Raw genomic sequence first — 57,671 nt, forward strand, 5'->3', positions numbered from 1 at the left:
TAGGAGCGGCTCCGCTTCAAGACCTTCCCTCGATGATCAGTCGAGAACTTTCGCCTCTTGGGAGGCGAAAGTCGAGATACAAGGAGCGGCTTTAGCCGCGATGCGCCGCGCGGGCGGCGCTCGATCTAATAGACCCTGAGGACCTTGCGGCAGGCCTACACCCAATAACCCATCAGCAACAGCGCAGCAACACCCAACCCAACCGCAATCGAGCACCCACCCAGCGAAAGCGCCGCGCGCCCTTGGCGGTACCAGCCATCCTGGCCCAGCTCGCGTGCCGGTGCCAGCAGGCTGCGCCAGCGCAGCTCGGTGTCATGGAAGGCCTGCAGGTGGGTCGGGTCGGCATCGAGCCAGCGGCGGAAATCGATGCGCTCACAGGCGGTTGCGTCGGGGCTTTGCAGCCGTACATACCACTGGCCGGCAACACTGGCCAAGGCATCGCCAGCGGGGCGTGCCGTTTGCAGGGCCTGGTTCATGTTGCGCTCGATGCTCAATAAAGGCAGGCCGAGGCGGCTGGCAATAGTGGCGAAGTCCAGTTGGTCAAGGCGGTTGAGCAGGAATACTTGCTGAACACGGCGAGGCAGGCGTTTGAGCCCATGCAGCAAGGCATCCTCGGCTGCATTGCCGGTTGAAGGCTTAGGGTGCTCAAGGGGCAGCAGCAGGCGGCTCATGGTCAGCTCCTTGCTCGAGAGGGGAGGAAATGGGGGCATCGTCCGTGATGCGAAACCAGAGTAGGCGAAACGAGATTGATTCTCAAGTGCTGATTCCGCAAAGTTTTGTAATGAGCATTCACGCCCTGACACACTTTTGCTATCATCGCCGCCATCAACGATCTTCATTAGCCTGAAGAGCCAAAAAAAAGACCCGGCAAAAAGCCGGGTCAAAAACCGTGATTAGCCTGATGAGGAGATAATCTGAGAGCGACCTAAGCTCCAGGTTATCCAGCAGATCTCGCGATCAGCTGAGTGCAATAATAATCGTTATCATTTGCCAGTCAAATGATTTTTCTCTCGTTCGGTAAAAAACTTTTACCGGTGCGCTTCCTTGTCCCGGCATTCGGGGCCTCGGCCGTTCCAGGCCATCACGTCTCTCCCTAACGTTTTGTGCTTACAGCCCGGCCTGTGCGGCGCCCTTGTGCTCCAGCAGAGCCCTGGCCATGTCCATCATGTGCATCAACGCAAAGGTCAGTTCGCGTTGGCTGCCTTCCTGATGGCTGGCCGTTTCGTGGGCGGTGGCGGCGGCGCAGCGGAGCAGGGCGATGGCGTGCTCCTGGGCCTGTTCGCAGGTGACACCTTCGTGCAGGGTCCATATCCGGTTGTGCCCGCTGGGGCGGTTGGGGTTGGGGTTGAGGTAATAGTCGAGGGCGCGGCGGGCCGCTTCGCTGTCGAGTTCTGTTTCGTCGTTTTTCGGTGGTTTCATCCTGATACCTGCGCATGCCAATAGGGAAAAGGTCCTGGTTGATATTAATACCTGATGTATTTATGTGCTTGGAAAGAAATAATACTGAATGTTTATTGAGCGCAAGAAGGCAGTCCGTATCGTGCCAGCGATGAATATGGATAAATGGATTGCCCTCGTCCGTGACCGGATGGAGGAGCTCGATATCTCCCAGGAGCAGCTCGCCGAACGCGTTGGGGTTTCCCAGGGCAGCGTGGGCCATTGGGTGAACAAGCGGCGTCAGCCCAAGGTCGATTCGATGAACCGGGTGTTCGTCGAGCTGGGCATGCCGCACTATCATGTCAGCCTTCAATTGCGCGTGCTCGGCCAGCTGGGTGAGGACAGCGCCCGCTACGAGGTGGACGGCGCAGACGATGCGGTTGACCTGATGCAATACATCGTGTGTTTTCGTTACCCGGTGCTCGGCTGGGACCAGTTGGGTGCCAGCGAAGCAACGGAGCCGGCCGTTTACGAGCAGACCGAATACCTGGCGCAAGGCAAGGCGTTCTGGCTGACCGTGGAAAACGATGCCATGAGCACGGCCAGCGGCCGTAGCGTGCCACAGGGGATGCGCATTCTGGTTGACCCAGGGCTGGACGCAGAGCCTGGGCGGCTGGTGATTGCGCGCCAGCCTGGCAAGTCGGCGATTCTGCGTGAGCTGGCCGAGGAGGGCGGGGAGCGCTACCTGAAGGCGCTCAATAGCAGCTACCCGGCGTTGGTGTGTGAAGACGGGTGTGAGTTTCTGGGGGTGGTCGTGCGGGTGCACGGCACCTTCTAGATTGCCGGGGGCTGCTGTGCAGCCCATTCGCCGGCAAGCCGGCTCCCACAGGGATTGTGAGCGCCTCAAGCTTTTGTTCCAGGCCGTTGCCGCCAAATTCAAGGGCGGCGATCTACCTGTGGGAGCCGGCTTGCCGGCGAAAGGGCCGCAAAGCGGCCCCGGTTCACGTCATTCGGCCAATTCGACCAGTACCGTCCCTTCGCTGACCATGTCCCCTTCCTGGCAGAACAACGCCTTCACCGTCCCGCCATGGGGCGCGCGTATGCTGTGTTCCATCTTCATGGCTTCGAGCACCACCAGCGCGGCACCGGCTTCCACCACCTGGCCCGGCTCGACCAGCACGCGCACGATGCTGCCGTTCATCGGGGCACCCAGGCCGCCCTGGTGGCTGTGGCCGGCCTCGGCTTCGGCGATCGGGTCGAACGCCTCGATGGCGTGCATTTCGCCGTCCCAGCGCAGAAACAGCGTGCCACCCCGGCGCACCGCCAGGTAACGCCGGCGCACGCCACCATCGTCATGGCCCAGGCGGTCGCCGTCCAGCTGCCAGTTCGAGGCGGCGTAGTGCTCCAGGGCAACCGGCTGGCTTTCACCACCACTGCGCAAGTGCAGGCTGCTGCGCGCCGGCAGGCCCAAGCGCAAGCCAGAGCGCTGGGCCCATGGCGAGCGGCTGTCGTCGTCACGCTGCTGCGCGGCCTGGCCCTGTAACCAGGCCTCACCTGCGGCTTGCCAGAAGCCTGCGGGCAACGGTTGCGGCGCCGGCAGCAGTACCTCCTGGTGACGCGGGATAAAGCCTGTGTCCAGCTCGGCTGCTGCGAAGGCCGGGTGGGCGAGAATGCGCCGCAGGAAGGCGATATTGGTCTTCAGGCCGCCGATGGCGAATTCGTCGAGCATCGCCAGCAAGCGCAGGCGCGCCTGTTCGCGGTTTTCGCCCCAGGCGATCAGCTTGCCGAGCATCGGGTCGTAGAACGGCGACACCTCGTCACCTTCGCTGACCCCGCTGTCCACTCGGCGGCCGTCGCCGGGCGCCGACTCGCGGTACAGCGCCAGGGTGCCCGTGGCCGGCAGAAATTCGTTGGCCGGGTCTTCGGCATACAGGCGCACCTCGATGGCATGGCCGATCAGCGGCACCTGCGCCTGGCTGATCGGCAGTGGCTCGCCGCAGGCCACCCGAATCTGCCAGGCCACGAGGTCCAGGCCGGTAATGGCTTCGGTGACCGGGTGCTCCACCTGCAGGCGGGTGTTCATCTCCATGAAGAAGAACTCGCCGCGGGCGTCGAGTAAAAATTCCACGGTGCCGGCGCCGACATAGCCGATGGCCTGGGCGGCGCGCACTGCCGCCTGGCCCATGGCCTGGCGTTGTTCGGCTGAAAGCCCGGGCGCAGGTGCTTCCTCCACCACCTTTTGATGCCGACGCTGGATCGAGCAGTCACGTTCGTTGAGGTACAGGCAGTTGCCGTGCTGGTCGGCGAACACCTGGATTTCCACGTGACGTGGCTTGAGCACGTATTTTTCCACCAGCATGCGCGCATCGCCGAACGACGACTGCGCCTCGCGCTGGGCCGAGGCGAGGGCGTCGGCCAGCTGGCTTTCGTCCTCGACCACTTTCATGCCCTTGCCACCGCCACCGGCGCTGGCCTTGAGCAGCACCGGGTAGCCAATGCGCTCGGCGGCGCCGCGGAAGGTTTCCAGGTCCTGGGCGTCGCCGTGGTAACCCGGCACCAGCGGTACGCCGGCGGCTTCCATCAGCGCCTTGGCTGCCGATTTGCTACCCATGGCGTCGATGGCGCTGGCCGGTGGCCCGAGGAAGATCAGGCCGGCGTCCTCGATGGCGCGGGCAAAGCCTGCGTTTTCGGAAAGAAAGCCATAACCCGGGTGGATGGCCTGGGCGCCGCTGGCCTTGGCGGCGGCGAGCAGTTTGTCGACCACCAGGTAACTGTCGGCGGCCTTGCTGCCGCCCAGGTCGACACGAATGTCCGCTTCACGGCTGTGGCGCGCATCACGGTCGGTGGCGCTGTGCACGGCTACGGTGGTCAGGCCCATGGCTTTGGCTGTACGCATCACCCGGCAGGCGATTTCACCGCGGTTGGCGACCAGCAGGGTGGTCAGTGTGGGGCGGCTCATGGGCGCGGCTCCTTCTTGTGTACGGTTTGCCAGGCGGGTTGGCGCTTTTCAAGGAAGGCGCGCAGGCCCTCCTGGCCTTCGGCGCTGACGCGAATGCGGGCGATGGTGTTTTCGCAGTAGCGGCGCAATGCCGGGCTGAGCTCACCGTCGTCGACTTCGCGCAGCAGGTCTTTGGTGGCGCGCAGCGCTTGCGGGCTGTTCTGCAGCAGGTTGTCGACCCAGGCCTGAACCTGCGCCTCCAGTTCGGCGGCCGGGTACACCTCGGCCAGCAACCCCAGTTCACGGGCACGTACGCCGCTGAAGCGCTCTGCTGTGAGGGCGTAGCGGCGCGCGGCCCGCTCACCTATGGCCTTGACCACGAACGGGCTGATCACCGCCGGGGCCAGGCCAATGCGAACCTCCGACAGGCACAGCTGTGCGTCCTCGGCGCCGATGGCCATGTCGCAGCAGCTGATCAGCCCCAGCGCGCCGCCAAAGGCCGCACCTTGCACCACGGCCAGGGTCGGCGCCTTGAGCCGGTGCAGGGCGTACATCAGCTCGCCCAGCTCTCGGGCGTCGTCCAGGTTGGTGTTGAAGTCCAGCTGCGCCGATTGCTGCATCCAGGCCAGGTCGGCGCCGGCACTGAAATGCCGGCCACGGCCGCGCAGCAGCAGAAACCGCAGGCTCGCGTCGTCGGCCAGTTGATCGAGGGCGACGATCAGCTCGCGGATCATCAGGGCGTTAAAGGCGTTGTTCTTGTCCTCGCGGCTCAGCCACAGGGTGGCGAAGCCGCGCGGGTCGCGGGTCACTTCTAGGGTGCTGAAATCGCTCATGGTCACATCCGGAAAATGCCGAAGCGGCTCTGTTCGATCGGCGCGTTCAACGCGGCGGACAACGCCAGGCCCAGCACGTCACGGGTTTGCGCCGGGTCGATGACACCGTCGTCCCACAGCCGGGCGCTGGAGTAATAAGGGTGGCCCTGGCGCTCGTACTGGTCGAGGATCGGCTGCTTGAGCCGCGCTTCATCCTCGGCGCTGAAGGCCTGGCCGCTGCGTTCGCTCTGCTCGCGCTTGACCTGCGCCAGCACCCCGGCCGCCTGTTCGGCACCCATCACGCCAATCCGCGCGTTGGGCCACATCCACAAGAAGCGCGGGTCGTAGGCACGGCCGCACATGCCATAGTTGCCGGCACCAAAGCTGCCGCCGATGATCACCGTGAATTTCGGCACCTGGGCGCACGCCACGGCGGTGACCAGCTTGGCGCCGTGCTTGGCGATGCCGCCTTCTTCGTACTTTTTGCCGACCATGAAGCCGGTGATGTTCTGCAGGAACAGCAGCGGGATGCCACGCTGGCAGGCCAGTTCGATGAAGTGCGCGCCTTTTTGCGCGGCTTCGGCGAAGAGGATGCCGTTGTTGGCCAGGATCGCCACCGGGTAGCCGTGCAGGTGGGCGAAGCCGCACACCAGCGTGATACCGAACAGCGCCTTGAACTCATCGAACACCGAGCCGTCGACCAGCCGCGCGATCACCTCGCGTACATCGAAGGGTTGCTTGGCGTCGGCCGGCACCACGCCGTACAGCTCCTCGGCGCCATACAGCGGCGCCACCGGGGCCTGGCACTGCAGCTTGCCCAGCTTGTGCCAGTTGAGGTTGGCCACACTGCGCCGGGCCAGGGCCAGGGCATGCTCGTCGTTGTCGGCATAATGGTCGGCCACGCCGCTGGTGCGGCAGTGCACATCGGCGCCGCCGAGGTCTTCGGCGCTCACCACCTCACCGGTGGCGGCTTTCACCAGCGGTGGGCCGGCCAGGAAGATGGTCGCCTGCTGGCGCACCATGATCGCTTCGTCGGCCATGGCTGGCACATAGGCGCCGCCTGCGGTGCACGAACCCATGACCACGGCGATCTGCGGGATGCCCAGCGCGCTCATGTTGGCCTGGTTGAAGAAGATCCGCCCGAAGTGCTCGCGGTCGGGGAACACTTCGTCCTGGCGTGGCAGGTTGGCGCCGCCGGAGTCCACCAGGTAAATGCACGGCAGGCGGTTCTGCAGGGCGATGGTCTGCGCGCGCAGGTGTTTCTTCACCGTCAGCGGGTAGTACGAGCCGCCTTTGACCGTGGCGTCGTTGGCCACGATCATGCATTCCACGCCTTCGACGCGGCCGATGCCAGCAATCACCCCAGCAGCAGGCACGTCTTCGCCGTACACCTCATGGGCGGCCAGCTGGCCGATTTCGAGGAAGGGTGAGCCAGGGTCGAGCAGGCGGTCGATGCGTTCACGCGGCAGCAGTTTGCCGCGCGAGGTGTGCCGCTCCTGGGCCTTCGGCCCGCCGCCCTGCGCAATGTGGCCGAGCAGGCCGCGCAGGGCCTGGACCTGTTCGAGCATGGCCGCGCTGTTGCCGGCGAACTCTGCCGAACGCGGGTTGATCTGGGTGTGCAAGGTAGCCATGTGCGCCCGTCCCTTGTGCTCAGCGGGTTTCGTTGAACAGTTCGCGGCCAATCAGCATCCGGCGGATTTCGCTGGTGCCGGCGCCGATTTCGTACAGCTTGGCGTCGCGCAGCAGGCGGCCAGCCGGGAACTCGTTGATGTAGCCGTTGCCGCCAAGAATCTGGATCGCTTCCAGGGCCATTTGCGTGGCGCGTTCGGCGGTGTACAGGATCACCCCGGCGGCGTCCTTGCGGGTGGTCTCGCCACGGTCGCAGGCCTGTGCCACGGCGTACAGGTAGGCACGGCTGGCGTTGAGCTGGGTGTACATGTCGGCGATCTTGCCCTGGATCAGCTGGAACTCGCCGATGCTCTGGCCGAACTGCTTGCGGTCGTGAATGTAGGGCACCACCAGGTCCATGCAGCTTTGCATGATGCCGGTGGGGCCGCCGGAGAGCACCACGCGCTCGTAGTCCAGGCCGCTCATCAGCACGCGCACGCCACCGTTGAGTTGGCCGAGGATGTTTTCTTCCGGCACTTCGACGTCATCGAAGAACAGCTCGCAGGTGTTGGAGCCACGCATGCCCAGCTTGTCGAACTTGTTGCTGCGGCTGAAGCCTTTCCAGTCGCGCTCGACGATGAATGCGCTAATGCCGTGCGCGGCCTTTTCCAGGTCGGTCTTGGCGTAGATCACGTAGGTGTTGGCGTCGGGGCCGTTGGTGATCCAGGTCTTGCTGCCGTTGAGCACGTAGCGGTCGCCGCGCTTTTCGGCGCGCAGCTTCATCGACACCACGTCGGAGCCGGCATTGGGCTCGCTCATGGCCAGGGCGCCGATGTGCTCGCCGCTGATCAGCTTGGGCAGGTATTTGAGCTTCTGCGCGTGGCTACCGTTGCGGTTGATCTGGTTGACGCACAGGTTGGAATGCGCGCCGTAGGAGAGGGCTACCGACGCCGAAGCGCGGCTGATCTCTTCCATCGACACCACGTGGGCCAGGTAGCCCAGGCCCGCACCGCCGTATTCTTCCGGCACGGTGATACCCAGCAGGCCCATGTCGCCAAACTTGCGCCACATGTCGGCGGGGAACAGGTTGTCATGGTCGATCTGCGCGGCGCGCGGCGCCAGTTCGGCGGCGACGAAGGTGCGCACCTGGTCACGGAGCATGTCGATGGTTTCGCCCAGGGCGAAGTTCAGGGAGGGGTAATGCATGTGGGCACCTTCTTGTTCTTGAAATTGGCTAACACCGTAGCTCAAAGGCTCACCACCCACCCCTGTGGGAGCGGGGTCGAGCGCCAAGAGCGGTATCGTTTTCACCTTTACGTTAACGTAAGCCTGTCCTGAATCGCTGTCAATCACCTCATCACCTTTACGTAAACGTAAATCTGCGCCAGAGTATTCCCGCTTGCTTCAGTCGTGCCCAGAACAACCACAAGAAGGGACACCCATGAGTCAACCTAGCTATACCCGCGGTCGCCAGGACCAAGCCTTGCTGACCCAGACCATCGGCCAGGCCTTCGATGCCACGGTGGCCCGCTGTGCCAATGGCGAGGCGCTGGTGTCGCGCCACCAGGGCCTGCGCTACAGCTGGCGGCAGTTGGCCGAACAGGTTGAAGTGCATGCCCGCGCGCTTATGGCCCTGGGCGTGAACACCGGCGACCGTGTCGGCATCTGGTCGCCCAACTGCGCCCAGTGGTGCATTTTGCAGCTGGCCAGTGCCAAGGTCGGCGCCATCCTGGTCAACATCAACCCGGCCTATCGCGTGGGTGAGCTGGAATACGTGTTGCGTCAGTCAGGGTGCCGCTGGCTGGTGTGCGCCGATGCCTTCAAGACATCTGACTACCACGCCATGATCCAGGAACTGGTGCCAGAATTGGCCTGCGCTACGCCAGGTGAACTGGTTAGTGAGCGCCTGCCGGACTTGCGCGGCGTGATCAGCCTGGCCGTCAACCCGCCTGCCGGCTTCCTGCCCTGGCACGCATTGGCCGAGCGGGCAGGGCAGACCTCGACCGATGCCTGCACTGCCCGCCAGCAAAGCCTGCAATTCGACCAGCCGGTGAACATCCAGTACACCTCCGGCACCACCGGGGCGCCCAAGGGGGCCACGCTCAGCCACTACAACATTCTCAATAATGGCTTCATGGTCGGCGAAAGCCTGGGCCTGACCGCACATGACCGCATGGTGATCCCGGTGCCGCTGTACCACTACTTCGGCATGGTCATGGCCAACCTCGGCTGCATCACCCACGCCAGCACCATGATTTACCCCAACGACGCCTTCGACGCCGAGCTCACCCTGCGCGCCGTGGCCGAGGAGCGTGCCAGCATCCTGTACGGCGTGCCGACCATGTTCATTGCAATGCTCGACCACCCGGCCCGCCAAGGCATGGACCTGTCGACCCTGCGCAGCGGCATCATGGCCGGTGCCACCTGCCCGATCGAGGTGATGCGCCGGGTCATCGACCAGATGCACATGGCTGAAGTACAGATCGCCTATGGCATGACCGAAACCAGCCCGGTGTCGCTGCAGACCGGCCCGGACGACGACCTGGAGCTGCGCGTGACCACCGTTGGCCGCACCCAGCCGCAGCTGGAAAACAAACTGGTGGACGCGGACGGCTGCATCGTCGCGCGCGGTGAGATTGGCGAGCTTTGCACCCGCGGCTACAGCGTTATGCTCGGTTATTGGAACAACCCGCAGGCCACGGCGGATGCCATCGACCCGGCTGGCTGGATGCACTCGGGCGACCTGGCGGTGATGGACGAGCACGGCCATGTGCGCATCGTCGGGCGCAACAAGGACATGATCATTCGCGGTGGGGAGAACATCTACCCGCGTGAACTGGAGGAATTCTTCTACACGCATCCGGCTGTGGCCGATGCGCAGGTGATCGGGGTGCCGTGCAGCAAATATGGTGAGGAGGTGGTGGCCTGGATCAAGCTGCACCCGGGGCACAGCGCCACGGCCGATGAGCTGCACGGCTGGTGCAAGGCGCGCATCGCGCATTACAAAGTGCCGCGGCATTTTCGCTTCGTCGAGGAGTTCCCGATGACGGTGACCGGGAAGGTGCAGAAGTTCAGGATGAGGGAGATCAGTGTGGCGGAGCTGGCCATTGAAACGGTCGGTTGATGCATTGAACCTGCCGGCCCTTCGCGGGCAAGCCCGCTCCTACACGTACACCGTAGGCCTGTAGGAGCGGGCTTGCCCGCGAAGGGCCGTCAGCCTGACCAACTGATTCTGGTACTGGCAGAACTACCAGTTGCCTCGTCTATCCTTACACCTTCACCGGTGGCTCATCACTCGGCGGGTCACCCACCGTCGGCGGCACCGTCGGCTTGATCGGCAGCTCGTCCGGGTCTTCTTCCGGCACGGGCGGCGGCAGGCTGGGGTCGTCGATGTTGGGATCGGGGGTCTCCGGTGGAATGGGAATGTTCATGGCCTCACCTCGCGGGTTGGTAAATGAGAGAGTGGTGCAGGCTTTGATACGTGGCTGCGCCGTTCGCTCAATTTTTTTGAACCCCCCGTGCAGACGATGGCTCTGAACCCTTACCGCCAATGCCACCAGGGAGCCAGGACCGATGTCGCGTAACGAGCCCTTCGAAAGCGTACCGATGGCGAACGATCACCCCGACCAGGCCATCAGCCTGGCCCAGGCGCTGCTGGCGCCGCGCATCGTGATCGAAGACTGCAGCCCCGTGCTCGACGGCGGCACCTTCGCCGCCAAGGCCATCAGCGGCCAGCCGGTCGCGGTCAGCTGCAAGGTCTACAGCGACGGCCATGACCGCCTCGCCGTGATGCTCAATTGGCGCCAGGCCAACAGCCGGCGCTGGCATTGCGTGCCGATGCAGTCGCCCGGCAATGACCTGTGGCTGGCCGAATTCACCCCGACCGAGCTGGGCCCGCACCTGTTCAGCATCGAGGCCTGGATCGACCCGTTCGCCACCTATTGCCATGACCTGGAGCGCAAGTACCACGCGGGCGTGGAGGTGAAGCTGGAGCTGGAAGAAGGCCGCTTGCTCCTGGGCAAGGGCGCAGAACGTAGCGAAGGTGCCTTGCGCGAACAGATCGTGGGGTTGCAGGCGCAGCTGCCCGAGCTTTCCCAGGATGACCAGGTGGCATTGCTGCTGGGCCCTGAAGCAAGCCGGCTGATGAGCGAAGCCGAGCACCGCAGTTACCTTACGCGCAGCATCGAATTCCCCCTCGACGTCGACCGCCCGGCCGCGCAGTTTGCCAGTTGGTACGAGCTGTTCCCGCGCTCGATCACTGACAGTGCCGAGCGCCATGGCACCTTCAATGATGTGCACGCGCGCCTGCCGATGATCCGCGACATGGGCTTTGACGTGCTGTACTTCCCGCCCATTCACCCGATCGGTAAAAAGCACCGCAAGGGCCGTAACAATGCCTTGCAGGCCGAGCCCAACGACCCGGGCAGCCCCTATGCCATTGGCAGCCCCGAAGGCGGCCACGATGCCATTCACCCGGAACTGGGCACCCGTGAAGACTTCCGTCGCCTGGTGGCAGCCGCCGCTGAACACGGCCTGGAGATCGCCTTGGATTTCGCCATCCAATGCTCTCAGGACCACCCTTGGCTGCAAGAGCACCCCGGCTGGTTCAGCTGGCGCCCCGACGGCACCATCCGCTATGCCGAGAACCCACCGAAAAAATACCAGGACATCGTCAACGTCGATTTCTACGCCGCCGAGGCCGTGCCTTCGTTGTGGCTGGCCCTGCGCGATGTGGTGGTGGGCTGGGTCGAGGAGGGCGTGAAGACCTTCCGCGTCGACAACCCGCACACCAAGCCGCTGCCGTTCTGGCAATGGCTGATCGCCAATGTGCGCAGCCAGTACCCCGATGTGCTGTTTCTCGCCGAGGCGTTCACCAAGCCTGCGATGATGGCGCGCCTGGGCAAGGTCGGCTATGCGCAGAGCTACACCTACTTCACCTGGCGCAACACCAAAAAGGAGCTGCGCGAGTATTTTGAAGAACTCAACCAGCCGCCGTGGAGCCAGTGCTACCGCCCCAATTTTTTCGTCAATACGCCAGACATCAACCCGTTCTTCCTGCACACCTCGGGGCGCGCGGGCTTTCTGATCCGCGCCGCGTTGGCGACCATGGGTTCGGGGCTGTGGGGCATGTATTCGGGCTTTGAGCTTTGCGAGAGCGCGCCGTTGCCGGGCAAAGAGGAATACCTGGATTCGGAGAAATACCAAATCCGCCCGCGCGACTTCACCCAACCCGGCAATATCATCGCCGAGATCGCCCAGCTCAACCGTATTCGCCGGCAGAACCGCGCCCTGCAAACGCACCTTGGCGTGGCGTTTTTCAACTGCTGGAACGACAACATCCTGTACTTCGCCAAGCGCACCCCCGAGCGCGACAATTACATCCTGGTGGCGATCAGCCTCGACCCGCACAACGCCCAGGAGGCCAATTTCGAGCTGCCGCTGTGGGAGCTGGGCCTGGATGACGATGCCGATACCCTGGGCGAAGACTTGATGAACGGCCACCGCTGGACCTGGCACGGCAAGACCCAATGGATGCGCATCGAGCCCTGGCATCAGCCGTTTGGCATCTGGCGCATCGAGAAGGCCAGATAGCGGGCCGCTGCGGGCCCATTCGCGGGGCAAGCCCGCTCCCACAAGGCCAGCGCTGATCCTGTGGGAGCGGGCTTGCCCCGCGAATGGGGCGCACAGCGCCCCCAGCTAATCACACGGTGTTGCAGAATTGAAAGGAGTCACCCATGGCCAAGCGTTCACGCCCGGCAGCCTTCATCGACGACCCGCTGTGGTACAAGGACGCGGTGATCTACCAGCTGCACATCAAGTCGTTTTTCGATGCCAACAACGACGGCATCGGTGATTTCGCAGGCCTGATCAGCAAGCTCGACTACATCGCCGAACTGGGCGTCAACACCCTCTGGCTGCTGCCGTTCTACCCTTCGCCACGGCGCGACGACGGTTATGACATCGCCGAGTACAAAGCCGTGCACCCCGACTACGGCAGCATGGCCGACGCCCGGCGCTTCATCGCCGAAGCCCACAAGCGCGGCCTGCGGGTGATCACCGAACTGGTCATCAACCACACCTCCGACCAGCACCCGTGGTTCCAGCGTGCGCGCCTGGCCAAGCGCGGCAGCAAGGCCCGCGACTTCTACGTGTGGTCGGATGACGATCAGAAATACGACGGCACGCGGATCATCTTCCTCGACACCGAGAAGTCCAACTGGACCTGGGACCCGGTCGCCGGCCAGTACTTCTGGCACCGCTTCTACTCGCACCAGCCCGACCTCAATTTCGACAACCCTCAGGTACTCAAGGCCGTCATCGGGGTGATGCGCTTCTGGCTCGACCTGGGCGTCGACGGCTTGCGCCTGGATGCCATCCCCTACCTGATCGAGCGCGACGGCACCAACAACGAGAACCTCCCGGAAACCCACCGCGTGCTCAAGGCGATCCGCGCCGAGATCGACGCCAACTACCCCGACCGCATGTTGCTGGCCGAGGCCAATCAGTGGCCCGAGGACACCCGCCCGTACTTCGGCGAAGGCGATGGCGACGAGTGCCACATGGCCTTCCACTTCCCACTGATGCCGCGCATGTACATGGCCCTGGCCATGGAAGACCGCTTCCCGATCACCGACATCCTGCGCCAGACCCCGGAAATCCCTGCCAATTGCCAGTGGGCGATCTTCCTGCGCAACCACGATGAGTTGACCCTGGAAATGGTCACAGACCGCGAGCGCGACTACCTGTGGAACTACTACGCCGAGGACCGCCGTGCGCGTATCAACCTCGGCATCCGCCGCCGCCTGGCACCGCTGCTGCAGCGTGACCGGCGGCGTATCGAGCTGCTCACCAGCCTGCTGTTGTCGATGCCAGGCACGCCCACCCTGTACTACGGCGACGAACTGGGCATGGGCGACAATATTTACCTGGGTGACCGCGACGGTGTGCGCACCCCCATGCAGTGGTCGCCCGACCGCAACGGCGGCTTCTCCAAGGCCGACCCGCAGCGCCTGGTGCTGCCACCGATCATGGACCCGCTGTACGGCTACCAGACGGTCAACGTCGAGGCGCAGTCCCACGACCCGCATTCGCTGCTCAACTGGAACCGCCGCCTGCTGGCGGTGCGCAACCAGCAGAAGGCGTTTGGCCGCGGCACCCTGCGCACGCTCACGCCGAGCAACCGGCGCATCCTGGCGTACATCCGCGAATACACCGATGACGCTGGCAACAATGAAGTCATCCTGTGTGTTGCCAACGTCTCCCGCGCCGCCCAGGCGGCGGAACTGGAACTGTCGCAGTATGCCGACAAGGTGCCGGTCGAGATGCTCGGCGGCAGCGCCTTCCCACCCATCGGGCAGTTGCCGTTCCTGCTGACCTTGCCGCCCTATGCCTTCTACTGGTTCCTGCTGGCAGCGCACGACCGCATGCCCAGCTGGCACGTTCAACCTACCGAGGGGTTGCCGGAATTGACCACTTTAGTGCTGCGCAAACGCATGGAAGAGCTGCTTGAAGCGCCTTCCAGCGACATTCTGCAAGACGCGATCCTGCCGCAATACCTGCCCAAGCGCCGCTGGTTCGCCGGCAAGGAAGGGCCCATCGACCAGGTACGCCTGCGCTACGGCGTGCGCTTTGGCACGGCCACTACGCCCGTGCTGCTCAGCGAAATCGAGGTGCTTGGGGATGGCGTGGCCAACCAGTACCAGCTGCCGTTCGGGTTCCTCCCCGAAGAGCAGATCAACACCGCCTTGCCGCAGCAGCTGGCGCTGTCGCGGGTTCGCCGCGGCCGCCAGGTTGGCCTGATCACCGATGCCTTCGTGCTTGAGCCGTTCATTCGCGCCGTGTTGCGGGCCTGTCAGGAGGGCGTGCGATTGCCGTGCGGCAACGGCCAGGGCGAGTTGCGCTTCCAGTGCACCGATCAGCTCGCCGGCCTTGGGCTCGATGAGGACAGCGCAGTGCGCTACTTGAGCGCCGAGCAGTCCAACAGCTCAGTGGTGGTGGCTGATCGCGTGGTGCTCAAATTGATCCGCCGGGTCAACCCGGGTATTCACCCGGAACTGGAAATGAGCGCCTACCTGACCGCTGGCGGCTTTACCAACATATCGCCGTTGCTGGCCTGGGTCAGCCGTGTGGATGAAGCGGATGCCCCGCACCTGCTGATGATCGCCCAGGGCTACCTGAGCAACCAGGGCGATGCCTGGGCCTGGACCCAGAACACCCTGGAGCGGGCCATCCGCGACGAGATGGAGCCGGCCAGCAACGACCCTGAAGCGCACACCGACGCCCTGGCCGAGCTCAACGGTTTTGCCGCCTTGCTCGGGCAGCGCCTGGGCGAGATGCACCTGCTGCTGGCCGCGCCGAGCAAAGACCCTGCGTTCCAGCCACGGGCCAGCGATGGCGAAGACACCGAGCGCTGGGCGCGCCAGATCAGTGCCGAGCTCAACCATGCCCTCGACTTGCTGGCCCAGCATCGCGACAGCCTGGACAGCGACAGCCAGGCCTTGGTCGACGACCTGCAGCAGCAACGCGACGGCCTGACCCAGCACATCGCCAACCTCGCCAGCCAGGCCCAGGGCGGCCTGCTGATGCGCGTGCACGGCGACCTGCACCTGGGCCAGGTGCTGGTGGTGCAGGGCGATGCCTACCTTATCGATTTCGAGGGCGAACCCTCACGGCCGCTGGACGAGCGACGCGCAAAACACAGCCCATACAAGGATGTCAGCGGCGTGTTGCGTTCCTTCGACTATGCTGCTGCGATGATCCTGCGCAGCGCCTCGGCGGTAGACCTTTCCGAGGCAGCACGGCAGGCTCGTCAGCGGGTCGCCCGGCAGTACCTGCACCAGTCGCGTCATGCCTTCGTCGAAGCCTACGGCCTGGCCACCGCCGCCATGCCCCACGCCTGGCAACAGGCCGAGGGCGAGCGCGCCGCACTGGAACTGTTCTGCCTGGAGAAGGCCGCCTACGAAATCACGTATGAAGCCGAAAACCGGCCGAGTTGGCTGGCCGTGCCTTTGCATGGCCTGCATGGATTGATCAGTACCTGGGGAGAGTCATAGATGAATGCAACTACGCGTGACAACGGTGGCCTTCGGCAGCGGGAGCTCGATGCCCTTGCCCGCGCCGAGCACGCCGATCCTTTTGCAGTACTTGGCCCCCACGGCGATGGTGCGGGTGGCTTCTGGGTTCGCGCCTTCTTGCCGGCTGCCCTGAATGCGCGTGTGCTCGCCCGGCAAGACGGGCGTGTGCTGGCCGAAATGGAACAGGGCAGCCTGCCGGGCCTGTTTACCGCGCACCTGGATGATGCACAGCCGTACCTGCTGCAGATCGGCTGGGCCGGTGGCGAGCAGGTCACCGAAGACCCTTACAGCTTCGGCCCGCAACTGGGCGACATGGACTTGCACCTGTTTGCCGAAGGCAACCATCGCGACCTGTCTGGGCTTTTTGGCGCGCAGCCAACTCAGGTCGACGGGGTCGATGGCGTGTGCTTCTCGGTGTGGGCGCCGAATGCGCGGCGGGTGTCGGTGGTGGGCGACTTCAACAACTGGGACGGCCGCCGCCACCCGATGCGCCTGCGCCACGGCGCCGGGGTGTGGGAGCTGTTCATCCCCCGCCTGGCTGTGGGGGAAACCTACAAGTACGAGGTGCTGGGCAAGGACGGCATCCTGCCACTGAAGGCCGACCCGCTGGCCCGCGCCACCGAGTTGCCGCCCAGCACGGCGTCGAAGGTAGCGGGCGCATTGGGCCATCAATGGCAAGACCATGACTGGATGGAGCACCGCGCACAGCGTCACGCCTACAGCGCACCCTTGTCGATCTACGAGCTGCACCCGGGCTCATGGCAGTGCGAGCTGGACGACCTGGGCGAAGTGTCGCGTTTCTACAACTGGCGTGAGCTGGCCGAGCGCGTTGTGCCTTACGTGCAGCAGCTCAACTTCACCCACATCGAGCTGCTGCCGATCATGGAGCACCCCTTCGGCGGCTCCTGGGGTTACCAGCCGTTGTCGATGTTCGCGCCGACTTCACGCTATGGCACGCCGGAAGATTTCGCCGCGTTCATCGACGCCTGCCACCAGGGCGGCATCGGTGTGATCCTCGACTGGGTGCCAGCGCATTTCCCTACCGACGAACATGGCCTGGCACGCTTTGACGGCACGGCCCTGTACGAATACGACAACCCCCTGGAAGGCTTCCACCAGGACTGGAACACGCTGATCTACAACCTGGGCCGCAACGAGGTGCGCGGCTTCATGCTGGCCTCGGCGCTGCACTGGCTCAAGCACTTCCACATCGACGGCCTGCGCGTCGATGCCGTGGCTTCGATGCTGTACCGCGACTACTCGCGCAAGGCCGGCGAATGGGTGCCAAACCGCCACGGCGGGCGCGAGAACCTCGAGGCCATCGACTTCATCCGCCACCTCAACGGCGTGGCCGCGCACGAAGCACCGGGCGCGCTGATCATCGCCGAGGAATCCACGGCCTGGCCGGGCGTCAGCCAGCCGACCCAGCAGGGCGGCCTGGGCTTTGCCTACAAGTGGAACATGGGCTGGATGCACGACACCCTGCACTACATCCAGAACGACCCGGTGCACCGTGCCCACCACCACAACGAAATGAGCTTCGGCCTGATCTATGCGTATTCCGAGCATTTCATCCTGCCGATTTCCCACGACGAAGTGGTGCACGGCAAGCATTCGTTGATCGACAAGATGCCGGGTGACCGCTGGCAGAAGTTTGCCAACCTGCGCGCCTACCTGACGTTCATGTGGACGCACCCGGGCAAGAAATTGCTGTTCATGGGCTGCGAGTTCGGCCAGTGGCGTGAGTGGAACCATGATCACCAACTGGACTGGTACCTGCTGCAGTACCCCGAGCACCAAGGCGTGCAACGCCTGGTGGGCGACCTCAACCGCTTGTACCGCGACCTGCCGGCCTTGCACGAGCAGGACTGCCAGCCGCAGGGCTTCCAGTGGCTAATTGGCGATGATGCGCACAACAGCGTGTTTGCCTGGCTGCGCTGGAGCAGCAATGGCGAGCCGCTGCTGGTGGTGGCCAACTTCACGCCGGTGCCGCGTGAGGGGTATCGCATTGGTGTGCCGTTCGGTGAGCGTTGGCAGGAGTTGCTCAACAGTGATGCCGAGCTGTATGCCGGGTCGAACGTGGGCAACCTGGGTGCGGTGGAGAGTCATGACATTGCCAGCCATGGGCAACCGCTGTCGCTGGCTCTGAACCTGCCGCCGCTGGGGGTATTGGTGATGAAGCCGGCCTGATAAGTTGCCTGTACCGGCCCTATCGCGGGCAAGCCCGCTCCTACAGATACCCAGCTGCCCTCAGGCCCAATGGTTTACCTGTAGGAGCGGGCTTGCCCGCGATAGGGCCGTGCCTGTCTACCACCGCATCCGCACACCCAGGCTACCAATCAACCCATTCAAATCATTGTCATCCACATCACTGCTGTAATCGGCACTCACAAACAGCGCCACCGACGGCGTCACCCGCGCCACCAGGCCCAAGCCCAATTCCACCGTGGTTGAATACCGCGAGCCGGAAATCTTGTCGACCTGGTCCAGCTTCACCTCGTCAGCGTTGCTGAAGTCATACCAGACGTTGGTCCGCACATAGGGCTCGATCGGCATCCCTCGCACTTCGTAGCGTCCGGACAACTTGGCACCGACCCGGCCGCTCCAGGTCGGCTGGCTGTCGAACGCCTGCAGCGTCTCTTCCTGCACCTGATTGCCGGGGAAGAACTGTTGGTTGATCAACTGGGCCTGCGGCTCGATCACCCAGCTGCCACCCAGGCGGATCGGGTAACCACCCTCCACCGAGAAGGTCATCGCGTGGCCGCTGTTGTCCAGCCGTTGGCCGCTCTCGCCACGGCCCAGCACATCGATGCGCGAACCCATGGCCACGGCATCCAGGTGCCAACCCTGCTCATGGGTCATGCTCCAGTACACCCCCAGGCTCTCGCCGCTGAGGTTGACGGCATTGCGCTGCTTGTCGCCGAGCAACGGGCGGCTGCCATTCAAGCTGCTTTGCAGGTTGTTATGGCCGACGAAGATGCCTGCGCGGTGCACATTGCCGCCGCCGGTTTCGCGCACGAACAGGTCAGGGCCGATCATCAGTTGCTGACTGGGCGCTTCGAGCTGGTCGGGTGCTTGTGCCCCAGGCCGGGCGGTACCTGGGAAAAATTGCATCCATTGGCTGGCCATCAAGTCGGGTGCGGTCTGGCCATGGCGATCGCCCATCTTGTCGCTGAACGCGGCCAGCGTGCCCAGGCTCACGCCGCTCGCGCTGACCGGGTCGAGCGAAAGCTGCGGCATCGCCGGTTGCTGCAAGAACAGGGGCGAGCTGGGGTCATCCTGCAGTTCGAAGGCGAAGGTTTCCACCGGGGTTGCCAGAAGCATCGACGTGGAAACCGCGTAGAAAATACGGTCGAAGCGCAACGGATTCGAGGCTCTTTTCATGGCGGATCTCCTGTGTTTTTTTGTTGTACAGCCCAAGTAACTGGCCTGTCGTCACGAGCTGTACGGCAAAAACAGTGGGCGACCAGAACCGGCACGCCAGCTTTCGCAAGCGCGCACGAAGGCGCGGGCTAGAGGCCCGGCGCTACGTTTTACTGCTAGTGATAATGTTCAGCTAAGAGGAGGGAGGGGCTTGCGTCAAGAAAGCGTGAACGGACCGTTCATGGCGTGTCCCGTGAGCTATCTTGTTGATTACCTGTGCAATTGACTCAGGTATAGCGAGCTTCGCTATTTCCCCCGCGGTGGCTATGCCGAATCATTGCAAAGACGGGCCCCATCAGGCAGTGGCGAATGGTCGCAAAGGTGCGTCCAAGGTTGCATCAAAGGTGCGGCGCGAGCAGGCCGTAGTGGCGCACGAACGCTTCGTGCGGGTCGCGCGGCAAACCCAACGTGCGTTTGCCGCGCCGCTTCCAGTCTGTGAATTTACCGGCAAGGGTTACCGGTGAATTCCCGGATCACTCTTCCTCGCGCTGCAGCACCATCAACAGGAACGAACGCCCCTTGACCTCGAAGGTGGTATCGAACTGCAGATGCTGCCCTTTGCGCAGTTCAGGCCGGTCGGTATCCACCAGGCAGCTCCAGTAATCCCCCTCCGGCACCGCCGGCAACAGGAACGGCACCACATCGTGGTGGGCGTTGACGATCAGCAGCACCGTGGCCTCCGACCCCGGCCGTGCAATCCCGCTCACCTGCGCTCGCCCATCGATCAGCATGCCCAGGCAGCGCCCGTGCGGATCCTCCCACTGCTCCACGCTCATCTCGTTGCCATCCGGCGCCAGCCAGGTGACATCCTTGACCCCGATCGCTTCGTTGTAGTCGCCGACCAGGAAGCGTGATCGACGCAGCACCGGGTAGGCCAGGCGCAACCGGGTCAGGCGTTTGACGAAGGCCAGCAGGTCCTTGCCGTCCTCGTCCAGGTCCCAGTTGACCCAACCGATTTCACTGTCCTGGCAATAGGCATTGTTGTTGCCATGCTGGGTACGGCTGAACTCGTCGCCGGCGACAATCATCGGCGTGCCTTGGGCCAGCAGCAGGGTTGCGAAGTAGTTGCGCATCTGGCGCATGCGCAGGGCGTTGATTTCGGGGTCGTCGGTGGGGCCTTCGGCGCCGCAGTTCCACGACAGGTTATTGTCGGTGCCGTCCTGGTTGTTCTCGTCGTTGTCTTCGTTGTGCTTGTTGTTGTAGGACACCAGGTCGCGCAGGGTGAACCCATCGTGGGCGGTGATGAAGTTGACGGAAGAGTAGGGCCGCCGGCCGCGGTTGTTGAACATGTCGCCCGAGGCGGTCAGGCGTGCGGCGAAGTCGGCCAGCTGGCCTTCGTCGCCTTTCCAGAACGCGCGCGCGGTGTCGCGGAAGCGGTCGTTCCACTCCGCCCAGCCGGGGGCGAAATTGCCTACCTGGTAGCCGCCGGGGCCGCAATCCCAGGGTTCTGCGATCAGCTTGACCTGGCTGAGCATCGGGTCCTGGCGGCAGGCGACGAGGAAGCCGTGGCGCTCGCTGTAACCGTCGTGGTAACGGCCGAGGATGGTCGCCAGGTCAAAGCGGAAGCCGTCCACGTGCATCTCGCCGGCCCAGTAGCGCAGCGAGTCGGTGACCAGCTGCAGCACGCACGGGTGGCTGAGGTCGAGGGTGTTGCCGGTGCCGGAATCGTTGATGTAGTAGCGCTTGTCGTCGGGCATCAGCCGGTAGTATGAGGCGTTGTCGATGCCGCGCATGGACAGCGTCGGGCCGCGCTCGTTGCCTTCGGCGGTGTGGTTGTAGACCACATCGAGAATCACCTCCAGGCCCGCGTCATGCAGGTGCGCGACCATCTCCTTGAACTCGGCGATCTTGCCGCTGGCGAGGTAACGCGGGTGCGGCGCGAAGAAGGCGATGCTGTTGTAGCCCCAGTAGTTGTTCAGGCCTTTATCGAGCAGGTGCTGGTCATTGACGAAGGCATGGATCGGCAGCAGTTCGATGCTCGATACGCCCAGGTCCTTGATGTGCTTGAGCAGCTCGTCGTTGGCAAGGCCGGCGAAGGTGCCGCGCAGCTCTTCCGGTACTGCCGGGTGGCGCATGCTGATGCCGCGGGCGTGCGCTTCGTAGATGATGGTGCGCTCCCATGGGATCTGCACGCGCTGGTCGCGGCCCCAGGTGAACGCCGGGTCGATGACTTTGCACTTGGGCACGAAGGGCGCGCTGTCGCGCTCGTCGAACGACAGGTCGCCGTCGGGGTGGCCGATGGTGTAGCCGAACAGCGCCTCCGACCATTTCAGGTTGCCGACCAGTTGTTTGGCGTAGGGGTCGATGAGCAATTTGTTGGGGTTGAAGCGGTGGCCGTTCTCTGGCTCGTAGGGGCCGTAGACGCGGTAGCCATACACCAGACCCGGATGAGCGTCGGGCAGGTAACCGTGGTAGATCTCGTCGGTGTATTCGGGCAGCTCGATGCGCTCTAGTTCCTGCTCGCCCGTGGAGTCGAACAAGCACAGCTCGACCTTGGTGGCGTTGGCCGAGAACAAGGCGAAGTTGACCCCCAGGCCGTCCCAGGTGGCGCCGAGCGGAAACGGCATGCCCTCGCGCAGGCGGGATGGGGCGATGGAGCGGGTTTTCTTAGGGGTGCGGGGGCTCATGGCAGTCCTCGGATAGCCGTAGGGAAGAGGTTAGCGGTGGGTCAGGGGTGGCCTCATCGCGGGCAAGCCCGCTCCCTGTAGGAGCGGGCTTGCCCGCGAAGAGGCCGGAACAGGCTCAGCCCGCAGTCGGCTTTTTCACCGCCCGGGGCTTCTTGGCTACAGCCGGCTTGACCCCCGGCAACGCTGCCGCCTTGGGCTCTGCAGGCGCCTTGGGCTTGGCCGCTGCCTTTTTGCGTGGCGCTGCCTTGGGCGCAAGCGCTTCGGCCTCGGCCAGCTTGCGGGCCATGTCCCAGTGGCGCTCCTCCTCACCCTCTGGTTTGCCTTCAGATTCCCAGATCTGGTAGGCAAATTCGCGGATACGTTTTTCATCGACACTCATCATGACGCTCCTGATGCTCAAGATTGTTGTATCAACACATTGACCGGAAATTCCGACAGCACGGCGCTTAACATCAGCTCCTTTGAAGGGCTGACCACCGCGCTTGGGAAAAGTCCCATCGAGTTGGCGGGCGACAAGGCAAACGGCAGAATTACCCGGGTGTCGTCCCAGTTCTGTGCCGGGATCAACGGTATTGCAGCGCCGCCCAGCAGGCCGCTGGCCAGGCGTGGGGCGACGACGATGGCGCGGTGTTCTTCACCCAGCCGGGCAAACGCCAGCACCTTGTCGGCATGCCGGCCCTGCACGGTCAGTGGCAGGTAGGTGCCGCGCCGGAACAACTCGGCGTGGGCCTGGCGGCAGTCCAGCACCCGGGCCAGCAACGCTTGCTTGATGCGGCCGTCACGCCAGTGCGCGAGCAGCTCTGCGGCGGGCGTTGCGTCGTCCAGGGTGCGACGCCTGCAAGCGTAGTCCACCGGGCGGCGGTTGTCCGGGTCGACCAGGCTGAAATCCCAGTATTCGGCCCCTTGATAGAGGTCGGGCACGCCGGGCACGGTGGTGCGCAGCAGCGTTTGCACCAGGCCATTGAGGGCGCCGGGGCAGGCGATCAGTTGCGCAGCGTCAGCCAGCGACTGGCGCAGTTGGTGATTCTCACGGTCGAGCAACAGGCCATCCACATACGCGGCGCAGACGGCCTCGTAGGCCTCGTTCGGCGCGCTCCAGCTGCTGCGCAGTTTGGCCTCGCGCAGGGCCTTCTGCTGCCATTGGCGGATGCGTTCGGCGTACTGCTGCAGGGCGCTGTCGTCGTGCAGGTCAAGGTTCAGCGGCCAACTGCCCAGCAGCGTCTGCAACAGCAGCAACTCGTCGCCTGGGCTCGGTGCCAGGCCGTCGTCCAGTTGCTCGCGCAAGGGCGCTGCCAGCTCGCGCCAGTGTTCCACCCGGCTGGCGAACCAGGGCCCACGTTCACTCAGTACAGCCAGCCGTGCGCGGGTGTCTTCGCCGCGCTTGTGGTCATGGGTGGCGGTGGCCAGCAGGTTGTCGGGGAAGTCGCGCAGGCGGCGCTGGGCCTCGTTGTGGAAGTGCTCGGCGCTGGCACTGAAGCGTTCGGCTTCAAAGCCCACGTCATTGCGTGACAGCAGCCGCGCCGAGCGGTAGAAGGCGGTGTCTTCGACGGCCTTGGCGGCGCTGGGTGCGGTGAGTTGCTGGAAGCGTACGCAGGCATGGCGCAAGTGCTTGCGCGGGCGGCCGGGCGGCAGCTTGCGCCAAGGTTCGCCACCGAGCCATCGTTCGAGCTGGTCGAGCAGCGGCCAATCGGCTTCGGCGAGGTCCTGGCGGGCATTGGTCAGGGCCTGCTGGAAGAACGTTTCATCTTCAGCCGGCCGCCCGCAGGCGTTGAAGTAAGTACGGTACACCGGGTAATGGCTGACCAGCGCCTGCAACGCTCGGCGGATCGCCCCGAGGGTCAGGTCGCGGGTCATCAGGTCGTCGCGGGCAACCTGCAGCAGCGCCTGGGCCACCGACTCGCAGTCGCCGGCGAGGCTGGCGTTGAGCACCAGGTGCCGGGCCTGGCGCACCTCTTCGGCAAAGTCTGGGCGCTCGCTGACGTTGGCCCATAGTTCGGTCAGCGGTGCTTCGCCGGCCGGGTCATGCTGCAACAAGGACACCTGGTTCATGAACTCGTAGCCGGTGGTGCCATCGGTGAGCCAGTCGCGGTGCAGGTGTTCGTCGACGCCAAGGATCTTCTCGACATAGATCGGGAAATGTTCCAGCGCTGCATTCAGCGGGCGCCTGGCAAGCAGCCCCTCGACCCTGCGGCGCAGTTTGCGGCAGTAACCACGCGGGTCGGCCAGGCCGTCGATATGGTCGATGCGCAGGCCATCCACCAGCCCGCGCTCGATCAGCTCGAACAGCTTGGCGTGGGTCGCCTCGAACACCACCGAGCGCTCTACGCGCAGGCCACCCAACTCGTTGATGTCGAAGAAGCGCCGCCAGTTGATGTCGTCGGCGGCGGTGCGCCAGCTGGCCAGGCGGTAGGTTTGGCGTTCGAGCAGCAGGTGCAGGCGCTGCAGGCCGCTTTCGCTGCGGCTGTCGAAGGCCACCAGCGCGGATTCGAGGTCCGCGCCGTCGCGCACCAGGCGCGCCAGTTCACGCTGCAGATCAACGGCGGCGGCCAGTGGCTCGGCCGCATCGGCCAGCGCCGTGAAATGCTCGGCCAGGTATTTGAGGGCCGGCTCTGGGCTCAGGGACAAAATCCAGCCGTAATCGATCGGGCAGATCGGGAAGCGGTGCTCGTGATGAGCGACCTGCAACACACCGTGCTGCTTGTCGAACTGCAGCGGAATGTCGCCGTTTTTCAAGGCCGCGCCATAGTCGCTGCCGAGGAAGGGCAGCAACAGTTGGCCGGCCAGCAGCGGGTCGCTGGAGTGCCACTGGATGTCGAAGAATTCGGCGTACGGGCTACGCCGTCCCCACGCCAGCAGGCTTTGCCACCACGGGTTGTCGGCGCCGCCGACGGCCATGTGGTTGGACACGGTGTCGAGGATCAGCCCCATGCCATGCTGGCGCAGCGCGGCCACCAGCCGCTCCAGGGCTGCTTCACCGCCAAGTTCCGGGTTGACCTGGGTCGGGTCGACCACGTCGTAACCGTGGCGCGAACCTGCCCGGGCCTTGAGGATCGGCGAGGCGTACAGGTGGCTGATGCCAAGCTGGGCGAAGTAGGGCACCAGTGGCAGGGCATGGTCGAGGGTGAAATCGCTGTGAAATTGCAGGCGCTGGGTAGCGGTCAACGGCTTCATCGGTCACGCTCCCAGGCTTGTTCACGGGCCTGGGCCAGCAGCTCCAGGCGGCGCGCGGCGGCTTCATCGTCGAGCAGGTCGCGCACCGGGGCGGCGAAGCGCCGGCGCCAGTTGGGGTGGCCTTCGGTGGTGCCAGGCAGGTTGGGTTGCTCGTCGCTGCCGAGCAGGTCTTCCAACGGGATCAGCACCAGCGGTGCGCGGGTGTGGCCGATGTAGCGGATAGCGGCGTCGATCACGTGCTCGTCGTCCTTTTGTGGGCCGTAACTGGCTTGCAGGGTGCGGCGCAGGCCGTCACTTTCTTTTTGCCGTGCTTGGCGCCAATGCTGTTCGGTGTCGGCATCGATCAGTTGCAGGCGGTGGCTCCAGTCGATGTCGCGGCTTTGCAGCCAACCGGCCAGCGGCGCCAGGTCGTGGGTGCCGGTGGTGGCCAGGGCATTGTCCGGCCAGTCGAGGATCGGCGTGAAACGGCCAGGCTGGGTTTGCTCGAAGGGCAGCACGCGCATGCCCAGCACGGCCTTGTCGGCCAGTTGTTCGCGCAGCCCTTCGGGCACCGTGCCAAGGTCTTCGCCGAGGATGATCGCCTGGTGCCGCACCGACTCCAGGGCCAGCAGGCGCAACAGGTCTTCCAGCGGGTAGTGCAGGTAGGCGCCTTCGCTGGGTTTGCAGCCGCGAGGGATCAGCCACAGCCTGCGCAGGCCCATGGCATGGTCGATACGCAGGCCGCCGGCATGTGCAAGGTTGGCCCGCAGCATCTCGATGAAGGCGCGGTAGCCGTTGCGCTTGAGGCCCTCGGGGGAGAAGGCGCAGATACCCCAGTCCTGCCCGGAACGGTTGAGGATGTCGGGCGGGGCACCGACCTTGAGGTTGGCCAGCAGCTCATCCTGGCGGCTCCAGGCCTGGCTGCCGGCACCGTCGGCGCCCACTGCCAGGTCGGCGATCAGGCCGACCGCCATGCCATTGCTGCGTGCAGCTTCTTGCGCACGCTGCAGGCTACGGTCAGTAAGCCACTGGCAAAAGGCGTGGAACTCGACCTTGGCCGGGTACGCGCTGGCGAAGGCTTCGACTTCGGGGTGGTAAGGGTCGTGCCAGGCGCTGGGCCAGTTGCGCCAGTCGGCGCCCAGGCCATGGTCCACGGCTTGGGCCTGCAGCACTTCGAAGCGGCAGTGGTGCTCCAGGGCCTGGCCACCGGCTTCGCGAAAGCTGTCGAAGTCGGTACGTAGCGGGTGATCACCCTGGCTGAAGTCCTGGTACAGGGCTTCGAGCAGGCGCAGGCGGGCGTCGGCGGCCCGGGGCCAATCGACCAGGGGCTGCTGCTCAAGGTCTTCCAGCGTCTGCTCAAGCCCCGCGGCCTCAATGGCCATGCGCACGGCACGCTCACCGAGCAGGGCGGCGGGGCTGGCGTAGAGGGTGTTGAGCAGCAGGCGGCTGGACGGGGAGTAGGGGCTGTAGTGCTGCTGGTCGATGGCCGACAGGGCATGAATGGGGCTGATCGCCAGGGCATCGGCACCGCGTTCGGCGGCGGTGCGTGCCAGTTGCTCCAGGGCCAGGCAGTCGCCATAGCCGCCATCACCGGGGCGGCGCAGGCTGTAGAGTTGCACCGCAAGGCCCCAGCAGCGGGGTGGTGGTTGCTCGACGGCATCGTCCAGGCTGTAGCAGCGCGGCGGGGCCACGGCCAGGGTGAAGGCACGGCCGTCGACGTCTACCTGGTGGTAGCCGATGGGCAGCTCGCCGGGCAGGCGTGCCTGGGCGTCGAGGGTCAGGGCTAGCCTGGTGTCATCTTCAAGGGTGCAGTGCGCGGTGCTCCCTGCGCTGAAGTAGCGGCCCAGCGCCAGCGGCTGGCCAAGGTCGGCAGTCAGCAGCGGTGGCAGATGCTCGCTGTCGTCAGCGGTTTCCACCGCCCGCAAGCTGTTGTCGATGGCGTTATCGTCACTGGCTGGGTGGCCGAGGCCTTCGAGCACTTTGCGCAGTACTTCATCAGCCACCTGTTGTGGCCGGTTGTTGGCGTCGACCCAGTCGCGGGCAAGCCCGACGTGGGCGGCCAGACGGTGCAGTGCGGTTTCGCTCATGGGCTCTCCTGGCCAGGTGCAAGCAGGCTGACCACGCAGCTGTATGCGGATAGCGCGGTGTCGGGGTGCGTGGTGTCGCTGCTGTCGAACAGGCGGTTTTCGGCGGCGGGCAGTTCGACCGGCTGTGGCGTGGCGGCCAGGTTCAGGTCGATGCGCAGGGTATTGCCGTTGCCCAGGCGCCAGCGTGCGGTCAGCGCTTTGTCGCCCAGCACCTCGGCGCCCAGCGCACGGCTGCCGGGCAGGTGCGGGATGACGTGGCGCTGGCGCAGGTGGAGCAGTTGCTGATAGAGGCCGTGCCAGCCGGCGATGACTTCCTGGCGCTGCGGCCGTGAAGCCTCGAAGGTTTGCTCGGCGTTGGGGTCGGGGATGCGCTCGCGCTGCTCGGGGTCGGCAAATGCCGTGAAGTGGGCAAACTCGCCGCGTCGGCCCTCGCGCACAGCGTCGGCCAGTTCATCGTGGAAATCGGTAAAGAACAGGAACGGCCGGCAACTGCCATCGTCGTCACCCATGAACAGCAGCGGGATCATCGGCGACAACAGCAGCAGGCCGGTGGCCGCACGCAGGGCTGCGGGCGGGCACAGGCGGGTCAGGCGTTCGCCCAGGGCACGGTTGCCGATCTGGTCATGGTTTTGCAGGAACAACACGAATGAACTGGGCTCCAGGTGCCCGCTGGGTTCGCCGCGTGGCGTGCCGTGGCGGTTGGGCTCGCCCTGGAAGACGAAGCCTTCGGACAAGCACCGGGCCAGCTGGGTGATCGGCTGTTCTTTGTAATCGGCGTAATACCCTTCTGTTTCGCCGGTAAGCAGTACGTGCAGGGCGTTGTGGCCGTCGTCGTTCCACTGGGCATCGAAACCCTTGCCCAGCAACGAGGCCTGGTTGTGCTCGTTTTCCAGTACCAGCCATATCTGCCGGCCCGGCGCCACTGCGGCGCGCACCCGCTGCGCCAGCTCGACCAGAAAGTCGGGCTGGTCGATGGCGTGCACGGCGTCCAGGCGCAGGCCGTCGCAGCGGTAGTCGCACAGCCACATCAGGGCGTTCTGGATGAAGAACTCGCGCACCTCGGGGCGGCGAAAATCGATGGCAGCGCCCCAGGGCGTCTGCCGGTCCTCGCGAAAGAACGGGCTGGCGTACTGGTGCAGGTAATTGCCGTCTGGGCCGAAGTGGTTGTAGACCACATCCACCAGCACCATCAGGCCCTCACCGTGGGCACTGTCGACCAGCGCGCACAGCTGCTCCGGGCTGCCGTAGGTATGTTGCGGTGCATAGGGCAGCACACCGTCGTAGCCCCAGTTGCGCTCGCCGGGGAACTGCCCCAGGGGCATCAGCTCGATGGCACTGATGCCCAGCTCGGCCAGGCGTGGCAGGTGCCGGGCAACGCCGGGGTAGCCTTCGAGTACACCGACGTGCAGCTCCTGAATCACCGCTTCGTGCCAGGGGCGGCCTTGCCAGGGGTGTTGCCAGGCATAGGCCTGGGTGTCCACCACCTGGCTCGGGCCCTGTACGCCCTCGGGTTGGAAGCGCGAGGCCGGGTCGGCCACCTGCAGCTCACCGTCGATGCGATAGTGATAACGGGCGCCGGCCTGGCACGCGGCAACCGCCGTGTACCAGCCATCGCCTTCGGGCAGCAGCTCGACAGGCGGCTGCCCCTCCAATTCCAAGCTCACGTTGCGCGCATCCGGCGCCCACAGGGCGAAGCGCGCCGACGTGGCGTCCATTAAGTGTGCGCCATGCCTGTGCATCTTCCACCCCCTGCTCAGTAGTGGCTGAGTTGTGTCTGCTTGACCAGGTCCTCGTAGAGGCGGGCGTAGGGTTCTACTGCCTGGCACCAGTTGAACGGCTGGGTCATCGACAGGCAGCGCATGGCATTGAGCAGGTTCTTCTTGCCGTAGACGTAGAAGGCACGGCCCAGCGCTTCGCGGTAACTTTCCACCGTGGACTCATCGAACAGGAAGCCGGTTACACCGTTCTCGATGGTGTCGGCCAGCCCGCCGGTGTTGCGTGCCACGGGCAGCGAACCGAAACGCTGCGCGTACATCTGGCTCAGGCCGCAGGGCTCGTAGCGCGACGGCATCAGCAGGAAGTCGCTGCCGGCGAACATGCGCCGGGCGTCGGTCTCGTTGAAGCCGATCCGCACACCGATGCGGCCCGGGTGGCGCACGGCCAGTTCACTCATGGCCTGCTCTTCTTCAGGCTCGCCACGGCCGATGATCGCGATCTGCCCCCCCTGTTCGACGATGTAGTCGGCCACACCCAGGGTCAGGTCCAGGCCCTTCTGGAACACAAGGCGAGAAACTACGGCGAACAGTGGCCCTTCGGAGGGTTCCAGCTCGAACAGGCGGCGCACTGCTTCGGCGTTGCGTGCCTTGCCGTCCCAGTCGTTGATGCTGAAATTGTGCTGCAGGTGCTGGTCGGTGGCCGAATCCCAGCTCTCGTCGATGCCGTTGGGGATGCCACCAAGCAGGCCTTGCTGGGCCTTGCTGGCGAGGAAGCCATCCAGGCCACAGCCGAATTCCGGCGTGGTGATTTCGCGGGCGTAGGTGGCGCTGACGGTAGTGATGTGGCTGGAGTACGCCAGGCCGGCCTTGAGGAACGACAGCTTGCCGTAGAACTCCATGCCTTCCTGCTGCATGGCGTGGTCGGGGATCGCCAGTTCCGGGCTGCAGGCACGGCTGTACACACCCTGGTAAGCCAGGTTGTGAATGGTGAACAGGGTCGGCGTGTTCAGCCCGCGCCAGTGCATGTAGGCCGGGGCCAAGCCGGCAGGCCAGTCATGAGCGTGCACCACTTCAGGCTTCCAGTGGATCTTGCCTTCGCCCGCGGCGATCTCGGCAGCAGCCAGGCCCAGGCGGGCGAAGCGGATGTGGTTGTCGGGCCAGTCGCGACCGTTGTTGGCGCCATAGGGAGAGCCGTCGCGCTGGTACAGTTCGGGGCAGATCAGTACATAAATGACCAGGCCATCAGCCATGTCCATGCGGCCGATCTTGCACGGCGGCAGGGCGGCGTGGCCACCGAGTTCGCCAACAATGTGAATGGGGTTGTCGCTTTCCATCACTTGGCGGTAGCCCGGTATCAGCACACGCACATCGTGCAGGTGCGCCAGCGCCCTTGGCAGCGCCGCGGATACATCGCCCAGGCCGCCGGTCTTGACCAGGTCGGCGATCTCCGAGGTAACGAAGAGGATCTTGCGTTTGTTCGGGTTGTGCTGGCGCTGGGCGCCGGGTGCCTTGCCTGTCGTGGCGAACTCCGGGGTGAGCGGTTCGCGGTTTTCCGGTTTGAATGAATCTACGTGAGGTTCGACAGCGGCACTGATCATACTTCTCTCCGTCCCTATCCTATGCCGGGTGCTGGCACCCGTTGTTCTATATCGTTCTGGTTATCTCTATTGCTTGTCGTCTTGTTGCGGTCCTTGCCCCAAGGTCGTGCGCACATGCACGGCGCGATCGGCATTCCGGCCGAAAGCGATTGGACTGGTTGGGGTGGCAGGCCGTGGCGTGGGATGCCCCGATGCGATTGGCCTACTTAGTTGCTGACCCGCCCCCATTTGCAAAAGTTCGACTTTTTTACGTCGCTCTTGCTATGAGCAAATGCCGGGCCGAAAGCTGAGTGTAGGAGAGAGGGAGATAAAAAGGTGACCCATTGGTCACTTTCGTTATGACGCGAGATAGACGCAAACGTTGGCGTGTGTGACGGGATGTGAATGGGGTGTTCGAAGGTGGGGCGCGGGGTGTTTTGAGGTGTGCAGTATTGTGGCGTAGGCGGGGAGGATGCCCTAACGTGGTGCGTGGCTGATCAGCCTGGATGAGCGTGGTGGGAGCGTTCGGCTCCCACCGTATGAGCAATACCTTTAAAGGCTGACGGTTTTGTCGCCGGAGCGCGCTTGCTCCAGCAGCATGTGCAACTGAGCGACCTGTTGGCGCAGCAGTTCACGTTCGTCTTTCAGTTTGCGCAGTTCATCACGGCGTACGGAGACATAGAGGGTCTGGGTGGGGGTGGCAGGCATCAAGGTACCCATGTATACACCTCGCAGTTTTGGCTGGTGACAGTTAAAGCGTAGACGCTTCACGCGGCGCGCATTCTGAATTCTTTCTGCGACCATGGGAACTTTTTTGTTTAACGTTGTCTTGCCGTTCGTCGCTGAACCCTCGGGCGCTGCGCTGGACTAATCTGAATCGCTGGACTGAGTTGTCATTCATTTATCAAGGGGAGCATCGGCTCATGCAACTGGGAATCGTCGGGCTGGGCCGCATGGGCGGCAATATTGCAAGGCGCCTGATGCGCGCCGGTCACCGCACGGTGGTCAACGACCGCAACCGTGAAGCCATCACCGCGCTGGAAGGCGAGGGCGCCCAAGGTGCCCACGACCTGGGCGCGCTGGTGCAAAAACTGAAAGCGCCGCGCGCGGTGTGGGTGATGCTGCCGGCGGGCGAGCCGACCGAGCAGACCATTGCGCAGCTGGCCGAGCTGCTGGAGCCGGGCGATGCGATCATCGACGGCGGCAATACCTTCTACAAGGACGACATGCGCCGCGCCGCCGAACTGGCCAAGCGCGGGCTGCATTACCTGGACGTTGGCACCTCCGGCGGTGTGTGGGGCCTGGACCGTGGCTACTGCATGATGATCGGCGGCGAGAAAGACGTGTTCGAGCGCCTGGAGCCACTGTTCAAGGCCTTGGCGCCGGGCGTGGGCGACATCCCGCGGACCCAGGGCCGCGAGGGTGAGCACGACCGTGCCGAGCACGGCTACATCCACGCAGGCCCGCCCGGTGCCGGGCACTACGTGAAGATGGTGCACAACGGCATCGAATACGGCCTGATGCAGGCCTATGCCGAGGGCTTCGACCTGCTGCGCAGCAAGGGGGGCAACGAGCTGCCCGAAGAACAGCGCTTCGACCTGAATGTTGCCGAGATCGCCGAAGTGTGGCGCCGGGGCAGCGTGGTGACGTCCTGGTTGCTCGACCTTACCGCCGATGCCCTGGTGGCCGACCCGCAACTGGCGCAGTTCAGCGGCTCGGTGTCCGACAGTGGCGAGGGCCGCTGGACCATCGACGCGGCCGTCGAACAGGCGGTGCCGGTGCCGGTGCTGTCCAGTGCGCTGTTCGCGCGTTTCCGCTCGCGTCAGCAGCAGGGCACCTACGGCGACAAAGTGCTCTCGGCCATGCGCCTGGGCTTCGGTGGCCACGTCGAGAAAAAAGGCCAATGACCCAAAAGACCATACCTGCTGCTCCGCCTTGCACATTGTTCCTGTTCGGCGCCAACGGTGACCTGGTCAAGCGCCTGCTGATGCCGGCGCTGTACAACCTCAGCCGCGATGGCCTGCTTGACCGCAACCTGCGCATCGTCGGCGTCGACCATAACGCCGCCACCGCCGAGGCGTTCGCCCAGCGCCTGCACGACTTCATGCGTGAGCGTGACAAGGGCGGCGAGGGCGCGGCCAAGGGCGTGGACGAAAAACTCTGGGCACGCCTGGCCAAGCGCCTGGACTACCAGACGGGCGATTTTCTCGACCCGGCCACCTACGCGGCGCTGGCCAAGCGCATCGACAAGACCAGCCACGGCAACGCCATCTTCTACCTGGCCACCTCGCCGCGCTTCTTCCCTGAAGTGGCGCAGCGCCTGGGCGAGGCAGGCTTGCTGGATGAGTCTGGCGGGGGCTTTCGCCGGGTCGTGGTGGAGAAGCCATTCGGCACCGACCTGGCGAGCGCCGAGGCACTCAACGCCTGTTTGCTGAAGGTGATGAGCGAGCGGCAGATCTACCGCATCGACCACTACCTGGGCAAGGAAACCGTGCAGAACATCCTGGTCAGCCGGTTCTCCAACGGCCTGTTCGAGTCGTTCTGGAACAACCACTACATCGACCATGTGCAGATCACCGCCGCCGAGACGGTCGGTGTCGAGAGCCGTGGTGGTTTCTACGACACCACTGGCGCCCTGCGCGACATGGTGCCCAACCACCTGTTCCAGCTGCTGGCGATGGTCGCCATGGAGCCGCCTGCAGCCTTCGGCGCCGACGCCGTACGGGGCGAGAAGGCCAAGGTCATCGGCGCCATTCGCCCCTGGTCGGCGAAGATGGCCCTGAAAAACTCCGTGCGTGGCCAGTACACCGCCGGCAAGCAGGGCCGCAAGCACCTGGCCGGGTATCGCCAGGAGGAACGGGTGGCGGCCGACAGCCAGACCGAAACCTACGTGGCCCTCAAGGTGATGATCGACAACTGGCGCTGGGCCGGCGTGCCGTTCTACCTGCGCACCGGCAAGCGCATGAGCGTGCGCGACACCGAAATCGCCATCTGCTTCAAGCCCGCACCGTATGCGCAGTTTCGCGAGTCCGAGCTGGAGCGGCCCAAGCCCAACTACCTGAAGATCCAGATCCAGCCCAATGAAGGCATGTGGTTCGACCTGCAGGCCAAGCGCCCGGGGCCGGAGCTTGTGATGGAAAACGTCGAGCTGGGTTTTGCCTACAGGGACTTCTTCAAGATGACCCCGGCGACCGGTTACGAGACGTTGATCTATGACTGCCTGACCGGCGACCAGACCTTGTTCCAGCGGGCCGACAACATCGAGAACGGCTGGCGTGCAGTGCAGCCGTTTCTCGATGCGTGGGCCCAGGACAGCGAGGTGCATGAGTACCCGGCCGGTGAGGATGGGCCTGAGGCTGGCAATGAATTGCTGGCCCGCGACAAGCGTGAGTGGCACAGGTTGGGGTGACTGAGCTGGCCTGATCGCCGGCATGCCCGCGATCAGGCCGACGCTGTCCCCTTCAAGTTCAGAAACCACAGGAGACCGCATGCCCGCCCACATCGAAGACTACGCCCTGCTCGGCAACTGCCGCAGCGCCGCCCTGGTCAGCCGTGACGGCTCCATCGACTGGCTGTGCCTGCCCCGCTTCGACGCCCCCGCTGTTTTCGCCGCCCTGTTGGGCAACGAAGAAAACGGGCGCTGGCGCCTGGCCCCCTGCGACCCCATCGAACACACCAGCCGCACCTACCTTGAAGACACCCTGGTCATGGAAACCACCTGGGTGACCGCCAGCGGCCGCGCCCGCGTACTCGACTTCATGCCCTTGAACGATGTCAACTCGGTGGTGCGCATCGTCGAGGGTGTTTCCGGCGAAACCAATTTTGAAATGGACCTGGTGATGCGCTTCGATTACGGCCGCAGCGTGCCGTGGGTGGAAAAGCTCGACCCGCTGACCCTGAGCGCGGTCGCCGGCCCTGACCGGCTGATCCTGTGCAGCACCGTACCCTCGCATGCCCGCGACCACCACACCGTCGCGCGGTTTCGGGTTTGCGCCGGTGAACGCCAGGTGTTCAGCCTGCGCCACCAGCCTTCGCACCTGCCGGTGCAGCCCGACTGTGACATCGAACAGGCCCTCGAACACACCATTGATCACTGGCAGGCCTTTGCCGCTCGTTGCCCTGAGGTCGGCCCGTACAGCGCCAAGGTGCGCCGCTCGTTGCTGACCCTCAAGGCCATGACCTACGCACCCACTGGCGGCATCGTCGCCGCCGTCACCACCTCGCTGCCCGAAAGCATCGGCCATGAGCGCAACTGGGATTACCGCTTCTGCTGGTTGCGTGATGCGACCATGACCTTGCTGGCGTTCATGAACCTTGGCTATTTCGACGAAGCCCAGGCCTGGCGCGAATGGCTGCTGCGCTCGGTGGCCGGCAACCCCGAGCAGATGCAGATCATGTATGGCCTGGCCGGCGAGCGCGACCTGCAGGAGTACACCTTGCCCTGGCTGGCCGGGTACGAGCACTCCCAGCCTGTGCGCGTGGGCAATGCCGCTGCGCAGCAGATGCAGCTGGATATCTACGGCGAGCTGGCCGACGCCATGGCCCAGGCGATCAAGGGCGGGCTGCCCCGGCACCCGCGCAGCGCGGCGATCTCCCGTTTGATCTTGCCGTATGTCGAGCGCATCTGGCGCGAGCCGGACGAAGGCATCTGGGAAGTGCGCGGCGGCAGGCAGCATTTCGTGCATTCCAAGGTGATGGCCTGGGTCGCCTTCGACCGTGCGGCGGGCCTTGCCGACACCCCCGAAGAGGGCCGTGAGCGTAGTCGGCATTACCGGCAGGTGGCAGACGAGATCCGCCGTGAAGTGTGCGAGCGCGGGCTGGATGCCCACGGCCAGCACTTCGTCCAGGCCTACGGCTCGACCGAAATTGACGCCAGCCTGCTGCAGATTGCCCTGACCGGTTTTCTGCCAGTGGAGGATGAGCGGTTTCTGCGCACCTTGGAGCAGATAGAGCAGCGCCTGCTGAAGAACGGTTTGCTGATGCGCTATGACAGCGACCGCTGCAGCGACGGCCTGACGCCAGGTGAGGGGACGTTCCTGGTCTGTTCATTCTGGCTGGCCGACGTGTATGTGCTGTTGGGGCGCCAGGATGAAGCGCACGCGCTGTACGAGCACCTGACCGGGCTGTGCAATGACGTGGGCCTGCTGGCCGAACAGTACGACCCGACCGGCAAGCGCATGCTCGGCAATTTCCCCCAGGCCTTCAGCCATATCGGCATCATCAATACGGCGTTGAACCTGCACCGGGCGCAGTGCCCCGTACGCGATCGGGCGAGGTGTGGGTAGTGCCGGGGCGCCTGATACCAAAGGGCGAGCAGAATGAGGGCCGTTGCGGCGGCCCATCGCAGGCAAACCAGCGCCAACAAAGGGTGCATGGGTACTAGGAACGGCATGGCCAACCACAAGATCGAAATTCGCCGACGCAACATCGAAAAAATCCTCATGGCCGCTGAAAAGGTGTTCGCCGAGAAGGGCTACGGCGCCACCTCCATGGGCGATATCGCCGAACAGGCCGAGCTGCCGCGCTCCAACCTGCATTACTATTTCAGCACCAAGGACGATCTGTTTCGCGCGGTGCTGCAAGACCTGCTGGATGTGTGGAAGCAGGACGCGCTGTGCTTCGAGAACTTCGACGACCCACGGGTGGTGCTGACCAGCTACATCCGGGCAAAGATGGGCCATTCGCGCTCGCGGCCGCTGGGCTCGAAGATCTGGGCCGAAGAGATGCTGCATGGCGCGCCGCTGCTCGGGGTGAGCCTGGAAGACAGCCTGGTGCCTTGGGCGAAGCTCAAGGAAGACAAGATCCGCCGTTGGGTGGAAGAAGGGCGCATTCTGCCGGTGGAGCCTTCGGCGTTGCTGTACATGATCTGGGCATCGACCCAGCACTATGCCGACTTTGGTTACCAGGTTGCCGTGCTCAATGGGGGTGAACCGCTGTCGGACCTGGCGTTCGAGAGCGCGGTGCAGACGGTGACGTGTGTAATCTTGCGTGGCATTGGCTTGGAGCCTTGAACTGTCGGGGCCGCTGCGCGGCCCATTCGCCGGCAAGCCGGCTCCCACAGGTATGGCCTGTTCCCAAGAAGCTGGACACCAATCCAACCCTTGGGGCAGTCCAGGAACTGCATAGCGATCGAGAGCGGCGCCGTACCTGTGGGAGCTGGCTTGCCAGCGAATGGGTCGCGCAGCGGCCCCAATGGGCTCAGCTCGCTTCGCGGTAGGGGTTGCGCGGGTCCTGGGTCCAGTTCAGGTACGGCTTGCCGGTGTCCTGCGCGACCATGTCGATGCAGCTTTCCACCGGGCAGGTGATCTGGCACAGGTTGCAGCCCACGCACTCGTCCTCGATCACGCTATAGACATGCGTCCCGTCAGCCTTCAACGTGCTGGCAATGGCCTGGTGTGAAGTGTCTTCGCACGCGATATGGCAGCGCCCACAACCGATGCAGGCAGCCTGGTCGATGTGCGCCACCGACTTGTAGTTGATGTCCAGGTACTTCCAGTCGGTGGTATGCCCTACGGCCTGGCCGCGGAATGCCTCCAGGTTGGCGTGCCCGTGCTGGTCCATCCAGCGCGCCAATCCGTCCTTCATGTCCTCGACAATGCGAAAGCCATGCAGCATTGCTGCGGTGCACACCTGCACCGCACCACTGCCCAGGGCAATGAACTCGGCAGCATCGCGCCAGTTGCCGATGCCCCCGATACCGCAGATCGGCAAGCCGCGGGTTTCCGGGTCTCGGGCGATTTCAGCCACCATGTTCAGCGCAATGGGTTTAACGGCCGAGCCGCAGTAGCCACCGTGGGTGCTCTGGTCACCGACGATCGGGTGGGCGACCATGCGGTCCAGGTCGACGCTGGTGATCGAGTTGATGGTGTTGATCAGCGACACGGCATCGGCGCCGCCGCGATGGGCCGCCCGGGCCGACTGACGGATGTCGGTGATGTTGGGCGTGAGCTTGACGATCACCGGCAACGAGCAGTACGTCTTGCACCAGCGGGTCACCATCTCCACGTACTCTGGCACCTGGCCGACTGCCGCGCCCATGCCGCGCTCGGGCATGCCGTGCGGGCAGCCGAAGTTGAGTTCGATGCCGTCGGCGCCGGTAGCTTCCACCAGCGGCAGGATGAACTTCCACGACTCTTCGACGCACGGCACCATCAGCGACACGATCAACGCCCGGTCGGGCCAGTCCTTCTTCACCTGGGTGATTTCACGCAGGTTGATCTCCAGCGAACGGTCGGTGATCAGCTCGATGTTGTTGATGCCCTGCACCTGGCGGTTGGCGCCAAAATGCGCCGAATAGCGCGATGACACGTTGACCGCTGCCGGGTCCTCGCCCAGGGTTTTCCAGACCACGCCGCCCCAGCCGGCCTCGAAGGCGCGGACCACGTTGTAGGCTTTGTCGGTCGGCGGCGCGGAGGCCAGCCAGAACGGGTTGGGGGCCTTGATGCCGGCGAACACGATAGACAGATCGGCCATTTATGCAGCCTCCACATTGAGCATGAGTTGGGCATGGATGGCTTCAGCCGCCAGCTTGCCGTGTTGCACGGCCTGGACGGTGAGGTCCTGGCCCAGGGCAGTACAGTCGCCGCCGGCATAAACCCCCGGGAGGCTGGTGCGCATGCCCTCGTCGACGCGGATGCGTTCGCCGTCGCGGGCCAGTTGGGCGGCCAGTGGGTCGCTCAGGCTTTGTTCGTCGAAGCGTTGGCCGATGGCCTTGAAGATGGCGTCGGCTGGCAACTCGAAGGTTTCACCGGTATCGCGCAGGCGGCCTTCCGCCAATTCGGTACGGGCGAAGCGCATGCCGCGTACGCGGCCGTCATCGTCCAGCAGCACGGCGTCGGGGCGCGACCAGGTGTGCAGGCGCACCTGGTTGGCCTTGGCAATGTCCTGTTCATGACCGGTGGCGCCCATGTCGGCGTGGCCGCGGCGGTACACCAGGTTGACGTCGCGGGCGCCGAGGCGGCTCATCTGCACGGCCATGTCGATGGCGGTGTTGCCCGCGCCGATGACCAGGCAACGCTGCGCCAGTGGCAGTAGCGACAGGTCGTCAGCCTGGCGCAGTTCACGGATATACGCGGTAGCGGCCAGCAAGCCGGGCGCCTCTTCGTCGGCCAGGCCGAGCTGGCGCACCGCGTTCAGGCCAAGGCCGAGAAACACGGCGTCGTACTGATCGCGCAGTTCGGTCAGGCTCAGGTTGGCACCCAGGCGTTGGCCGTGACGGATTTCGATGCCACCGATGCCAAGCAGGAACTCCACTTCGCGCTGGGCGTAGTCGTCCACCAGCTTGTAGCGGGCGATGCCGTACTCGTTCAGGCCGCCAGCTTTTTCACAGGCTTCGAACACCACCACATCATGGCCGTGCAGGGCCAGGCGATGGGCGCAGGACAACCCGGCCGGCCCGGCACCCACCACGGCGATGCGTTTGCCCGTGGAGGGTGAGCGCTTGAACGGGTGTTCGCTGAAGCCGGCATTGTCCAGGGCATAGCGTTGCAGCTGGCCAATCAGCACCGGCGCGCATTCCTGGGCGTTGTTGCGCACGCAGGCCTGCTGGCAGAGGATTTCGGTGGGGCACACACGGGCACAGCTGCCACCCAGGATGTTGGCCGAGAGAATGCGCTCGGCGGCCCCTTGCAGGTTGTCGTCGCTGATACGGTGGATGAACGAGGGGATGTCGATTTCGCTCGGGCAGGCGTTCACGCACGGGGCATCGTAGCAGTAGAGGCAACGTGCGCTCTCTACGGCGGCCTGGCGGGCGGTGAGCGGCGGCGCGAGGTCGGTGAATTGCTCGGCCAGCTGGTCGGCGCCGGCCCGGGGGCGCGGCAAGTGGTTCAGGGCATCGATCACGGTTGTAGCCTCTCTTTTCTTTTTTGGTTTTGGCAGTCAACGGCAATACGGCGCCGCCCGGCCTCTGGGGGCCGGTACGGCATTGCGGGGTGGCTCAGCGCTGAACGGGCGTCGGGCGCTGCTGCTCGGCGCGGCGGCCCAGTACCTCGTACACCGAGGGGTAGGCCGGGCGCTCCACGTAACGACCGGCGCCAGCTTCTGCGCGCAGGTCGCCATCGGCCCAGACCAGGCGGCCCTGGCTGATGGTGTGGCTGGGGATGCCGCGCACGGTGCGGCCCTCGAAGATGTTGAAATCGACGCGCTGGTGGTGCGTCTGTGCCGAGATGGTGCGCGTGCCCTGTGGGTCCCACAGCACCAGGTCGGCATCGGCGCCGACGCGGATGGCGCCCTTGCGCGGGAACAGATTGAAGATTTTCGCGGTGTTGGTGGAGGTCAGCGCGACGAATTCATGCATCGACAAGCGCCCACTGTTGACCCCAGCGTCCCACAACACCGCCATGCGGTCTTCGATGCCGGCAGTGCCGTTGGGGATGCGGCTGAAATCGTTGCGGCCCATGGCTTTCTGTTCGGCGCAGAAGCAGCAGTGGTCGGTGGCGGTGGTGTGCAGGTTGCCCGACTGCAGCCCGCGCCACAGCGCCTCCTGATGCTCGCGCGGGCGGAACGGGGGGCTCATCACGTAGCCGGCGGCAGTGGCCCAGTCCGGGTTGCGGTAGACGCTGTCATCGATCAGCAGGTGGCCGGGCAGCACTTCACCGTACACCGGCTGGCCTTTGGCCCGGGCGTAGGTGATTTCGTCCAGCGCTTCGCGGCTGGAAATGTGTACCACGTACAACGGTGTACCAATGGTTTCAGCGATGCGGATAGCGCGGCTGGCGGCTTCACCTTCAACTTGCGAGGGGCGCGACAGCGGGTGTGCTTCCGGGCCGGTCAGCCCCTGGGCGAGCAGTTTTTTCTGCAGGTGGTAAACCAGCTCGCCGTTTTCGGCGTGCACCGTAGGTACTGCGCCCAGCTGCAGGCAGCGTTCGAAGCTGGCCACCAGCGTGTCGTCGGCGGCCATGATGGCGTTCTTGTAGGCCATGAAGTGCTTGAAGCTGTTTACCCCATGGTGGTTGACCAGCTCGCCCATTTCTTCGGCAACCTGCTCGCTCCACCAGGTGATGGCGACATGGAAGCCATAGTCGCAGGCGCTTTTCTGCGCCCAGCCACGCCAGGTGTGGAAGGCCTCCAGCAGCGACTGCTGGGGGTTGGGGATGACGAAATCGATGATCGACGTGGTACCGCCCGCCAGCCCTGCAGCGGTGCCGCTGAAAAAGTCTTCACTGGCCACGGTGCCCATGAAGGGCAACTGCATGTGGGTGTGCGGGTCGATGCCCCCGGGCATCAGGTACCTGCCGCTGCCGTCGAGGATCTCGCAGTCGGTGGGGGCTTCAAGGTCTTTGCCAATGGCACGGATCTGGCCATCGACACAAAGCACATCGGCGGGGTAGCTCTCTTCGTGCGTTACCACGGTGGCGCCACGGATCAACAGGGACATGCCGTCTTCCTCGCAGGCTGACCGGTCTGGGCCGGTTCTTGAGTTTTTATGTGCCAGTGGCTGAGGGCTGGTTAATCCTGTCAGGCCTGACAAGATTGAAATCTAGATGCTGAATTTGGATTGTTCAAGAAAATAATTTATGAGCTTATAACTTTAATAAATGACTGATATTTAAGGATTTATTGTTCAGTTCACCAAAATGGTGAGCCTGTTCACCATTTTGACGCACTTGACAAGAAGCCAAATTGGTCAAGATTTTCCATGCAAAATCAGCTGCTTGAAACCTGGCTTCGAAGCGCCGGACGCGCTTGTGAAAAACCAGGTTGCACCAGTTTGAACCCTACTGCTGGGGGCCAGGGCCGGCCCCTAACGCAGTGAGCGACAGCCGATGGAATAACCGTGCCTTCGGTTGAAGTCGATATATGCCTTGCAGATCAGTTGATTACCTCCGGTCGGCGGCGGCCGGCCGGGCAGACGCAGGCCTGCCCGGCACGCAATTTGAGTACGGCCACAACCGCCAGGCCGGACCGGAGGAGCAGTACTGGTGGTGTGTGTACTCCGGCCATCGCATTAGCCCGATGAGCAAACAATTAGAAAAACTGGAGAAGGCCCCATGCAACAGAGCAGATCCGAAGTGGTCGAGCAGGCTGGCCTGTTCGAGCTGTCCGCAGGCAATGACGTCCTCGACAGCCCGCGCTACAACCACGACATCGCACCGACCAAGGTGCACCAGCGCACCTGGAACAAGTGGCACATCACCGCGCTGTGGGTGGGCATGTCCATCTGCGTACCCACCTACACCCTCGGCGGCGTGCTCACGGCCTATTTCGGCCTGAGCGTGGGTGAAGCGTTGCTGGCGATTCTGTTGGCCAACCTGATCGTGCTGATCCCGCTCACCCTCAACGCATTCCCCGGCACCAAGTACGGCATTCCGTTTCCGGTATTGCTGCGCTCATCGTTCGGCATTCTCGGCTCCAACGTGCCGTGCCTGATCCGCGCGGTGGTTGCCTGCGGCTGGTTCGGTATCCAGACGATGTTCGGTGGCTTGGCCATTCACCTGTTCCTGGGCTCGATTTTCCCTGAGTGGAAGGCCTTGGGCGGCACCGGTGAAGTCATCGGCTTCATGGTGTTCTGGGCGCTCAACCTGTGGGTGGTGTTGCGCGGTGCGGAGTCGATCAAGTGGCTCGAGACCTTGTCAGCGCCGCTGCTGGTGGCGGTGGGCGTCGGCCTGTTGTTCTGGGCGTTGCCGCACATGTCGATGACCGAGCTGCTGGCCCAGCCACCCAAGCGTCCCGAGGGGGCTAGCGTGGTCAGCTACTTCTGCGCGGGGCTCACGGCGATGGTTGGTTTCTGGGCCACGCTGTCGCTGAACATTCCGGACTTCAGCCGTTACGCCAAGAGCCAGAAAGACCAGATTCTGGGGCAGATCTTCGGCCTGCCGCTGACCATGTTCCTGTTTGCGTCGCTGGGCGTGGTGCTGACCGCCGCTTCGGCATCGCTGGTGGGTGAAACAGTGTCCGACCCGGTGAGTTTGATCGGCAAGATCCACAGCCCGGGTTGGGTGGCCCTGGCCATGGCGCTGATCGTGATTGCCACGCTGTCGACCAACACGGCGGCCAATATCGTCTCGCCGACCAACGACTTCCAGAACATCGCCCCGCGCCTGATCGGGCGCAGCCGCGCCGTATGGCTGACCGGTTTCATCGGCCTGGCGCTGATGGGCCATGAGCTGCTGAAGAAGCTCGGCTGGATCGTTTCCGACCTGAGCCTGGAGAGCGTCTATTCCAACTGGTTGCTGGGCTACTCCAGCCTGCTCGGGCCGATTGCCGGGATCATGGTGGTGGACTACTTCCTGATCCGCCGGCAGAAACTGGACCTGGCAGGGCTGTACCGCGACGACGTCTACCCGGCCTGGAACTGGGCAGGCTTTGCCGCCTTCGCGCTGCCGGTGGCGCTGACCGTGATGGCCATCGGCAACAGCAGTTTCAGCTGGTTCTACGACTATGGCTGGTTTACCGGTTCGCTGCTTGGCGGGGCGCTGTACTACGCGCTTGGTGCCGTGGCGGTGCGTGGGCCAGTGCAGCCTGTGATGAATGCCGATAACAAAAACGCCTGAGGAGACACGACCCATGACCCCAGCCCAGCATGTGCTGCAATCCACCGAACGCCACGTCAGCAGTGAGCGCTTGTGGCAATCCCTGATGGCGCTCGCGCGCCTGGGGGCCACGCCCAAGGGCGGTGTCTGCCGCCTGGCATTGACCGACCTCGACCGCCAGGCCCGCGACCTGTTCGTTGAGTGGTGCGAGGCTGCTGGCTGCAGCGTCAGCGTCGATGGCGTCGGCAACATCTTCGCCCGGCGCCCCGGCCGCAACCCCAAGCTGCCCCCGGTGATGACCGGCAGTCATATCGACACCCAGCCCACCGGCGGCAAGTTCGATGGCTGCTTCGGGGTGATGGCGGGCCTGGAGGTCATCCGCACCCTCAACGACCTCGGCATCGAAACCGAGGCACCGCTGGAAGTGGTGGTATGGACCAACGAAGAAGGTTCGCGCTTCCCGCCGTGCATGATGGGCTCGGGGGTATTTGCCGGCAAGTTCACCCTGGAGGACACCTTGGCCAAGCGTGACGCCCAGGGCGTGACGGTGGGCGAGGCGTTGAACGCCATTGGCTATGCCGGCCAGCGGGCGGTGCTTGGCCACCCGGTGGGCGCGTATTTCGAAGCGCACATCGAGCAGGGGCCGATTCTTGAAGACCAGGCCAAGACCATCGGCGTGGTGCTCGGCGCACTGGGGCAGAAGTGGTTCGACCTGACCTTGCGCGGGGTCGAAGCGCACGCCGGCCCTACGCCGATGCACCTGCGCAAGGACGCTTTGGTTGGCGCCGCAGCGGTGGTCGAGGCGGTCAACCGCGCGGCCCTTGGCCATCAACCGCATGCTTGCGGCACGGTCGGTTGCCTGCAGGCCTACCCTGGCTCACGCAACGTGATCCCGGGCGAAGTGCGCATGACCCTGGACTTGCGTCATCTCGAAGGCGAGCAGCTCGATTCGATGATCGCTGACGTGCGTGCGGTCATCGACGCCACCTGTGCCAAGCACGGCCTGAGCCACGAACTGACCCCGACGGCCGACTTCCCCGCGCTGTATTTCGACCGTGGTTGCGTCGATGCGGTGCGCGATTCGGCGCAGGCTCTGGGCTTGGCGCACATGGATATCGTCAGCGGGGCAGGGCATGACGCGATCTTCCTGGCCGAACTGGGGCCGGCGGGGATGATCTTCGTGCCCTGCGAGAATGGCATCAGCCATAACGAAATCGAGAACGCCACCCCGGAGGACCTGGCGGCAGGCTGCGCGGTGTTGCTGCGGGCGATGCTGGCGGCGTCGGAGGCGATTGCCAGCGGGCGTTTGGCTGCTTAGGGCCTGTGCTGGCCTGCTCGCGGGCCAAGCCCAAACGCTAACTTACTGATTTGACGGGGTTCCTGTAGGAGCGGCTGCAGCCGCGAACACCGGCGAAGCCGGTGCCATCCACCGCGGCGCCTGCTTCGCGGCTCAAGCCGCTCCCACACAGAGGCAGCCATCACGCCCAATGTGATAACGCTGCAGGTCCCGCGCCAGCGTCAGGTTGCCGCTGTACTGCGCCAGCGCTTCTTCGCGCACGTCGTCGATGCACGGGCTGCGTCGCGGGTCGGGCTGGTAGCGGGCACTGAAGTGTGTGAGCACCAGGTTGCGCACCCCGGCCGTTTCGGCAAAGCGCGCCACCTGAGCCGCACTGCTGTGACCAAAGGTGGCCCCGCTGCGCTCGATGATCGGCTGGGTGAAAGTCGCTTCGTGCACCAGCACATCGGCACCCTTGGCGACCTCAGCGAGCAACTCGGGGCTGTCGTTGTCGCCACAGACAATCACCTTTCGCGCCGGGCGCGAGGCCCGCAGGTAATCGCGGCCGTGCAGCACCCGACCTGCATGTTCGGCGGAATGCCCCTTGGCCAGCTCGCCCCACAACGGGCCGCGTGGGATGCCCTCTGCGTCCAGGCGCTGTACGTCCAGGCGCGGCTCGGGGTTGAGTTCGGTGAACACGTAGCCGACGCTGGGTACCCGGTGCGACAGTTGCACGGTGCTGACGCGCAGCGTATCGCTGCACCAGTCGGTCAGTTGCTCGACTGCCAGCAAGCGCAACTCGAATGGCAGGAAGGTATCGCTGGCGGCCAGGCCCAGACGAAGCCAGTCGTGCAGTGCAGCAGGCAGAATCAAGTCCAGGGGTTGGGTGCGCCCGCTCATGCCGGCACTGGCCAGCAGGCCGGGCAGGCCGAAGCAATGGTCGCCGTGCACATGGGTGATGAACACCCCACGCAGATCGCGTATCGACAAAGGCGTGCGCAGTAATTGATGCTGGGTGCCTTCGCCACAATCGACCAGGTACCACTGGCTACCGCTGGCTTCGATGACCGCGGTGGCGCTGACATTGCGGGCCTTGGTCGGCACACCGGCCGAGGTGCCTAGAAAAAGTAGGTCCATTGTGCGTCGACAGTGGCAGGTTTCGGATGCTGAGAGGGCGCACACCTTAGCCGGATTGAGGCCCGGCGTCGATGGTGTGCACCCGGCGCAGGTTACTCCGCCTGGCGCCAGATCAGCTTGCTGGTGTCATAGCCTTGCTTCTGGGCGATCGCCAGCAGCTGTTCGCGGGTCTGGTCGGTAATGGCCGGCGTGCGCGACAGCAGCCACAGGTACTCCCGGTTCGGGTGCCCGACCAGCGCCACGCGGTAGTCCTTGTCGTGGTACAGCACCCAGTATTCGCCCTTGGTCAGCCCTGGCGCCAGGCGGCTGAACCAGTTGTCGAACTGCACCCAGAGCTTGTCGGTCTTGCCAGGCTGCTGGGCCTCGGCGATACCCTTGGCCTCGTTCAATTGGCCGTCCTTTTCCTTGCAGCGGTTGGTCACGTCGATGCGCCCGTCCTCGCGCAAGCCGTAGTGCGCCTCGGACTGCACGCAGTTGCGCTGGAAGAACATCGGCAAGCGCGCCAGCTCGTACCAGGTGCCTTGGTAGCGTTGCAGGTCGACCTGCTGGGTGGTGGGCGGCGCCCGGTGTTCGTCGCCTGAACCGGCGCAGCCGGCCAGGGCTAGCGTTATGCAGGAAAGGATCAGGGTTTTACGCATCGGCATGGCGAACCTCCTGGAAGCGGATGGATGCTTACCTTTGCTTCGATGCAGGTGAGGGGCAAAAGTTGTATGGGTTTTTGGTGCAGGGCGTTGGATGGGCGTTGTTCAGCAGATCGAGCGCCGCCCGCGCGGCGCATCGCGAAGCGCTTGCCTTGAGATCTTCAGCGCCTTTGAGACCGAGCGCCGCCCGCGCGGCGCATCGCGGGCAAGCCCGCTCCTACATTTGTTGCAACGCGCCGTTCCAGTCAGGCCATGGTTGTCCGCCTTGGCGCATGACTGAAGACAGATGGGGCGTCGGCAGAGCCAGCCGAAAAATTGGGTCATGCCAACAAGGCTGGCAACTATGGCCTCACAGGCCATGGCACGTTGCAACAAATGTAGGAGCGGGCTTGCCCGCGATGCGCCGCGCGGGCGGCGCTCGGTCTCATGAACACCGCATCTTCAACGTATATCCCACAGCAACCCCACCAAGTCCCGCTTTTGGCACAAGCACGGCAACCCGCCTGAGTTACCATCCTGCGCTGTGAACCCTTCCCCCACAGGAGTGCAGCCCGTGACCGAGTACAGCGCGTTCAAGGTCGAACTGACCGACAACATCGCCCATGTGCAGATCAACCGCCCGGAAAAGGTCAACGCGATGAACGCGGCCTTCTGGAAAGAAATCGTCGATATCTTCCAGTGGATCGACGACACCGACGCGGTGCGCGCGGTGGTCATCAGTGGCGCGGGCAAGCACTTTTCCTCGGGCATCGACCTGATGATGCTGGCCTCGCTGGCCGGCCAGATGGGCAAGGACGTGGGCCGCAACGCGCGCCTGCTGCGCCGCACCATCCTGCGCCTGCAGGCTTCGTTCAATGCCGTGGACAACTGCCGCAAGCCGGTGCTGGCGGCGATCCAGGGCTACTGCATCGGCGGCGCCATCGACCTGGTTTCGGCGTGCGACATGCGCTATTGCAGCGCGGACGCGCAGTTCTCGATCAAGGAAATCGACATGGGCATGGCCGCCGATGTCGGCACCCTGCAACGTTTGCCACGGATCATCGGCGACGGCATCATGCGTGAGCTGGCCTTCACCGGGCGCAACGTCGAGGCCGAGGAGGCACTGCGCATCGGCCTGGTGAACCGGGTCTATGATGATCAGGCTGCGCTGCTCGACGGGGTCTTTGCCATCGCCCGCGAGATTGCCGCAAAATCGCCGATCGCCGTGGCCGGCACCAAGGAAATGCTCAGCTACATGCGCGACCATCGCATCGACGATGGCCTGGAATACATCGCCACCTGGAACGCCGCGATGCTGCAGTCCGAAGACCTGCGCGTGGCCGTGGCGGCGCACATGAGCAAACAGAAACCGACGTTCGCCGACTGACCGGGCCGGGGGACGCAGCACAGGAACCCCGACATGTCAGCACGCTGGACTACCGCAGTACTCGACCCGCAGATCACCGGGGGCTGGGCCGTTGCCCGCAGCCCGGAGGGGTTTCTGGTGGACGCCAACGGTGCGCTGTTCCCACGCGACTGGCTAAAGCGCCAGGACCTCGACGTCTTGGCCGAGCACGGTATCGGCCACTTCGACGGCGAGCCGGTGTTCCTGCTCGAGCTGCGCACCACCGCCGAGGTGCCAGGCTGCAGCTGGCGCGGGTTGCGCGCCTTCATGCTCGAAGGCGACTTCGACCTCTACAAAGTCCTCGGCTATGCCGCGCAGATTGGCACCTGGGCCCGCGAGCACCGCTTCTGCGGCAGTTGCGGCCAGCCGATGACGCAGGTGCGCTGGGAGCGGGCGATGTACTGCCAGCCTTGCGACCTGCGCAGCTACCCGCGCATTTCGCCGAGCATGATCGTGCTGGTGACCCGTGGCGACGAGATTCTGCTGGCGCGTTCGCCGCGCTTCGTCACCGGTGTGTACAGCACCCTGGCAGGCTTCGCCGAGCCGGGCGAGTCGGCCGAGGACTGCCTGGTGCGCGAAGTGCGTGAGGAGGTGGCGGTCGAGGTGCGCAACATCGAGTACATCGGCAGCCAGTGCTGGCCATTCCCGCATTCGATGATGCTGGGTTTTCACGCGCAATACGCCGGTGGCGACATCGTCATGCAGCCGGACGAGATCGAGGACGCCCAGTGGTTCAACGTGCACGAACTGCCGCCGCTGCCGGCCGGGCGATCGATTGCCCGGTACCTGATCGATTTGTATGTGGCCCGCCGCTTAGGCCTGCCCGAACCAGTGCTGCCACGCTAGGCGCACGGTCAGTGCCAGCACCACGGTGATGAACACGGGGCGGATGAATTTGCTGCCACCGCTGATCGCCGTGCGTGCGCCGAAGAACGCGCCGACCATCACCGACAGGCCCATGCACAGGCCGACGACGTAGTCCACCTGCCCGGAAATGATGAACACCGTCAGCGCCGCGATGTTGCTGACGAAGTTCATGCTGCGCGCAACGCCGCTGGCGCGGACCAGGTCGATGGGGTAGAGCAGCAGCGTGCTCACGGTCCAGAACGCGCCGGTACCGGGGCCGGCCACACCGTCATAGAAGCCCAGGGTAAAGCCCTGCGGGAACTGCCACTTCTTCTTGATGGGCGCATCGGCGTCCAGCGGCGCCTTGGGTGTGCCGCCGAACAGCAGGTAGATACCACAGGCGAAGACGATCACCGGGAGCATCTTGTTCAGCCATTCGGCGGGCATGTAGTGGGCGATCACTGCACCGATCAATGCACCGAGCAGCGTGGCGAACAAGGCCGGGCGCCACTGCGCCGGATGGAACAGCTTGCGTTTGTAGTAGGTGAAGCCGGCCGTGGCCGAGCCGAAGGTCGAGCTGAGCTTGTTGGTACCCAGCACCAGGTGCGGGGGCATGCCGGCGGTGAGCAGCGCCGGGGTGGTCAGCAGGCCGCCACCGCCGGCGATGGCGTCGATGAATCCGGCGACGAAGGCGACCAGGGCCAGGATCAGCAGGGTGAGGGGTTCTACGGTGAGTTCGAAGGGCATTGGGATTCGGCAGGCAAGAAGGCAGGGTGCGGCAAACTGCCGCGCTGGAAGCGCAACATGGTAATGCCGGGAGGGATGGGTTGCCAGTGCCGGCCTCTTCGGGCATGCCCGTGAAGAGGCCGGCTTTGAAGCACAGCTCAGCTACGGATAAACGCCAGCAAATCCGCATTGATCACATCGGCATGGGTGGTCGGCATGCCATGCGGGAAGCCTTTGTACGTCTTCAATGTGCCATTGGGCAACAGCTTGGCCGATAGCGGCCCGGCGTTTTCGTAGGGCACGATCTGGTCATCATCGCCATGCATCACCAGCACTGGCTGCTGGATCTTCTTCAGGTCTTCGGTGAAATCGGTCTGGGAAAACGCCACGATCCCGTCGTAATGGGCCTTGGCGCTGCCGATCATGCCTTGGCGCCACCAATTGGCAATGACCCCTTCGGCAGGCTCGGCACCTGGCCGGTTATAGCCATAGAACGGCCCGGTCGGCACATCGCGGTAGAACTGCGCCCGGTTACTCGCCACCTGTGCCTGGAAGCCATCGAACACTGACTTGGGCAGGCCGCCGGGGTTGCCTGGGGTCTGTACCATCAGCGGCGGTACCGCGGCGATCAGCACCGCCTTGGCTACGTTGTCGCCGGGGTAACGGGCCATGTAGCGCACCACTTCGCCGCCACCGGTGGAATGGCCGACATGCACCGCGCCCTGAATCCCCAGGTGCTCGACCACGGCGGCTACGTCATCGGCGTAGTGGTCCATGTCATGACCGTCCCACACCTGGCTGGAGCGGCCATGGCCGCGGCGATCATGGGCCACGACACGGAAGCCCTGGGCGAGGAAGAACAGCAGTTGGGCGTCCCAGTCGTCGGCGCTGAGCGGCCAGCCGTGGTGGAAGTGAATGACCGGCGCATCGCGCGGGCCCCAGTCCTTGTAGAAGATTTGAACGCCATCTTTCGTGGTCACGTAGCTCATGGTCGCGTCTCCTCTGTGCAGGGGGTTGCCAGGTGAGCTATTGAGGATAGGAGAGATTTCTGTGTTGTCAGTTCTGGCCTCATCGCCGGCAAGCCGGCTCCCACGCAGACACCACTCGTGGGAGCCGGATCGGTAGGGTCAGTGTTGGTTTCAAAGGAACCAGCGGTATTCCCTGGCACTGACCTCCTGCATAAATGCCAGGTGGTCCTGGCGCTTGTTCTCGCAGTACACCATCACGAATTCTTCGCCCAGCCCTTCATTCACGGCCGGGTGCCCACGCATGGCCGAGACCGCGCTCAGCATGTCCTTGGGAAAGTCGATCCCGCTGCTGCGGTCCTCATTCAGCGGCGCAATCGGCTCCTGCCCGGCATCCAGCCCGTGCTCCATGCCACACAGGATTGCCGCCAGCACCAGGTACGGGTTGGCATCCGCGCCTGCCAGCCGGTGCTCGATACGCACATTGCGTGCATCCGACTCGGGGATGCGTATGCACGCATCACGGTCCTCAAAGCCCCAACTGGCGCGGCTGGCGGCATTGACCATGGCGCCATACCGGCGAAACGCATTGTGGTTGCCGGCAAAGATCGGCATGCAGTGCGGGAGCAACGCCAGGCAGCCGGCCACCGCGTGGCGCAGCCGCCGTTGCTGGTCGGCCGCCAGCAGGTTGTTGCCGGCGGTGTCGTACAGGCTGACGTGCACATGCATGCCGCTGCCCGGTGCCTGCAGGTAGGGTTTGCTCATGAACGAGGCGCGCAGCCCGTGCTTGAGTGCCACACCGCGCGTGCTGCGGCAGAACAAGGCCGCCCAGTCAGCGGCGCGCAGGCCGTCGTCGCAGTGGCCGAAGTTGATCTCGAACTGACCGGGGCCCAGTTCGGCGGTGATGACGTTGGCGTCGATCCCTTGTGCGTTGGCCGTTGCCACCATGTCACGCAGCACATCGCTGAACCGCGACAGCCGCTCAATGTGCATGTTCGGCTGATCGTCCGGGTCATCGGTGAAGGGGTCGTGCGGGAACTGCGGCAGCCCTTGCTTGAGCGCCCGGTCGAACAGGTAGAACTCCAGCTCGAACGCCACCACCGGGCGAATGCCGCGCCGCTCCAGGCGCTGCAGTACGCGGGCGAGCACTTCTCGTGGCTCGAACTCGATGGGCGCTGCGGTGCCATCGGAGCTGATCAGCATCTGGCCCAGCGGCTCGCGCTCCCAGGTGACCGGCTTGAGGGTGCCGGGGATCAAGCGCCGCAGCGCATCCGGGTCTCCATCGTTGAAGCAGTAGTCGCCAATCGGGAACAGCCCGCCTTGCACGCCCAGCAACACGCAGTTCTGCGGCAGTTTCAGCGGGCTACCGGCGGCGACCTTCTCCAGCATGTCGATGGGGTAGCGCTTGCCGTAGAAATGCCCGGGGATGTCCAGGCTCAGCAGGTCGATGTGGCGCACATCGGGATAACGGGCGCGGAAGGCGCGCACTTCACTGAGCAGATCGGCAAAGCCTGTAGTTGTTGTTGTCATGCTGTGCTCTCATCGGAAAACCCAGAGGACGCGGGTCGTCTGGGTGGTCAGGTTGGCGTAGCGAAACTGGCTGTGTGGCGGTAGCTGGAAGCTGTCGTTGGGGCCGAGTGTCACTGCTTCTTCGCGGCCTTCGAGCCACAGTGTCAGCTCGCCCTCAAGCACGAAACCGCCTTGTTCGGAGCTGTCGTCCAGGTGGCCCTCGCCACTGCTGGCGCCGGGCGCCAGGTGGCTTTCGAGCATGGCGAAACTGCCGTGCAGGGTGGGGGACACCAGCACGTCGCTGATGCCCTCGGCGTAGTAGATCGTGCGCCGCTCGCCCGGGCGGGTGACCCAGTCCAGTTCACGGGGTTGACTGGCTTGGTAGAAGTAGGTGGTGGGAACGCGCAGCGCCTCGCTGATGGCGGTCAGGTCGGCCACAGTGGGTTGCGACAGGCCGCGCTCGACCTGGGACAGAAAGCCCAGTGAGCGCTTGACCTGGGTGGCCAGCTCGCCGAGGGTCAGCCCGCGGTGCTTGCGCAGGTCGCGGATCAGCAGTGCCAGGCCCTGGGCGTCTTCAGACATGATCGCGCATCCGGTACCAGGCTTTGGCGGCGGCCTCTAGCGGGGCGGCCAGGAAGTCACCACCTGGGAAGCGGCCATTGTCGATGCCCTGGTACAGCGCCAGCAGGTCGTCGTCGCCAAGGATTGCATCACTCACCGCCCGCGCGCCGGCCAGGGTCGGCAGCACACCATGGCCAGAGAAGCCTTGCAGCCAGTAGCGCTGGCCTTCGCGGCCGATATCCGGGGTACGCTGGATACTGCAGTCGATGTGCCCGCCCCAGGCATAGTCGATGGCCACGCCGGCCAGCTGCGGGAACACCCGCTCCAGGTAGGGGCGAGTGGCGCTGGCCACATCCTTTGGAATACCGCCCAGGTAAGTGCAACCGCCGCCGAAGAGCAGGCGGTTGTCCGGGGTGAGGCGGAAGTAGTCGGGCACGAACTGGTTGTCGATCACGCAACTGTTGCGTGGCAGCAGCGAACGGGTGAAGTCGGCATCCAGCGGTGCGGTGGCCACCTGGTACGAGCCGACCGGCAGCAGCCGGCGCGACAGGTTGCGGTCGAGGCGGTCGATGTAGGCGTTGCAGGCCAGCACCAGCACATCACAGTGCACCTCGCCCTGGGCGGTGTGGGCGACATAGCCATTGGCGGTCTGCTGGTAGTCCAGCACATGGCTTTGCTCGAATAGCCGGCTGCCCGCGGCTTCGAGGGTGGCGGCCAAGCCCTGGGCCAGCTTCAGCGGGTTGAGGTGCGCGCCTTTGGCGTCGTACAGTGCGGCCTGGTAGCGCGGGCTGTCGATCCATTGTGGCAGTTCGTCACGGCCGATCAGGCGCAGGGCGTCATAGCCCCATTTTTGCTCGGCATCCTGCAATGCCTCCTCCAGCATTTTCACGCGGCGCGGTAGCACCGATGTCCACAGGCTGCCCACGCGGTAGTCGATTTCGAAGCCATGGCGCTTTGGCAGTTCACGCAGTTCTTCGGCGGCCCAGCACATGCTGGCCCACAGGCGCCGGGTGCGCTCCACACCCAGTGCCTTTTCGAGGGGCGGCATGTCGCACGACCAGCCCAGCAATGCCTGGCCACCATTGCGGCCGGAGGCGGCCCAGGCCACCCGGCTGGCTTCCAGCAGGGTGACGCGCTTGCCGGCCATGGCCAGGCGCAGGGCGGTGTGCAGCCCGCTGAAACCGGCGCCTATGATCAGCACGTCGGTGTCGTGCCGGCCTTGCAGGGTAGGGCGCAGGGGAATGCTGGCGGGGTAAGTCTGGGCGTAGTAAGTGGCAACGTGCTGGGCGGATTGCTTGAACATGCCGGACCCTCATGAAATTTATTGTGTTTATTTTCATGAAAATTTAGCAGGGAATTTTCATATCGCCAGTTACGCCGTGCGGGCTTTATGATCGTGGGGCCGCTGGGCGACCCATTGCCGACACAAGGCCGCGCCCTTGCCGGGGTGAAGGAGCGGTCGCAAGGCTGCCAAGCAAACCCGTGGACCTGACAGGAATACCTATGCGCCGCCTGCCTTCCCTGACCGCCCTGCGCACCTTCGAGTGCGCTGCCCGCCATGGCCATTTCGGCCGCGCCGCTGCCGAGCTGTGCGTCACCGACAGTGCGGTAAGCCACCAGATCCGCCAGCTGGAAGAGCAGCTTGGCGTCACCCTGTTCGAGCGCGTTGGCCGCCAGGTGCGCCCCAGCGCCGAGGCCCAGCGCCTGCTGCATCACCTGCAGCAGGCCTTCGAATTGATCGGCAAGGCCTGCGACGACCTGCGTGACCCGGCGTCGCAAGCAGTGCTGCGGGTTGCAGTGACGGCAGAGCTGGCGCAGAAATGGCTGGTGGCCCGGCTCGCCGATTTCAGCAACCGCTACCCGCACATCACCCTGCACCTGCACGAGCAGCCGATCGATGCCGGGGCGCCTGCGCTGGATGTCGACCTGGCGATCACTTATGGCACCAGCACCCTCGACGCCAGTACCCACTTTGTCAGGCCATTGCCGCTGTTGCAGTTCTTCCCGGTGTGCAGCCCCGGCCTGTTCAACCAGGGCGGCCTCAAGCGCCCGCGCGACCTGGTGCGCCATTGCCTGCTGCATGACGACCAGGATGGCCGCACCTGGACCACCTGGCTGGCCACCCATGCCGAAGATGCCTTGCCCACCCGCCAGTTGTATTTCCCACACGCTGCCCTGGCGCTGGAGGCCGCATTGCTCGGGCAGGGGGTCGCGATGGGCGACAACCTGACCTGCCAGGGCGACCTGCAGAGCGGCAAACTGGTGCGGCCTTTCACTGCAAGCGTGACCGCCCAGGGGCAGTACGCGCTGGTGTGTGAGCGGTTGCGCCTGGAGCGCGCGGCGGTGGCGCAGTTCATCGATTGGTTCATCGAACAGCTGGGCGATAGCTGAATTCAATTCAACTATCGCTGAGTTTTCATCGTTGGAAGCCGGCCGCGTGCCGGCGTAGCGTGCAGTCATCACTCATCGACACGAGGTTGACCCATGGCACGTTCGCTCAGCACCACTCCCAAAGCCGATGGTTTCCGCCTGCCGGGCGAATTCGAGCGCAAGGCCGGCTGCTGGCTCGGCTGGCCCGAGCGGCCTGATGTGTGGCGCAATGGCGCCAAGCCCGCGCAAAAAGTCTGGGTCGAAATTGCCAGCGCCATCGCCTCCAGCGAGCCGGTCACGGTGTGCGCTTCTGCTGCGCAATACGCCAACGCCCGGCGCCTGCTGCCAGCGCAAGTGCGGGTGGTGGAAATGACCTGCAACGATACCTGGTTCCGTGACAGCGGCGCCTGCTTCGTGGTCAATGACAGCAGCGGTGAAGTGCGCGGCGTGGACTTCGAATTCAATGCTTACGGTGGTTTGGACGGCGGCCTTTACTACCCCTGGGACAAAGATGACCAGATCGCCCAGAAAATTCTCGAGATCGAAAACCTGGACCGCTACCGCGCGCCGCTGATCGCCGAACTTGGCGGCATCCAGAGCGACGGCCAGGGCAGCCTGCTGACCACCGAGCAGTGCCTGCTCAACCGCAACCGCAATGCCCACTTGGGCAAGCAGGAGGTCACGCGCCGGCTGCAGGACTACCTGGGCGCCGACCAGGTGATCTGGCTGCCGCGCGGTTGCAAGTTCGACGAAACCGATGGCCACGTCGACGACCTGGCGTGCTTCGTGCGGCCGGGTGAAGTCGTGCTGCAATGGACGGACAACCGCGATGACCCGCAGTGGGAAATCTACCAGGAGGCTTACGACATCCTGCGCAGCACCCGCGACGCCCGGGGGCGTGACCTCAAGGTCCACAAGCTGCCACAGCCCGAAGTGCTGCAGTGGACGGCTGAGGAAGCCGCCGGGCTGGACCAGGTCGAAGGTACGCACCTGCGTGAGGCAGGCACCCGCATCTGCGCTTCGTACATCAACTACTACGCAGGCAATTCGGCCATCGTCGTGCCGCTGTTCGGGGACCGCAACGACAGTGTTGCTCAGGCGACCCTGGCCGAGCTGTTCCCCGAGCATCGCATCATCGGCATCCACAACTCCCGGGAAATCCTCCTGGGTGGTGGCAACGTCGCCTGCATCACCATGCCGCAATACGCCGGGGGCCGTCGCTGATGAAATTTCCTCTGCTGGCGGCTGCGGTCGCCCTGGGTTGCGCGGCGTCGGTGGCCCAGGCAGCCGACGCACAACAGCCAACCGTCAACCTGTATATCTGGGGCGAATACCTGGCCCCGGATACCCTGACCAACTTCGAGAAGGAAACCGGCATCCGCGTCACCGCCGACCACTTCGATTCGCTGGAAACTGCCGAGACCAAGTTGCTCACCGGTGGCAGTGGCTACGATGTGGTGCTCAGTGCCGGCCAGCACTTGAGCCGAGCGATTGCCAGCGGCGCCCTGCAGCCGTTGGACAAGGCCCGGTTGCCCCACCTGGCAGGCGTTGGCGAAGAGTTCCGCCAGCACATGGCATTGTTCGACCCTGGCAACCGTTATGCCGGCACCTATGCCTGGGGCACCACAGGGGTGGGCTATCAGCAGCAGGCGGTGACGGCGCGCATGGCCGGGGCACCGGTGGGGAGCTGGGCAATGCTGTTCGACCCCCAGGTGGTGGCGAAATTCGCCGATTGCGGGGTGAGCCTGCTCAATGACCCCAACGAGGTGTTCGCCGCGGTCATGCGTTACATGGGGCTGGATATCAACCAGCAACGCATCGAGGACCTCAAGGCGGCGGAGGCGCAATTGCGCAAGGTCCGCCCGTACATCCGCTACTTCGACAATGACCGCAACATCAATGACCTGGCCAATGGCGAAACCTGCGTGGCGATGTCGTGGAATGGTAACGTTGCGATCGCCCAGGCACAGGCGCAGCAGGCGGGCAAGGCATTTGCGCTTAACTACAGCATCCCCGAGGAAGGCACCCTCATTTGGCTGGATGCGCTGGTGGTGCCCAAGGATGCGCCGCACCCGGAGGCAGCCTGGAAACTGCTGGATTACCTGATGCGGCCGGAGGTGATTGCGCCGATCACCGATACCATTCATTACGCCAATGCGATCACGGCGGCTGACAGCCTGGTGGATGCCAGCATTCGCAACGCGCCGGGGACGTACCCGCCAGCGCAGGTGAGGGCCCGGTTGTATGGCAAGAATGACAATGGCAAGGCGTTCAACCGGGAGCTGACGCGGGCGTTCAGTCGGTTGAAAAGTGGCACCTAAGGTTGAAAGATGGGTTGCCGGTGCTGGCCCCTTCGCGGGTCAAGCCCGCTCCCACAGGTTCACCACTGCCTTGAGGCTTGGGCACCTGTGGGAGCGGGCTTGCCCCGCGAAGAGGCCAGCACTGACACTCAATCAGCTGGGCTTTGCAGCCGTCTTGCGCCGGGGCTGCCTAGGCTTGCTTCCAGCCGCCTTGCCTTTGCTCCTGCCCTTTTTCTTCCACGGCGCCGCTTTGCCCACCGCCGGCCCGCTGATGGTCATGCGCATGCCGCTGCAGCGCTCCACCAGCTTGCCCATCCACGCCGACTGACGGGCAACGAACTCTTCAAGGCTCATTTCGCCACTCTGCACCATGTCCAGCGCTTGCTCCCAGATCGCCGTGGTGCCCGGGTCGGCGATGGCGCGGGGCACGGCGTCGATCAGGCTGAAGGCGGCAGGTGTGGCGGCCAGGGCCTTGCCGTTTTTGGTCAGGTAGCCGCGGTCGAGCAGGCCCTGGATGATGCTGGCGCGGGTGGCCTCGGTGCCGATGCCGGTGGTTTCCTTGAGCTTCTGTTTCAGTCGCGGGTCGTCCACCAGCTTGGCGACGTTCTTCATGGCCTTGATCAGGTCACCCTCCGTGAACGGTTTGGGCGGCTGGGTCCACAGGTCTTTCAGCTGCAGGCCCTGCACGGCGCAGTCCTGGCCTTCACGCAAGGCTGGCAGTACCTGGGCCGGCGGTGCTTCGCGGCCTTTGGCCGGGGTCAGCGCCTCGGGCAGGGCGCGACGCCAGCCCGGTTCGACGATCTGCTTGCCAACAGCGCGCAGCGCATGGCCTGCACAGTCGAACTCGGCCTGGGTGCGGTCATACTCGTGGTTGGGCAGGAACTGCGCCAGGTAACGGGCGCGGATCAGGGTGTAGACCGCCTTGTGCTTGGCCGGCAGGCGTGAGGGGTCGCTGGCGGCAGCGGTGGGGATGATGCCGTGGTGAGCGGTGACCTTGGTGTCGTTCCAGGCCCGCGAACGGCGCTGGGGCTCTAGGTGCGCCTGCAGCGGCGCCAGGCTGGCATCGGCGCGCTGCAGGGCAGCGAGGATGGCTGGCGC

The 57,671-nt window shown here is 64.5% G+C and carries 42 protein-coding genes and 1 pseudogene (1 of these 43 running past the window's edge); 16 read left to right on the forward strand and 27 right to left on the reverse strand.

Translation table 11 applies throughout. The annotated features are described in order from the left end of the window. Positions 1-155: 155 nt before the first annotated feature. Both ABEH27_RS02620 and ABEH27_RS02625 read right to left on the reverse strand, forming a co-directional pair. Positions 156-671 carry a DUF4880 domain-containing protein gene (locus tag ABEH27_RS02620; RefSeq protein WP_346612073.1) on the reverse strand — a complete coding sequence of 172 codons (516 nt, stop codon included), beginning with the start codon at positions 669-671 and terminating at the stop codon, positions 156-158. Between the two features lie 436 nt (positions 672-1,107). After that, the gene (locus ABEH27_RS02625; RefSeq protein WP_346612074.1) at positions 1,108-1,419 is read right to left on the reverse strand and encodes a hypothetical protein; all 312 of its coding nucleotides are present in this window, start codon (positions 1,417-1,419) and stop codon (positions 1,108-1,110) included. Between the two features lie 88 nt (positions 1,420-1,507). Here ABEH27_RS02625 and ABEH27_RS02630 point away from each other — a divergent pair, with 88 nt between their 5' ends. Beyond that, positions 1,508-2,215 (forward strand): S24 family peptidase, encoded by a 708-nt coding sequence (locus tag ABEH27_RS02630; RefSeq protein ID WP_346612075.1) that lies wholly within the window; start codon positions 1,508-1,510, stop codon positions 2,213-2,215. 168 nt (positions 2,216-2,383) lie between these two features. Here ABEH27_RS02630 and ABEH27_RS02635 read toward each other — a convergent pair whose 3' ends face one another. From ABEH27_RS02635 to ABEH27_RS02650, 4 genes are read right to left on the reverse strand one after another with little or no spacing between them, the layout of a single operon-like run. After that, positions 2,384-4,336, reverse strand: a complete 1,953-nt coding sequence (locus ABEH27_RS02635) for an acetyl/propionyl/methylcrotonyl-CoA carboxylase subunit alpha (protein ID WP_346612076.1) — start codon at positions 4,334-4,336, stop codon at positions 2,384-2,386. Beyond that, positions 4,333-5,148 carry a gamma-carboxygeranoyl-CoA hydratase gene (locus tag ABEH27_RS02640; protein ID WP_346612077.1) on the reverse strand — a complete coding sequence of 272 codons (816 nt, stop codon included), beginning with the start codon at positions 5,146-5,148 and terminating at the stop codon, positions 4,333-4,335. Before ABEH27_RS02640 ends, ABEH27_RS02635 begins: the two co-directional genes overlap by 4 nt. Before the next feature lie 2 nt (positions 5,149-5,150). Further along, entirely contained in the window at positions 5,151-6,758 is a 1,608-nt protein-coding gene (locus tag ABEH27_RS02645) for a carboxyl transferase domain-containing protein (protein ID WP_346612078.1), read from the reverse strand. 19 nt (positions 6,759-6,777) lie between these two features. After that, positions 6,778-7,941: an isovaleryl-CoA dehydrogenase gene (locus tag ABEH27_RS02650; protein ID WP_346612079.1), complete on the reverse strand. Its 1,164-nt coding sequence runs from the start codon at positions 7,939-7,941 to the stop codon at positions 6,778-6,780. Positions 7,942-8,176: 235 nt separating this feature from the next. Between ABEH27_RS02650 and ABEH27_RS02655 the strand changes: the two genes are divergently transcribed. Next, positions 8,177-9,859 (forward strand): AMP-binding protein, encoded by a 1,683-nt coding sequence (locus ABEH27_RS02655; protein WP_346612080.1) that lies wholly within the window; start codon positions 8,177-8,179, stop codon positions 9,857-9,859. 145 nt (positions 9,860-10,004) lie between these two features. Here ABEH27_RS02655 and ABEH27_RS02660 read toward each other — a convergent pair whose 3' ends face one another. Further along, the gene (locus ABEH27_RS02660) at positions 10,005-10,166 is read right to left on the reverse strand and encodes a hypothetical protein (protein ID WP_008089933.1); all 162 of its coding nucleotides are present in this window, start codon (positions 10,164-10,166) and stop codon (positions 10,005-10,007) included. A 142-nt stretch (positions 10,167-10,308) separates the two neighbouring features. Between ABEH27_RS02660 and ABEH27_RS02665 the strand changes: the two genes are divergently transcribed. The 3 genes from ABEH27_RS02665 to glgB all read left to right on the forward strand — a co-directional run bounded on the left by ABEH27_RS02665 (position 10,309) and on the right by glgB (position 17,999). Then, positions 10,309-12,327, forward strand: a complete 2,019-nt coding sequence (locus ABEH27_RS02665) for an alpha-1,4-glucan--maltose-1-phosphate maltosyltransferase (protein WP_346612081.1) — start codon at positions 10,309-10,311, stop codon at positions 12,325-12,327. A gap of 143 nt (positions 12,328-12,470) precedes the next feature. Then, positions 12,471-15,788 carry a maltose alpha-D-glucosyltransferase gene (treS, locus tag ABEH27_RS02670; protein ID WP_346612082.1) on the forward strand — a complete coding sequence of 1,106 codons (3,318 nt, stop codon included), beginning with the start codon at positions 12,471-12,473 and terminating at the stop codon, positions 15,786-15,788. Next, on the forward strand, positions 15,789-17,999 hold the full coding sequence (gene glgB, locus ABEH27_RS02675; protein ID WP_346612083.1) for a 1,4-alpha-glucan branching protein GlgB: 2,211 nt from the start codon (positions 15,789-15,791) through the stop codon (positions 17,997-17,999). 117 nt (positions 18,000-18,116) lie between these two features. Here the strand turns inward: glgB and ABEH27_RS02680 are convergent, their stop codons facing one another. From ABEH27_RS02680 to ABEH27_RS02720, 9 genes and pseudogenes are all read right to left on the reverse strand, one after another. Further along, a complete protein-coding gene (locus ABEH27_RS02680) occupies positions 18,117-19,193 on the reverse strand; it encodes an autotransporter outer membrane beta-barrel domain-containing protein (protein WP_346612084.1) in 1,077 nt (358 codons plus the stop codon). 389 nt (positions 19,194-19,582) lie between these two features. Next, positions 19,583-19,699 (reverse strand): annotated as a pseudogene (locus ABEH27_RS02685) (EEP domain-containing protein); the annotation flags it as partial. A gap of 6 nt (positions 19,700-19,705) precedes the next feature. Beyond that, a complete protein-coding gene (gene glgX / locus ABEH27_RS02690) occupies positions 19,706-21,859 on the reverse strand; it encodes a glycogen debranching protein GlgX (protein ID WP_346612085.1) in 2,154 nt (717 codons plus the stop codon). A gap of 115 nt (positions 21,860-21,974) precedes the next feature. Beyond that, positions 21,975-22,241, reverse strand: a complete 267-nt coding sequence (locus tag ABEH27_RS02695) for a DUF2934 domain-containing protein (RefSeq protein WP_346612086.1) — start codon at positions 22,239-22,241, stop codon at positions 21,975-21,977. Between the two features lie 14 nt (positions 22,242-22,255). Continuing rightward, a complete protein-coding gene (locus ABEH27_RS02700; RefSeq protein ID WP_346612087.1) occupies positions 22,256-25,030 on the reverse strand; it encodes a malto-oligosyltrehalose synthase in 2,775 nt (924 codons plus the stop codon). Further along, complete coding sequence (gene malQ, locus ABEH27_RS02705; RefSeq protein WP_346612088.1) at positions 25,027-27,096, reverse strand: 4-alpha-glucanotransferase; 2,070 nt, start codon at positions 27,094-27,096, stop codon at positions 25,027-25,029. Before malQ ends, ABEH27_RS02700 begins: the two co-directional genes overlap by 4 nt. Then, complete coding sequence (gene treZ / locus ABEH27_RS02710; RefSeq protein ID WP_346612089.1) at positions 27,093-28,835, reverse strand: malto-oligosyltrehalose trehalohydrolase; 1,743 nt, start codon at positions 28,833-28,835, stop codon at positions 27,093-27,095. The genes malQ and treZ overlap by 4 nt, the downstream gene beginning before the upstream one ends. A gap of 14 nt (positions 28,836-28,849) precedes the next feature. Then, positions 28,850-30,409 (reverse strand): glycogen synthase GlgA, encoded by a 1,560-nt coding sequence (glgA, locus tag ABEH27_RS02715; protein WP_346612090.1) that lies wholly within the window; start codon positions 30,407-30,409, stop codon positions 28,850-28,852. 531 nt (positions 30,410-30,940) lie between these two features. Beyond that, positions 30,941-31,108, reverse strand: a complete 168-nt coding sequence (locus ABEH27_RS02720; protein ID WP_346612091.1) for a DUF6026 family protein — start codon at positions 31,106-31,108, stop codon at positions 30,941-30,943. A gap of 104 nt (positions 31,109-31,212) precedes the next feature. On the opposite strand from ABEH27_RS02720, the gene gnd reads away from it, so the two are divergent. From gnd to ABEH27_RS02740, 4 genes are all read left to right on the forward strand, one after another. Beyond that, positions 31,213-32,295, forward strand: coding sequence for a phosphogluconate dehydrogenase (NAD(+)-dependent, decarboxylating) (gene gnd / locus ABEH27_RS02725; protein WP_346612092.1), 1,083 nt, complete (start codon positions 31,213-31,215; stop codon positions 32,293-32,295). Then, positions 32,292-33,797 carry a glucose-6-phosphate dehydrogenase gene (gene zwf / locus ABEH27_RS02730; RefSeq protein WP_346612093.1) on the forward strand — a complete coding sequence of 502 codons (1,506 nt, stop codon included), beginning with the start codon at positions 32,292-32,294 and terminating at the stop codon, positions 33,795-33,797. The genes gnd and zwf overlap by 4 nt, the downstream gene beginning before the upstream one ends. A gap of 79 nt (positions 33,798-33,876) precedes the next feature. Beyond that, positions 33,877-35,673 carry a glycoside hydrolase family 15 protein gene (locus tag ABEH27_RS02735; protein ID WP_346612094.1) on the forward strand — a complete coding sequence of 599 codons (1,797 nt, stop codon included), beginning with the start codon at positions 33,877-33,879 and terminating at the stop codon, positions 35,671-35,673. Positions 35,674-35,778: 105 nt separating this feature from the next. Continuing rightward, positions 35,779-36,399 carry a TetR/AcrR family transcriptional regulator gene (locus tag ABEH27_RS02740; RefSeq protein ID WP_346612095.1) on the forward strand — a complete coding sequence of 207 codons (621 nt, stop codon included), beginning with the start codon at positions 35,779-35,781 and terminating at the stop codon, positions 36,397-36,399. 187 nt (positions 36,400-36,586) lie between these two features. Here the strand turns inward: ABEH27_RS02740 and preA are convergent, their stop codons facing one another. From preA to hydA, 3 genes are all read right to left on the reverse strand, one after another. After that, positions 36,587-37,861, reverse strand: coding sequence for an NAD-dependent dihydropyrimidine dehydrogenase subunit PreA (preA, locus tag ABEH27_RS02745; protein ID WP_346612096.1), 1,275 nt, complete (start codon positions 37,859-37,861; stop codon positions 36,587-36,589). Continuing rightward, positions 37,862-39,229: an NAD(P)-dependent oxidoreductase gene (locus ABEH27_RS02750; RefSeq protein WP_346612097.1), complete on the reverse strand. Its 1,368-nt coding sequence runs from the start codon at positions 39,227-39,229 to the stop codon at positions 37,862-37,864. Positions 39,230-39,323: 94 nt separating this feature from the next. After that, positions 39,324-40,763 carry a dihydropyrimidinase gene (gene hydA / locus ABEH27_RS02755; RefSeq protein WP_346612098.1) on the reverse strand — a complete coding sequence of 480 codons (1,440 nt, stop codon included), beginning with the start codon at positions 40,761-40,763 and terminating at the stop codon, positions 39,324-39,326. Between the two features lie 613 nt (positions 40,764-41,376). On the opposite strand from hydA, the gene ABEH27_RS02760 reads away from it, so the two are divergent. Further along, a complete protein-coding gene (locus ABEH27_RS02760; protein WP_346612099.1) occupies positions 41,377-42,879 on the forward strand; it encodes an NCS1 family nucleobase:cation symporter-1 in 1,503 nt (500 codons plus the stop codon). 13 nt (positions 42,880-42,892) lie between these two features. Continuing rightward, positions 42,893-44,176, forward strand: a complete 1,284-nt coding sequence (locus ABEH27_RS02765; RefSeq protein WP_346612100.1) for a Zn-dependent hydrolase — start codon at positions 42,893-42,895, stop codon at positions 44,174-44,176. Positions 44,177-44,308: 132 nt separating this feature from the next. Here the strand turns inward: ABEH27_RS02765 and ABEH27_RS02770 are convergent, their stop codons facing one another. Beyond that, positions 44,309-45,271, reverse strand: coding sequence for an MBL fold metallo-hydrolase (locus ABEH27_RS02770; protein ID WP_346612101.1), 963 nt, complete (start codon positions 45,269-45,271; stop codon positions 44,309-44,311). Between the two features lie 92 nt (positions 45,272-45,363). Further along, entirely contained in the window at positions 45,364-45,915 is a 552-nt protein-coding gene (locus ABEH27_RS02775; RefSeq protein ID WP_346612102.1) for a lipocalin family protein, read from the reverse strand. 550 nt (positions 45,916-46,465) lie between these two features. Here ABEH27_RS02775 and ABEH27_RS02780 point away from each other — a divergent pair. Together ABEH27_RS02780 and nudC are read left to right on the forward strand one after the other, a co-directional pair. Beyond that, positions 46,466-47,278: a crotonase/enoyl-CoA hydratase family protein gene (locus ABEH27_RS02780; RefSeq protein WP_346612103.1), complete on the forward strand. Its 813-nt coding sequence runs from the start codon at positions 46,466-46,468 to the stop codon at positions 47,276-47,278. Positions 47,279-47,311: 33 nt separating this feature from the next. Further along, on the forward strand, positions 47,312-48,142 hold the full coding sequence (nudC, locus tag ABEH27_RS02785) for an NAD(+) diphosphatase (protein ID WP_346612104.1): 831 nt from the start codon (positions 47,312-47,314) through the stop codon (positions 48,140-48,142). Here the strand turns inward: nudC and ABEH27_RS02790 are convergent. The 5 genes from ABEH27_RS02790 to ABEH27_RS02810 form a co-directional block, all read right to left on the reverse strand. Beyond that, positions 48,110-48,889: a TSUP family transporter gene (locus tag ABEH27_RS02790; RefSeq protein ID WP_346612105.1), complete on the reverse strand. Its 780-nt coding sequence runs from the start codon at positions 48,887-48,889 to the stop codon at positions 48,110-48,112. The two genes, nudC and ABEH27_RS02790, sit on opposite strands and share 33 nt — an antisense overlap. A 137-nt stretch (positions 48,890-49,026) precedes the next feature. After that, positions 49,027-49,857 carry an alpha/beta hydrolase gene (locus ABEH27_RS02795; protein WP_346612106.1) on the reverse strand — a complete coding sequence of 277 codons (831 nt, stop codon included), beginning with the start codon at positions 49,855-49,857 and terminating at the stop codon, positions 49,027-49,029. Positions 49,858-50,007: 150 nt separating this feature from the next. Beyond that, positions 50,008-51,363: a glutamine synthetase family protein gene (locus ABEH27_RS02800; protein WP_346612107.1), complete on the reverse strand. Its 1,356-nt coding sequence runs from the start codon at positions 51,361-51,363 to the stop codon at positions 50,008-50,010. A gap of 9 nt (positions 51,364-51,372) precedes the next feature. Next, positions 51,373-51,924 carry an XRE family transcriptional regulator gene (locus ABEH27_RS02805; RefSeq protein WP_346612108.1) on the reverse strand — a complete coding sequence of 184 codons (552 nt, stop codon included), beginning with the start codon at positions 51,922-51,924 and terminating at the stop codon, positions 51,373-51,375. After that, entirely contained in the window at positions 51,917-53,206 is a 1,290-nt protein-coding gene (locus ABEH27_RS02810) for an FAD-binding oxidoreductase (RefSeq protein WP_346612109.1), read from the reverse strand. Before ABEH27_RS02810 ends, ABEH27_RS02805 begins: the two co-directional genes overlap by 8 nt. A gap of 200 nt (positions 53,207-53,406) precedes the next feature. Here ABEH27_RS02810 and ABEH27_RS02815 point away from each other — a divergent pair, with 200 nt between their 5' ends. From ABEH27_RS02815 to ABEH27_RS02825, 3 genes are all read left to right on the forward strand, one after another. Further along, positions 53,407-54,294, forward strand: a complete 888-nt coding sequence (locus ABEH27_RS02815; RefSeq protein WP_346612110.1) for a LysR substrate-binding domain-containing protein — start codon at positions 53,407-53,409, stop codon at positions 54,292-54,294. Between the two features lie 93 nt (positions 54,295-54,387). After that, entirely contained in the window at positions 54,388-55,497 is a 1,110-nt protein-coding gene (gene aguA / locus ABEH27_RS02820; RefSeq protein ID WP_346612111.1) for an agmatine deiminase, read from the forward strand. Continuing rightward, a complete protein-coding gene (locus ABEH27_RS02825) occupies positions 55,497-56,594 on the forward strand; it encodes an extracellular solute-binding protein (protein WP_346612112.1) in 1,098 nt (365 codons plus the stop codon). Before aguA ends, ABEH27_RS02825 begins: the two co-directional genes overlap by 1 nt. A 132-nt stretch (positions 56,595-56,726) precedes the next feature. On the opposite strand, the gene ABEH27_RS02830 is transcribed toward ABEH27_RS02825, so the two are convergent. After that, positions 56,727-57,671, reverse strand: partial view of a DNA topoisomerase III gene (locus ABEH27_RS02830; protein ID WP_346612113.1) — the end only. The gene runs 1,002 nt beyond the window's last position; 945 of the gene's 1,947 nt are visible here — the last part of the coding sequence; its start codon lies off the right edge, out of view — the gene reads right to left on this strand; it ends in the stop codon at positions 56,727-56,729.

Source organism: Pseudomonas sp. P39-UII1, from assembly GCF_039672635.1.
GTDB lineage: Bacteria > Pseudomonadota > Gammaproteobacteria > Pseudomonadales > Pseudomonadaceae > Aquipseudomonas.

What these genes read in the sequence shown, in the direction of transcription:
- ABEH27_RS02700 (WP_346612087.1), bottom strand. Translation starts at nt 25,030, where the DNA reads ATGAAGCCGTTGACCGCTACCCAGCGCCTGCAATTTCACAGCGATTTC.
- ABEH27_RS02680 (WP_346612084.1), bottom strand. Translation starts at nt 19,193, where the DNA reads ATGAAAAGAGCCTCGAATCCGTTGCGCTTCGACCGTATTTTCTACGCG.
- ABEH27_RS02630 (WP_346612075.1), top strand. Translation starts at nt 1,508, where the DNA reads ATGTTTATTGAGCGCAAGAAGGCAGTCCGTATCGTGCCAGCGATGAAT.
- ABEH27_RS02775 (WP_346612102.1), bottom strand. Translation starts at nt 45,915, where the DNA reads ATGCCGATGCGTAAAACCCTGATCCTTTCCTGCATAACGCTAGCCCTG.
- ABEH27_RS02695 (WP_346612086.1), bottom strand. Translation starts at nt 22,241, where the DNA reads ATGATGAGTGTCGATGAAAAACGTATCCGCGAATTTGCCTACCAGATC.
- treS (WP_346612082.1), top strand. Translation starts at nt 12,471, where the DNA reads ATGGCCAAGCGTTCACGCCCGGCAGCCTTCATCGACGACCCGCTGTGG.
- ABEH27_RS02815 (WP_346612110.1), top strand. Translation starts at nt 53,407, where the DNA reads ATGCGCCGCCTGCCTTCCCTGACCGCCCTGCGCACCTTCGAGTGCGCT.
- ABEH27_RS02825 (WP_346612112.1), top strand. Translation starts at nt 55,497, where the DNA reads ATGAAATTTCCTCTGCTGGCGGCTGCGGTCGCCCTGGGTTGCGCGGCG.
- ABEH27_RS02770 (WP_346612101.1), bottom strand. Translation starts at nt 45,271, where the DNA reads ATGGACCTACTTTTTCTAGGCACCTCGGCCGGTGTGCCGACCAAGGCC.
- treZ (WP_346612089.1), bottom strand. Translation starts at nt 28,835, where the DNA reads ATGCACAGGCATGGCGCACACTTAATGGACGCCACGTCGGCGCGCTTC.
- zwf (WP_346612093.1), top strand. Translation starts at nt 32,292, where the DNA reads ATGACCCAAAAGACCATACCTGCTGCTCCGCCTTGCACATTGTTCCTG.
- malQ (WP_346612088.1), bottom strand. Translation starts at nt 27,096, where the DNA reads ATGAGCGAAACCGCACTGCACCGTCTGGCCGCCCACGTCGGGCTTGCC.
- ABEH27_RS02625 (WP_346612074.1), bottom strand. Translation starts at nt 1,419, where the DNA reads ATGAAACCACCGAAAAACGACGAAACAGAACTCGACAGCGAAGCGGCC.
- ABEH27_RS02650 (WP_346612079.1), bottom strand. Translation starts at nt 7,941, where the DNA reads ATGCATTACCCCTCCCTGAACTTCGCCCTGGGCGAAACCATCGACATG.
- ABEH27_RS02620 (WP_346612073.1), bottom strand. Translation starts at nt 671, where the DNA reads ATGAGCCGCCTGCTGCTGCCCCTTGAGCACCCTAAGCCTTCAACCGGC.
- ABEH27_RS02660 (WP_008089933.1), bottom strand. Translation starts at nt 10,166, where the DNA reads ATGAACATTCCCATTCCACCGGAGACCCCCGATCCCAACATCGACGAC.
- nudC (WP_346612104.1), top strand. Translation starts at nt 47,312, where the DNA reads ATGTCAGCACGCTGGACTACCGCAGTACTCGACCCGCAGATCACCGGG.
- ABEH27_RS02790 (WP_346612105.1), bottom strand. Translation starts at nt 48,889, where the DNA reads ATGCCCTTCGAACTCACCGTAGAACCCCTCACCCTGCTGATCCTGGCC.
- ABEH27_RS02735 (WP_346612094.1), top strand. Translation starts at nt 33,877, where the DNA reads ATGCCCGCCCACATCGAAGACTACGCCCTGCTCGGCAACTGCCGCAGC.
- ABEH27_RS02720 (WP_346612091.1), bottom strand. Translation starts at nt 31,108, where the DNA reads ATGGGTACCTTGATGCCTGCCACCCCCACCCAGACCCTCTATGTCTCC.
- ABEH27_RS02665 (WP_346612081.1), top strand. Translation starts at nt 10,309, where the DNA reads ATGTCGCGTAACGAGCCCTTCGAAAGCGTACCGATGGCGAACGATCAC.
- ABEH27_RS02760 (WP_346612099.1), top strand. Translation starts at nt 41,377, where the DNA reads ATGCAACAGAGCAGATCCGAAGTGGTCGAGCAGGCTGGCCTGTTCGAG.
- ABEH27_RS02800 (WP_346612107.1), bottom strand. Translation starts at nt 51,363, where the DNA reads ATGACAACAACAACTACAGGCTTTGCCGATCTGCTCAGTGAAGTGCGC.
- hydA (WP_346612098.1), bottom strand. Translation starts at nt 40,763, where the DNA reads ATGTCCCTGTTGATCCGTGGCGCCACCGTGGTAACGCACGAAGAGAGC.
- ABEH27_RS02635 (WP_346612076.1), bottom strand. Translation starts at nt 4,336, where the DNA reads ATGAGCCGCCCCACACTGACCACCCTGCTGGTCGCCAACCGCGGTGAA.
- aguA (WP_346612111.1), top strand. Translation starts at nt 54,388, where the DNA reads ATGGCACGTTCGCTCAGCACCACTCCCAAAGCCGATGGTTTCCGCCTG.
- ABEH27_RS02810 (WP_346612109.1), bottom strand. Translation starts at nt 53,206, where the DNA reads ATGTTCAAGCAATCCGCCCAGCACGTTGCCACTTACTACGCCCAGACT.
- glgB (WP_346612083.1), top strand. Translation starts at nt 15,789, where the DNA reads ATGAATGCAACTACGCGTGACAACGGTGGCCTTCGGCAGCGGGAGCTC.
- ABEH27_RS02740 (WP_346612095.1), top strand. Translation starts at nt 35,779, where the DNA reads ATGGCCAACCACAAGATCGAAATTCGCCGACGCAACATCGAAAAAATC.
- ABEH27_RS02645 (WP_346612078.1), bottom strand. Translation starts at nt 6,758, where the DNA reads ATGGCTACCTTGCACACCCAGATCAACCCGCGTTCGGCAGAGTTCGCC.
- glgA (WP_346612090.1), bottom strand. Translation starts at nt 30,409, where the DNA reads ATGATCAGTGCCGCTGTCGAACCTCACGTAGATTCATTCAAACCGGAA.
- ABEH27_RS02795 (WP_346612106.1), bottom strand. Translation starts at nt 49,857, where the DNA reads ATGAGCTACGTGACCACGAAAGATGGCGTTCAAATCTTCTACAAGGAC.
- ABEH27_RS02765 (WP_346612100.1), top strand. Translation starts at nt 42,893, where the DNA reads ATGACCCCAGCCCAGCATGTGCTGCAATCCACCGAACGCCACGTCAGC.
- ABEH27_RS02805 (WP_346612108.1), bottom strand. Translation starts at nt 51,924, where the DNA reads ATGTCTGAAGACGCCCAGGGCCTGGCACTGCTGATCCGCGACCTGCGC.
- ABEH27_RS02655 (WP_346612080.1), top strand. Translation starts at nt 8,177, where the DNA reads ATGAGTCAACCTAGCTATACCCGCGGTCGCCAGGACCAAGCCTTGCTG.
- preA (WP_346612096.1), bottom strand. Translation starts at nt 37,861, where the DNA reads ATGGCCGATCTGTCTATCGTGTTCGCCGGCATCAAGGCCCCCAACCCG.
- glgX (WP_346612085.1), bottom strand. Translation starts at nt 21,859, where the DNA reads ATGAGCCCCCGCACCCCTAAGAAAACCCGCTCCATCGCCCCATCCCGC.
- ABEH27_RS02640 (WP_346612077.1), bottom strand. Translation starts at nt 5,148, where the DNA reads ATGAGCGATTTCAGCACCCTAGAAGTGACCCGCGACCCGCGCGGCTTC.